The sequence below is a fragment of the Xanthobacter sp. ZOL 2024 genome (assembly GCF_052932325.1).
The window spans coordinates 3517747-3573954 of the sequence record NZ_CM128808.1; the positions used below are offsets into that span (position 1 = coordinate 3517747).

Annotated in this window: 50 protein-coding genes and 1 tRNA gene (1 of these 51 only partly in view); 24 read left to right on the forward strand and 27 right to left on the reverse strand. The window is 67.3% G+C overall.

The features are described from left to right. From ACU4E7_RS16020 to ACU4E7_RS16065, 10 genes are all read left to right on the forward strand, one after another. Positions 1-1522: the end of a molybdopterin-dependent oxidoreductase gene (locus ACU4E7_RS16020; protein ID WP_447019428.1), read on the forward strand. Its footprint begins 2549 nt before the window's first position; the window shows 1522 of its 4071 coding nt (coding positions 2550-4071); its start codon lies beyond the left edge, outside the window; the stop codon is at positions 1520-1522. 60 nt (positions 1523-1582) lie between these two features. Next, positions 1583-2179: an ANTAR domain-containing response regulator gene (locus tag ACU4E7_RS16025; protein ID WP_447019429.1), complete on the forward strand. Its 597-nt coding sequence runs from the start codon at positions 1583-1585 to the stop codon at positions 2177-2179. Next, the gene (locus tag ACU4E7_RS16030) at positions 2176-3417 is read left to right on the forward strand and encodes a CmpA/NrtA family ABC transporter substrate-binding protein (RefSeq protein ID WP_447019430.1); all 1242 of its coding nucleotides are present in this window, start codon (positions 2176-2178) and stop codon (positions 3415-3417) included. Before ACU4E7_RS16025 ends, ACU4E7_RS16030 begins: the two co-directional genes overlap by 4 nt. A gap of 267 nt (positions 3418-3684) precedes the next feature. Then, positions 3685-5088, forward strand: a complete 1404-nt coding sequence (locus tag ACU4E7_RS16035) for a CmpA/NrtA family ABC transporter substrate-binding protein (RefSeq protein ID WP_447019431.1) — start codon at positions 3685-3687, stop codon at positions 5086-5088. 49 nt (positions 5089-5137) lie between these two features. After that, on the forward strand, positions 5138-6220 hold the full coding sequence (locus tag ACU4E7_RS16040) for an ABC transporter permease (RefSeq protein ID WP_238123068.1): 1083 nt from the start codon (positions 5138-5140) through the stop codon (positions 6218-6220). Between the two features lie 8 nt (positions 6221-6228). Beyond that, entirely contained in the window at positions 6229-7992 is a 1764-nt protein-coding gene (locus tag ACU4E7_RS16045; RefSeq protein WP_447019432.1) for an ABC transporter ATP-binding protein, read from the forward strand. Positions 7993-8007: 15 nt separating this feature from the next. After that, positions 8008-10449, forward strand: a complete 2442-nt coding sequence (gene nirB / locus ACU4E7_RS16050; protein WP_447019433.1) for a nitrite reductase large subunit NirB — start codon at positions 8008-8010, stop codon at positions 10447-10449. A gap of 48 nt (positions 10450-10497) precedes the next feature. Next, positions 10498-10833, forward strand: a complete 336-nt coding sequence (nirD, locus tag ACU4E7_RS16055; RefSeq protein ID WP_447021650.1) for a nitrite reductase small subunit NirD — start codon at positions 10498-10500, stop codon at positions 10831-10833. 9 nt (positions 10834-10842) lie between these two features. Next, on the forward strand, positions 10843-12282 hold the full coding sequence (gene cysG / locus ACU4E7_RS16060) for a siroheme synthase CysG (RefSeq protein WP_447019434.1): 1440 nt from the start codon (positions 10843-10845) through the stop codon (positions 12280-12282). 99 nt (positions 12283-12381) lie between these two features. After that, positions 12382-13236, forward strand: a complete 855-nt coding sequence (locus ACU4E7_RS16065) for an NADPH-dependent oxidoreductase (protein WP_238123063.1) — start codon at positions 12382-12384, stop codon at positions 13234-13236. 15 nt (positions 13237-13251) lie between these two features. On the opposite strand, the gene ACU4E7_RS16070 is transcribed toward ACU4E7_RS16065, so the two are convergent. The 11 genes from ACU4E7_RS16070 to ACU4E7_RS16120 form a co-directional block, all read right to left on the reverse strand. Continuing rightward, complete coding sequence (locus ACU4E7_RS16070; protein ID WP_447019435.1) at positions 13252-14280, reverse strand: aminotransferase class III-fold pyridoxal phosphate-dependent enzyme; 1029 nt, start codon at positions 14278-14280, stop codon at positions 13252-13254. Between the two features lie 228 nt (positions 14281-14508). Then, entirely contained in the window at positions 14509-15585 is a 1077-nt protein-coding gene (locus tag ACU4E7_RS16075; RefSeq protein ID WP_447019436.1) for a CobW family GTP-binding protein, read from the reverse strand. A 103-nt stretch (positions 15586-15688) separates the two neighbouring features. Beyond that, a complete protein-coding gene (locus ACU4E7_RS16080; protein ID WP_447019437.1) occupies positions 15689-16672 on the reverse strand; it encodes a metal ABC transporter substrate-binding protein in 984 nt (327 codons plus the stop codon). 12 nt (positions 16673-16684) lie between these two features. Next, a complete protein-coding gene (locus ACU4E7_RS16085) occupies positions 16685-17557 on the reverse strand; it encodes a metal ABC transporter permease (protein WP_447019438.1) in 873 nt (290 codons plus the stop codon). Positions 17558-17663: 106 nt separating this feature from the next. After that, positions 17664-18404, reverse strand: a complete 741-nt coding sequence (gene aztA, locus ACU4E7_RS16090) for a zinc ABC transporter ATP-binding protein AztA (RefSeq protein WP_447019439.1) — start codon at positions 18402-18404, stop codon at positions 17664-17666. 5 nt (positions 18405-18409) lie between these two features. Then, positions 18410-18694 carry a hypothetical protein gene (locus ACU4E7_RS16095; RefSeq protein WP_447019440.1) on the reverse strand — a complete coding sequence of 95 codons (285 nt, stop codon included), beginning with the start codon at positions 18692-18694 and terminating at the stop codon, positions 18410-18412. A 166-nt stretch (positions 18695-18860) separates the two neighbouring features. Beyond that, a complete protein-coding gene (gene purU / locus ACU4E7_RS16100; RefSeq protein ID WP_447019441.1) occupies positions 18861-19730 on the reverse strand; it encodes a formyltetrahydrofolate deformylase in 870 nt (289 codons plus the stop codon). A 112-nt stretch (positions 19731-19842) separates the two neighbouring features. Beyond that, positions 19843-20451, reverse strand: coding sequence for a sarcosine oxidase subunit gamma (locus tag ACU4E7_RS16105; protein WP_447019442.1), 609 nt, complete (start codon positions 20449-20451; stop codon positions 19843-19845). Beyond that, positions 20444-23404 carry a sarcosine oxidase subunit alpha family protein gene (locus ACU4E7_RS16110; protein WP_447019443.1) on the reverse strand — a complete coding sequence of 987 codons (2961 nt, stop codon included), beginning with the start codon at positions 23402-23404 and terminating at the stop codon, positions 20444-20446. Before ACU4E7_RS16110 ends, ACU4E7_RS16105 begins: the two co-directional genes overlap by 8 nt. Next, entirely contained in the window at positions 23401-23673 is a 273-nt protein-coding gene (locus tag ACU4E7_RS16115; protein ID WP_238123053.1) for a sarcosine oxidase subunit delta, read from the reverse strand. The genes ACU4E7_RS16110 and ACU4E7_RS16115 overlap by 4 nt, the downstream gene beginning before the upstream one ends. A gap of 3 nt (positions 23674-23676) precedes the next feature. Next, on the reverse strand, positions 23677-24933 hold the full coding sequence (locus ACU4E7_RS16120) for a sarcosine oxidase subunit beta family protein (RefSeq protein ID WP_447019444.1): 1257 nt from the start codon (positions 24931-24933) through the stop codon (positions 23677-23679). Between the two features lie 133 nt (positions 24934-25066). Between ACU4E7_RS16120 and ACU4E7_RS16125 the strand changes: the two genes are divergently transcribed. Further along, on the forward strand, positions 25067-26053 hold the full coding sequence (locus ACU4E7_RS16125; protein WP_447019445.1) for a LysR family transcriptional regulator: 987 nt from the start codon (positions 25067-25069) through the stop codon (positions 26051-26053). A gap of 112 nt (positions 26054-26165) precedes the next feature. On the opposite strand, the gene ACU4E7_RS16130 is transcribed toward ACU4E7_RS16125, so the two are convergent. The 7 genes from ACU4E7_RS16130 to ACU4E7_RS16160 form a co-directional block, all read right to left on the reverse strand. Beyond that, a complete protein-coding gene (locus ACU4E7_RS16130; protein WP_238123050.1) occupies positions 26166-26366 on the reverse strand; it encodes a hypothetical protein in 201 nt (66 codons plus the stop codon). 82 nt (positions 26367-26448) lie between these two features. Beyond that, a complete protein-coding gene (locus ACU4E7_RS16135; protein ID WP_238123049.1) occupies positions 26449-27858 on the reverse strand; it encodes an ammonium transporter in 1410 nt (469 codons plus the stop codon). A gap of 561 nt (positions 27859-28419) precedes the next feature. Continuing rightward, the gene (glnT, locus tag ACU4E7_RS16140; RefSeq protein WP_238123048.1) at positions 28420-29781 is read right to left on the reverse strand and encodes a type III glutamate--ammonia ligase; all 1362 of its coding nucleotides are present in this window, start codon (positions 29779-29781) and stop codon (positions 28420-28422) included. A 198-nt stretch (positions 29782-29979) separates the two neighbouring features. Continuing rightward, positions 29980-31317 (reverse strand): FMN-binding glutamate synthase family protein, encoded by a 1338-nt coding sequence (locus tag ACU4E7_RS16145; protein WP_238123047.1) that lies wholly within the window; start codon positions 31315-31317, stop codon positions 29980-29982. A 10-nt stretch (positions 31318-31327) separates the two neighbouring features. Then, positions 31328-32038: a protein glxC gene (locus tag ACU4E7_RS16150; protein WP_273546356.1), complete on the reverse strand. Its 711-nt coding sequence runs from the start codon at positions 32036-32038 to the stop codon at positions 31328-31330. A 26-nt stretch (positions 32039-32064) separates the two neighbouring features. After that, positions 32065-32964: a class II glutamine amidotransferase gene (locus ACU4E7_RS16155; protein WP_238123045.1), complete on the reverse strand. Its 900-nt coding sequence runs from the start codon at positions 32962-32964 to the stop codon at positions 32065-32067. A gap of 127 nt (positions 32965-33091) precedes the next feature. After that, the gene (locus tag ACU4E7_RS16160; protein WP_447019446.1) at positions 33092-33772 is read right to left on the reverse strand and encodes a helix-turn-helix domain-containing protein; all 681 of its coding nucleotides are present in this window, start codon (positions 33770-33772) and stop codon (positions 33092-33094) included. Between the two features lie 226 nt (positions 33773-33998). Between ACU4E7_RS16160 and ACU4E7_RS16165 the strand changes: the two genes are divergently transcribed. Beyond that, positions 33999-34074 (forward strand) — tRNA-Phe (locus ACU4E7_RS16165). A gap of 81 nt (positions 34075-34155) precedes the next feature. Further along, positions 34156-35532: a DUF6538 domain-containing protein gene (locus tag ACU4E7_RS16170; RefSeq protein ID WP_447019447.1), complete on the forward strand. Its 1377-nt coding sequence runs from the start codon at positions 34156-34158 to the stop codon at positions 35530-35532. Between the two features lie 13 nt (positions 35533-35545). On the opposite strand, the gene ACU4E7_RS16175 is transcribed toward ACU4E7_RS16170, so the two are convergent. After that, a complete protein-coding gene (locus ACU4E7_RS16175) occupies positions 35546-36322 on the reverse strand; it encodes a reverse transcriptase domain-containing protein (protein WP_447019448.1) in 777 nt (258 codons plus the stop codon). 435 nt (positions 36323-36757) lie between these two features. On the opposite strand from ACU4E7_RS16175, the gene ACU4E7_RS16180 reads away from it, so the two are divergent. Next, entirely contained in the window at positions 36758-37228 is a 471-nt protein-coding gene (locus ACU4E7_RS16180; RefSeq protein WP_447021651.1) for a DUF6538 domain-containing protein, read from the forward strand. Here the strand turns inward: ACU4E7_RS16180 and ACU4E7_RS16185 are convergent. Then, positions 37147-37959 (reverse strand): phospholipase effector Tle1 domain-containing protein, encoded by an 813-nt coding sequence (locus ACU4E7_RS16185; protein ID WP_447019449.1) that lies wholly within the window; start codon positions 37957-37959, stop codon positions 37147-37149. The two genes, ACU4E7_RS16180 and ACU4E7_RS16185, sit on opposite strands and share 82 nt — an antisense overlap. Positions 37960-38178: 219 nt before the next feature. On the opposite strand from ACU4E7_RS16185, the gene ACU4E7_RS16190 reads away from it, so the two are divergent. Further along, a complete protein-coding gene (locus ACU4E7_RS16190) occupies positions 38179-39639 on the forward strand; it encodes a DegQ family serine endoprotease (RefSeq protein WP_447019450.1) in 1461 nt (486 codons plus the stop codon). 9 nt (positions 39640-39648) lie between these two features. Further along, complete coding sequence (locus tag ACU4E7_RS16195; protein ID WP_238121358.1) at positions 39649-40959, forward strand: replication-associated recombination protein A; 1311 nt, start codon at positions 39649-39651, stop codon at positions 40957-40959. 6 nt (positions 40960-40965) lie between these two features. Here the strand turns inward: ACU4E7_RS16195 and ACU4E7_RS16200 are convergent, their stop codons facing one another. After that, entirely contained in the window at positions 40966-41895 is a 930-nt protein-coding gene (locus ACU4E7_RS16200; RefSeq protein ID WP_447019451.1) for a DMT family transporter, read from the reverse strand. A 155-nt stretch (positions 41896-42050) separates the two neighbouring features. On the opposite strand from ACU4E7_RS16200, the gene ACU4E7_RS16205 reads away from it, so the two are divergent. Beyond that, a complete protein-coding gene (locus ACU4E7_RS16205) occupies positions 42051-42581 on the forward strand; it encodes a MarR family winged helix-turn-helix transcriptional regulator (RefSeq protein ID WP_447019452.1) in 531 nt (176 codons plus the stop codon). 29 nt (positions 42582-42610) lie between these two features. On the opposite strand, the gene ACU4E7_RS16210 is transcribed toward ACU4E7_RS16205, so the two are convergent. Continuing rightward, positions 42611-43093, reverse strand: coding sequence for an Lrp/AsnC family transcriptional regulator (locus ACU4E7_RS16210; RefSeq protein WP_238121361.1), 483 nt, complete (start codon positions 43091-43093; stop codon positions 42611-42613). A 264-nt stretch (positions 43094-43357) separates the two neighbouring features. Here ACU4E7_RS16210 and trxB point away from each other — a divergent pair, with 264 nt between their 5' ends. The 6 genes from trxB to ACU4E7_RS16240 all read left to right on the forward strand — a co-directional run bounded on the left by trxB (position 43358) and on the right by ACU4E7_RS16240 (position 52109). Beyond that, the gene (trxB, locus tag ACU4E7_RS16215; protein WP_447019453.1) at positions 43358-44317 is read left to right on the forward strand and encodes a thioredoxin-disulfide reductase; all 960 of its coding nucleotides are present in this window, start codon (positions 43358-43360) and stop codon (positions 44315-44317) included. A gap of 148 nt (positions 44318-44465) precedes the next feature. Beyond that, complete coding sequence (locus ACU4E7_RS16220; RefSeq protein ID WP_447019454.1) at positions 44466-45356, forward strand: LysR family transcriptional regulator; 891 nt, start codon at positions 44466-44468, stop codon at positions 45354-45356. Positions 45357-45717: 361 nt separating this feature from the next. Next, positions 45718-46236 (forward strand): peptidoglycan-binding domain-containing protein, encoded by a 519-nt coding sequence (locus ACU4E7_RS16225; protein ID WP_447019455.1) that lies wholly within the window; start codon positions 45718-45720, stop codon positions 46234-46236. Positions 46237-46338: 102 nt separating this feature from the next. Further along, on the forward strand, positions 46339-47055 hold the full coding sequence (locus ACU4E7_RS16230; protein WP_447019456.1) for a M15 family metallopeptidase: 717 nt from the start codon (positions 46339-46341) through the stop codon (positions 47053-47055). A gap of 116 nt (positions 47056-47171) precedes the next feature. After that, entirely contained in the window at positions 47172-50621 is a 3450-nt protein-coding gene (locus ACU4E7_RS16235; RefSeq protein WP_447019457.1) for an autotransporter domain-containing protein, read from the forward strand. A 195-nt stretch (positions 50622-50816) separates the two neighbouring features. Then, a complete protein-coding gene (locus ACU4E7_RS16240; RefSeq protein ID WP_447019458.1) occupies positions 50817-52109 on the forward strand; it encodes a mechanosensitive ion channel family protein in 1293 nt (430 codons plus the stop codon). Positions 52110-52169: 60 nt separating this feature from the next. Here ACU4E7_RS16240 and ACU4E7_RS16245 read toward each other — a convergent pair whose 3' ends face one another. Genes ACU4E7_RS16245 through ACU4E7_RS16265 form a run of 5 tightly spaced genes read right to left on the reverse strand, consistent with a single transcriptional unit; the run spans position 52170 to position 55544 of the window. Next, positions 52170-52874 (reverse strand): energy-coupling factor ABC transporter ATP-binding protein, encoded by a 705-nt coding sequence (locus ACU4E7_RS16245; protein ID WP_447019459.1) that lies wholly within the window; start codon positions 52872-52874, stop codon positions 52170-52172. Next, complete coding sequence (cbiQ, locus tag ACU4E7_RS16250; protein WP_447019460.1) at positions 52871-53581, reverse strand: cobalt ECF transporter T component CbiQ; 711 nt, start codon at positions 53579-53581, stop codon at positions 52871-52873. The genes ACU4E7_RS16245 and cbiQ overlap by 4 nt, the downstream gene beginning before the upstream one ends. Further along, positions 53581-54156: a cobalamin biosynthesis protein CbiL gene (locus ACU4E7_RS16255; RefSeq protein WP_447019461.1), complete on the reverse strand. Its 576-nt coding sequence runs from the start codon at positions 54154-54156 to the stop codon at positions 53581-53583. Before ACU4E7_RS16255 ends, cbiQ begins: the two co-directional genes overlap by 1 nt. After that, positions 54153-54773: a cobalt transporter CbiM gene (gene cbiM, locus ACU4E7_RS16260; protein ID WP_447019462.1), complete on the reverse strand. Its 621-nt coding sequence runs from the start codon at positions 54771-54773 to the stop codon at positions 54153-54155. The genes ACU4E7_RS16255 and cbiM overlap by 4 nt, the downstream gene beginning before the upstream one ends. 6 nt (positions 54774-54779) lie before the next feature. Beyond that, complete coding sequence (locus ACU4E7_RS16265; protein WP_273546201.1) at positions 54780-55544, reverse strand: DUF4198 domain-containing protein; 765 nt, start codon at positions 55542-55544, stop codon at positions 54780-54782. Between the two features lie 154 nt (positions 55545-55698). Here ACU4E7_RS16265 and nikR point away from each other — a divergent pair, with 154 nt between their 5' ends. Next, entirely contained in the window at positions 55699-56172 is a 474-nt protein-coding gene (nikR, locus tag ACU4E7_RS16270; RefSeq protein ID WP_447019463.1) for a nickel-responsive transcriptional regulator NikR, read from the forward strand. Positions 56173-56208 lie beyond the last annotated feature (36 nt).

Here is a 56208-nt window from a genome sequence, read left to right on the forward strand (position 1 = left end):
CGCCCTGGCCGAGGCCTTGCGCGGCGCCGGCCGCACCGTGCGGCTGACGGAACTGGATGGGCTCGACCCCACCACCTTGGGCGAAGGCCCGGCGCTGTTCGTCGCCTCCACCTTTGGCGATGGCGATCCGCCGGACAATGCGGCCGTCTTCTGGGCGCGGCTCTGCGGGGAGGAGGCGCCGCGCCTGGAGGGCCTGCAATTCGGCGTTCTGGCGTTCGGCGACAGTACTTATGCCCAGTTCTGTGGTTTCGGCCGCAAGCTCGATGCCCGCCTCGCCGCGCTCGGGGCGACGCGGCTTCTGGAGCGGGCGGATTGCGAGCCCGATGGGGATGAGGCGGTTGTAGCCTGGCAGGGCCGAGCGCTCGCCGCCCTCACGGCGGCGCCGGCACCGGTGGTGGCGGCGGAGCCGCCCAAAAGGCCGGGGACGGATCGCCGCCACCCGCTGCTGGCGCGCCGGGTGCGCAATGAGGTTCTGAACGGACCGGGCAGCGGCAAGGAGGTGCGCCGCATCGGTCTTGCCATCGGCGATCTGCCCTATTGCGCCGGCGACGCCTTGGGGGTGATGCCACGTAATGCGCCGGAACTGGTGGCGGAGGTGCTGGGCCTGCTCAGCCTCGATGGGGAGGCGGAAGCGCCGGGCGACTTCGGCGTGTCCCTGCGCGAGGCGCTCACCAGCCATTATGAGATCGCCCGGCCGAACCCGGATGTTCTGCGCTGGTGGAGCACCGTTTCCGGTGACGAGACCCTGGCCGCTCTGCTGGCCGGCCCGCGGCCGGAGCTGGAGCGCTGGCTGTGGGGCCAGCAGCTGGCGGACCTGCTGGCGCGGGCGCCCCGGGCGGTGCCGGCAGCGGAGTTCGTGGCGCAGCTCAAGCGCCTGCAGCCGCGCCTTTATTCCATCGCCTCCAGCCCGCTGATGGTGCCCGGCGAGGTGGAGCTGACCATTTCCACCGTGCGCTACGGCGGCGCGGGGCGCCCGCGCGGCGGTGTCGCCTCCACCTTCCTGGCGGATCGGGCGGAGGGGGACATTCCGGTGTTCGTGCAGGCCTCGCCCCATTTCCGGGTGCCGGCGGATGCCGAGACGCCCATGATCATGATCGGCCCCGGCACCGGCATCGCGCCGTTCCGCGCCTTCCTGCAGGAACGCGCGCTCACCGGCGCCAAGGGGCGCAACTGGCTGTTCTTCGGCGAGCAGCAGGCGGCCTGCGATTTCTATTATCGCGACGAGCTGGAGGTCTGGCGCGCGCAGGGCCATCTGACCCGGCTCGACACCGCCTTCTCCCGCGATCAGGCGGCCAAAATCTATGTGCAGGACCGCATGCGCGAGGCCGGAGCCGCGCTGTGGGCGTGGCTGGAGGAGGGGGCCCATCTCTATGTCTGCGGCGACGCCGCCCGCATGGCCAAGGATGTGGATACCGCCCTCGGCGCGCTCATCGCCACCCATGGGGGGCTGAGCGCGGAAAAGGCGCGGGAAAAGGTGGCGGAGCTGGCGGCGCACAGGCGTTATGTGCGCGATGTCTATTGAACCGGTGCGGCGAAGCGTGCTTCCTCCCCTTCCAATGATCGTTCTGGGTAACGTGGCGTGATGCGGGACGCGGACCTTTCCATTCTGGTCATCGACGAGGACGCCATCCGCGCGCAGATCATCGAGGAGGGCCTGCGCGCCGCCGGCCATACGCGGGTGACGGTGGTGCGCGAGATCCAGGGGGTGGCGCGCATCGTCGAGCGGGTCTCGCCGGATGTGATCGTCATCGACCTCGAAAATCCCAATCGCGACATGCTGGAGAGCATGTTCCTGCTGTCGCGCTCGGTGCAGCGGCCCATCGCCATGTTCGTGGACCGCTCCGACAAGGCGGCCATCGAGGCGGCCATCGAGGCCGGCGTTTCCGCTTATGTGGTGGACGGGCTGAAGCAGGAGCGGGTGAAGCCCATTCTCGACATGGCCGTGAGCCGCTTCAACGCTTATTCGCGCATGGCGCGGGAGCTGGAGGAGGCGCGCAGCGAGCTGGAAAACCGCAAGACGGTCGACCGCGCCAAGGCCATCCTCATGAAGTCGCGCGGGCTCTCGGAGGAGGCGGCCTACAAGCTCCTGCGCACCACCGCCATGAACCAGAACCGCAAGATTGCCGATATCGCCCAGAGCCTCGTCATGGCCGCTGGATTGCTGGAGGGCTCGCCGTGACCGAAGAGGCCGATATCCGCGTGGGCTTCGTGCCGCTGCTTGATGCCGCCGTCCTCATCAGCGCCGTGGCCAAGGGGTTCACGCTGGAAGAGGGGCTCCTGGTGCAGCTCAATCGCGAGCCGTCATGGGCCGGGGTGCGCGACCGGCTGGCGGTGGGGCAGCTCGATGCCGCCCATATGCTGGCGCCCATGCCCATCGCCGCCAACCTGGGCCTGTTTCCGCTCTCCCCCTCGCTCATCGCGCCGTTCGCCATGGGCCTCGGCGGCAATGCCGTCACCGTCTCCACGGCGGTGGCGCGGCAGCTGGAAGACCTCGGAGCCGAGGGCACGCTCGATGCGGGCATCGTCGGCAGCGCGCTGAAGAGCGCGGTGGCGCTGCGCCGGGGGCAGGGGCTGCCGCCGCTGCGCTTCGGCGTGGTCTATTCCTTCTCGGGCCACAATTTCGAGCTGCGCTTCTGGCTCGCCGCCTGCGGCATCGATCCTGATCGCGATGTGGAAATCGTGGTGCTGCCGCCGCCGCAGATGCCGGCGGCCCTGGCGGAAGGGCGCATCGACGGCTTCTGCGCGGGCGAGCCCTGGAACACCGCCGCGGTGCGACTTGGAACCGGGCAGATCGCCACCGTGAAGGCCAAGATCTGGCGCTCCAGCCCGGAGAAGGTGCTGGGGGTGGCGCGGCCCTGGGCCGAGGCGAACCCGGCCGCCCTCGACGCCTTCCTGCGGGCGCTCTACCGCGCCGCTCTGTGGTGCGCCGAGCCCGCCAACCACCAGGAACTGGCCCGCATCCTCGGTGCGCCGCGCTTCCTCGACCTCGATCCCAGCCTGCTGCTGCCGGGCCTCACCGGAGCCATGGAGGTGGCGCCGGGTCGGGTGATCGGGGTGGACGACTTCTTCCTCACCGCCGCCAAGGCCGCCACCTTCCCCTGGCAGAGCCACGCCTTGTGGTTCTACAGCCAGATGGTGCGCTGGGGCTTCTGCGCCCACGCGCCCCGCAACGCCTTGATCGCTCGCGATTCCTACCGGCCGGACCTCTACCGGCGGGCGCTGAAGGGCCTCGGCGCGCCGCTGCCGGGGGCGAATCTGAAAGTGGAGGGGGCGCTGCTGACCCCCACCGTGGTGGGCGCCGCCAACAAGAGCCTGGTTCTGGGCCCGGACGGCTTCTTCGACGGCCATATCTTCGATCCCGACCAGATCGACGCCTATATCCGCGCGCAGATGGATCTTCCTGTGATCAAGAGTTGAGATGGGCGTGTTCAAGTTTTGTGCAGGTGCATCAAATAAACAGCAGATGGCGCATCGCAGCATAAAAGCACTTGCACGCTGAGGGCGGGCATGGTTTCGTAATCCATCCCAATATTCGGTGCCCAACGAAGGGCACCCTGGCAAAGCCGCCAAACCGCGCGCACCCCATTCGGGGCGTTTGCGCTGGTTTCGCGGCTTTTTGCGTTTTTCACCCCCGCCGAGGCGGGACGGACCTCCACCGGGCATCGCCCAACCGAGATCGGCACCATGACCCAGGTTCTGTCGAAGCGCCTCTTCCTCCTGTCCTCGCTGGCCGTGCTGGCGAGCGCCGCGCTCCCGTTCGCTCTCAGCGCCCCGGTTCTCGCCGGGCCGCTGCCGGTGGAGAAGGACGAACTGAAGCTGGGCTTCATCAAGCTCACCGACATGGCGCCCCTCGCCATCGCCAAGGAGAAGGGCTTCTTCGAGGATGAAGGGCTCTATGTGACGCTGGAGCCGCAGGCCAATTGGAAGGTGCTGCTCGATCGCGTCATCACCGGCGAGCTGGATGGCGCCCACATGCTGGCGGGCCAGCCCATCGCCGCCACCATCGGCTTCGGCACCAAGGCGGACATCGTCACGCCCTTCTCCATGGATCTCAACGGCAATGCCATCACCGTCTCCAATGCGGTGTGGGAGATGATGAAGCCGAAGATTCCCATGGGCGCCGATGGCAAGCCGGTGCACCCCATCAAGGCCGATGCGCTGAAGCCGGTGGTGGAGAAGTTCAAGGCCGAGGGCAAGCCGTTCAACCTCGGCATGGTGTTCCCGGTTTCCACCCACAATTACGAGCTGCGCTACTGGCTGGCGGCGGGCGGCATCAACCCCGGCTATTACTCGCCCACCGATGTCTCCGGCCAGATCAAGGCCGATGCGCTGCTCTCGGTGACGCCGCCGCCGCAGATGCCGGCCACCATGGAGGCGGGCACCATCGTCGGCTATTGCGTCGGCGAGCCCTGGAACCAGGCGGCGGTGTTCAAGGGCATCGGCGTGCCGGTGGTGACCGATTACGAGATCTGGAAGAACAATCCGGAAAAAGTCTTCGGCCTCACCAAGGACTTCACCGAGAAATACCCCAACACCACCTTGGCGCTGACCAAGGCGCTGATCCGCGCCGCCATGTGGCTTGATGAGAACAACAACGCCAATCGCCCCGAGGCGGTGAAAATCCTGGCCAAATCGGAATATGTGGGCGCTGACGCCAAGGTCATCGCCAATTCCATGACGGGCACCTTCGAATACGAGAAGGGCGACAAGCGCGAGGTGCCGGACTTCAACGTCTTCTTCCGGCACAACGCCACCTTCCCCTATTACTCTGATGCCATCTGGTATCTCACCCAGATGCGCCGCTGGGGCCAGATCCCCGAGCAGAAGCCCGACGCCTGGTATGCGCAGACCGCGAAGTCCGTCTACAAGCCCGACCTCTATCTGAAGGCGGCGCAGGCGCTGGTGGACGAGGGCAAGGCCAAGGCGAGCGACTTCCCGTTCGGCTCCGACGGCTACAAGCCCGCCACCGCCGATTTCATCGATGGCGTCAGCTACGACGGCCGCACCCCCAACGCCTATATCGACTCCCTGCCCATCGGCCTCAAGGGTGGCCAGAAGGTTCAGGGCAGCGAGATCACCGGCGGCTGAGCCCCGCTCCCGGCACCACGGCAGACATCAGCCAGACAGGATTCAAGCCATGTCCAACGTGTCCGACACCTTCGATGGCGCCGCCGCCAAGGCGGCGCGCCGGGAGAAGGTCTTCCAGGCCATCAACCGCGCCTCCGGCTGGCTCAATGTGCTGGGCCTCGGCTTCGTGGTGCCCCTCGCCAAGATCGCCGCCGGCGACAATGTGGGCGAGCAACTGGGCGAATTGAAGCGGGTGCTGCTGGTGCCGCTGGCCGGCATCCTGGTGTTCCTCGCCGCCTGGGCGTTCCTGGCGCCGAAGGTGCAGACCTCGCTCGGCGCCATTCCCGGCCCGCTGGAGGTGGTGCAGCAGGCCGGCGCCTTGTTCGCCGACCACGCCGCCGAGCGGCAGAAGGCGGCGGATTTCTATGCCCGCCAGGAGACCCGCAACCAGGCCCTCATCGCCGAGGGCCATGCGGACCGGGTGAAGGTGCGCGCCTATACCGGCAAGCCCACCTATGTGGACCAGATCTTCACCTCGCTGCTCACGGTGGGCCTGGGCTTTTTCATCGGCACGCTCATCGCCATTCCGGTGGGCATCGCCTCGGGCCTGTCGAAGACCTTCAACGGCGCCATCAATCCCTTGATCCAGATCTTCAAGCCGGTGTCGCCGCTGGCCTGGCTGCCCATCGTCACCATGGTGGTGTCGGCGGTCTATCTCGATCCCGCGGACTGGCTGCCCAAGTCCATGGTGATCTCGGCGGTGACGGTGACCCTGTGCTCGCTGTGGCCCACCATGATCAACACCGCGCTGGGCGTCGCCTCCATCGACAAGGATCTGGTGAATGTCGGCAAGGTGCTGCAGCTTTCCACCTTCACCACCATCCGCAAGCTGGTGCTGCCCTCCGCTTTGCCGCTGATCTTCACCGGCCTCCGGCTGTCGCTGGGCGTGGGCTGGATGGTGCTGATCGCCGCCGAGATGCTGGCGCAGAACCCGGGCCTTGGAAAGTTCGTGTGGGACGAGTTTCAGAACGGCTCCTCCACCTCCCTGGCGCGCATCATGGTGGCGGTGTTCACCATCGGCATCATCGGCTTCATCCTCGATCGGCTGATGTTCGCGCTCCAGTCCGCCTTCACCTTCTCCTCGAACCGCTGAGGGGCGCCATGAGCGAGAGCGTCACCATTCTGGAAGCGCGCGGGGTCGCGAAGGGGTTCGGCGTCGGGCCGGCCCGCAACCCGGTGCTGGCCGACATCAATCTCAAGGTGGAAGACGGCGAGTTCATCGCGGTGGTGGGCTTTTCCGGCTCCGGCAAGTCCACCCTCATCTCCCTGCTCTCGGGGCTCGCCCAGCCCGATTCCGGAACGGTGCTGTTCAAGGGCGCGCCGGTCACCGGCCCAGCCCCGGAGCGCGGCGTGGTGTTCCAGAATTACGCGCTGATGCCGTGGCTCTCCGTGGAGGCCAATGTGGCGCTGGCGGTGGAGGCGGTGCACAAGGCTCTGCCGAAGGCCGAGCGGCGCGACCTCGTGGCCACCTATATCGACATGGTGGGTCTCTCCCACGCCAAGGATCGCAAGCCGGCGGAACTGTCCGGCGGCATGCGCCAAAGGGTATCGGTGGCCCGGGCGCTGGCCATGCGGCCCGACGTGCTGCTGCTGGACGAGCCCCTCTCCGCCCTCGACGCTTTGACCCGCGCCAAGCTGCAGGACGAGTTCGCCACCATCTGCGAGCGGGAGAAGAAGACCATCGTTCTCATCACCAATGATGTGGACGAGGCCATTCTTCTGGCCGACCGCATCCTGCCCCTCACCCCGGGGCCGGAGGCGACGCTGGGCCGCTCCTTCGCCGTGAACCTGCCGCGCCCCCGCGAGCGGGCGGCGATGAATTCCGATCCGGACTTCATCCGCATCCGCGGTGAGGTCACCGAATATCTGCTCGATCTCGGCGCCAAGCGCGGGGTGGATGCCGCCAGCGCGATCGTGCTGCCCAATGTGGTGCCCATCACCCAGAAGCCGCCCAAGCTGCCTGCTGCCTACGAGAAGCGCGCCCAGTCGCCCATCGCCCGGCGCTATGTGGAGTTTTCCGACGTCCGCAAGGTCTATCCCACCCCCAAGGGACCGCTGACGGTGGTGGATGGCTTCGACCTGAAGATCAACAAGGGCGAGTTCATCTCCATCATCGGCCATTCGGGCTGCGGCAAGTCCACGGTGCTCTCCATGGCGGCGGGGCTGAATGCCATCTCCTCCGGCGGCATCATCCTCGATGGCCGCGAGGTCTCCGGCGCCGGGCCCGACCGGGCGGTGGTGTTCCAGGCGCCTTCGCTGATGCCCTGGCTGACGGCGCGGGAGAATGTGGCGCTCGGCGTGGACAAGGTCTATCCGGATGCTTCCAGCGCCGAGCGGCGCGACATCGTCGAATATTATCTCCAGCGCGTCGGCCTGGGCGATGCCATGCACCGGCTCGCCGCCGATCTCTCCAACGGCATGAAGCAGCGGGTGGGCATCGCCCGCGCCTTCGCCCTCTCGCCCAAGCTGCTGCTGCTGGACGAGCCGTTCGGCATGCTCGACAGCCTCACCCGCTGGGAGCTGCAGGACGTGCTGATGGAGGTGTGGGCCCGCACCAAGGTCACCGCCATCTGCGTCACCCACGATGTGGACGAGGCCATTCTGCTGGCCGACCGGGTGGTGATGATGTCCAACGGGCCCAACGCCCGCATCGGCAACATCATGGAGGTGGACCTGCCACGCCCGCGCACCCGCAAGGCGCTGCTCGCCCACCCGGACTACTACGCCTATCGCGAGGAGCTGCTCGACTTCCTCGAAGCCTATGAGGGCGGCGCCAATCCCGCCCCCGCGCAGCTCGAAGCCATCCAGAACAAGCGTGCCGCCCGCATGGCCCGCCAGCGCGACACCGTGCGCGCGGCGCAGTGAGCCGGAGTGTGATCCATGACCCAGAAGCTCGTCATCATCGGCAATGGCATGGCCCCGGGGCGCATGCTGGAAGACTTGTTCGAGAAGGCCCCGGGCCTTTACGACATCACCATTTTCAACGCCGAGCCGCGCGTCAATTACGACCGCATCATGCTCTCGCCGGTGCTCTCCGGAGAGAAGGCCTACGAGGACATCATCATTCATGATGAGGCCTGGTACGCCTATCACGGCGTGACCCTGCACAAGGGCGCCAAGGTCGCCACCATCGACCGCGCCGCCCGCACAGTGACCGCCGAGAACGGCATCACCGCCAGCTACGACAAGCTGGTGATCGCCACCGGCTCCAGCCCCATCATCATTCCGGTGCCGGGCTCGGACCTGCCCGGCGTCGTCGCCTATCGCGATCTCGACGACGTGGCGCGGATGCTGGAAGCCGCTAAGAACGGTGGCCGTGCGGTCGTGATCGGTGGCGGCCTTCTGGGCCTGGAGGCGGCCTATGGGCTGAAGCGCCAGGGCATGGACGTCACCGTGCTGCACCTCATGCCCACCCTCATGGAGCGGCAGCTGGACCCGGCCGCCGCCTATCTCCTGGAAAAGGCGCTCGCCGCCCGCGACATCACCATTCTCACCAAGGCCGACACCCAGGCCATCGTCGGCGACGGCAAGGTGGAGGGCGTGGCGCTGAAGGATGGCCGGGTGCTGCCGGCGGATCTGGTGGTGATGGCGGTGGGGATCCGCCCGGCCGCCCAGCTCGCCAAGGCGGCGGGGCTCGAGGTCCATCGCGGCATCGTGGTGGATGACGGCATGCGCACGTCCGATCCCGCCATCTATGCCCTGGGCGAATGCGCCGAGCATCGCGGCCAGTGCTATGGCCTCGTCGCGCCGCTCTATGAAAGCGCCAAGGTGCTGGCCGACCGGCTCTCCGGCGGGCAGGGGGAATATCAGGGCTCGGTGACCGCCACCAAGCTCAAGGTCACCGGCGTCAACCTGTTCTCCGCCGGCGATTTCGCCGATGCGCCGGACCGCCAGGAGATCGTGCTGCGCGATGCCGCCGCCGGCGTCTACAAGCGCCTGGTGCTGAAGGACGACAGGATCGTCGGCGCCGTGCTCTATGGCGATGTGGCGGACGGCCCCTGGTATTTCGACATGCTGCGGCGGGGCACCGACATCGGCGCGCTGCGCGAGACCCTCATCTATGGCCAGTCGTACCAGGGCGGGGGCACGCACGACCCGCGGGCGGCGGTGGCGGCGCTGGGGGATGACGCGGAGATCTGTGGCTGCAACGGCATCTCGAAGGGCAAGATCGTTGCCGCCATCACCGCGAAGGGCCTCACCACCCTGGCCGATGTGCGCGCCCACACCAAGGCGTCCGCCTCCTGCGGCTCCTGCACCGGCCTCGTCGAGCAGGTGATGGCGCTGACCCTGGGCGACGCTTACCAGCCCAACGCGGTGGAGCCGGTGTGCGGCTGCACCGATCTCGGCCATGACGAGGTGCGCCGGCTGATCCGCGCCAAGGGGCTGAAGACCATTCCGGCGGTGATGCAGGAACTGGAGTGGAAGACCTCCTGCGGCTGCGCCAAGTGCCGGCCGGCGCTCAATTACTACCTCGTCTGCGACTATCCCGACGCCTATGCCGACGACTACCAGTCCCGTTTCATCAACGAGCGGGTGCACGCCAATATCCAGAAGGACGGCACCTATTCGGTGGTGCCGCGCATGTGGGGCGGGGTGACCTCCTCCACCGAGCTGCGCGCCATCGCCGACGTGGTGGACAAGTTCGCCATCCCCATGGTGAAGGTCACCGGCGGCCAGCGCATCGACCTGCTCGGCGTCCACAAGGAGGACCTGCCGGCGGTGTGGGCGGATCTCGGCCAGGCCGGCTTCGTCTCCGGCCAGGCTTATGCCAAGGGGCTGCGCACGGTGAAGACCTGCGTGGGCTCGGAATGGTGCCGCTTCGGCACCCAGGATTCCACCGGCCTCGGCATCCGCATCGAGAAGTTCATGTGGGGCTCGTGGACCCCGGCCAAGGTGAAGCTCGCCGTCTCCGGCTGCCCGCGCAACTGCGCCGAGGCCACCTGCAAGGACATCGGCATCATCTGCGTGGACAGCGGCTATGAGATCCACTTCGCCGGCGCGGCGGGTCTCGACATCAAGGGCACCGAGATCCTCGGCACGGTGAAGACCGAGGACGAGGCGCTGGAGCATGTGGTGGCCCTCGCCCAGATGTATCGCGAGGGGGCCCGCTATCTGGAGCGCATCTACAAATGGGCGAAGCGCATCGGCTATGACGCGGTGCGCGCCCAGATCATGGACGATGCCGACAGGCGCCGGGGCTATTTCGAGCGCTTCGTCTTCTCCCAGAAATTCGCCCAGGTGGACCCGTGGTCGGAGCGCGTCTCCGGTAAGGACAAGCACGAGTTCAAGCCCATGGCGATCATCGCCGAAGCGGCCGAGTGAGGAGCGCGCGCCATGCAGATCGTTGATCTTGAGCCCATCGCCGTCACCATCGATATTACCTGGACCCCCATCGGCCATCTGGACGATATCCCGCGCCGCGGCGCCCGCTGCGTGGAGACGCCCAAGGGCCGGATCGCCGTGTTCCGCACCGCCGATGACGCGGTGTTCGCCCTGGAGGACCGTTGCCCCCACAAGGGCGGCCCCCTGGCCCAGGGCATCGTGCACGGCCATGCGGTGACGTGCCCGCTGCACAATTGGGTGATCTCCCTGGAGACCGGCGGCGCGCTGGGCGCCGACGAGGGGCAGGTGAAGACCCTGCTGGTGCGCAATGAGGGCGGGGCGCTGTTCCTCTCCCTCGACACCCTGACCGCCCGCGCGGAATAGGAGGGGGCCATGGCGCTCGCCGAGATCGATCCCCGAGCCGGGGGCGCCCGTGTCGCGCCGCTGGCGGTGCTGCCGGTGTTCCTGCCGCTGAGGGGCCGGACGGCGCTGGTGGCGGGCGGCTCCGATGCCGCCGCCTGGAAAGCCGAACTGCTCGCCGCCGCCGGCGCAAGCGTGACGGTCTATGCCGAGGCGCTGGGCGAGGCCATGATGGCCCTGGTGAGCGCCGGCCGCGTCGCTTATGTGGCAGCAGGCTGGCCCGCCGCCGATCTGGCCGGCCTTGCCGTGGCGGTGGCCGACCTCGATGGGGCGGAAGCCGAGGCGTTCGCGGCGGCGGTGCGGCGGGCCGGGGTGCCGGTGAATGTCATCGACCAGCCGGCGTTGTGCAGCTTCCAGTTCGGCGCCATCGTCAATCGCTCGCCGGTGGTGGTGGGCATCTCCACCGATGGTGCCGCCCCGGTGCTGGGGCAGGCGGTGCGCCGGCGCATCGAGACCCTGCTGCCGCGCCATCTTGCGGCCTGGGGCGCGCTGGCCGCCCGCATCCGCGGTGCGGTGGCGGCCCGCTGGCCGGCAGCCGCCGAGCGACGCCGCTTCTGGGCCGACTTCGCCGAACGCGCCTTCACCGCCACCGATGCGCCGGCGGGCGAGGATCTGGCGCCCCTGGCGCCGTCGCCGCGCGCGGCCGTGGGGTCCGTGACCCTGGTGGGGGCGGGACCGGGGGATGCGGACTATCTCACCTTGAAGGGCATGCGCGCCCTGCAGGCGGCGGATGTGATCCTGTTCGACGATCTGGTGTCGCCGGAGGTGCTGGAGCTGGCGCGGCGCGAGGCCAAGCGCATGCTGGTGGGCAAGCGCGGCGGGCGCGAGAGCTGCCGGCAGGAGGAGATCAACGCGCTGATGCTGCGCTTTGCCCGCCAGGGCAAGAGGGTGGTGCGGCTGAAGGCGGGCGATCCTTCGGTGTTCGGCCGCTCGGGCGAGGAGATCGCGGCGCTGGAGGCGGCGGGCATCCCTGTCACCGTGGTGCCGGGCATCACCGCCGCCAGCGCCTTGGCGGCGGGCCTCAACACCTCGCTCACCCATCGCGATGCGGCGCAATCGGTGCGCTTCGTCACCGGCCATTCCCGCAAGGGCGCCCTGCCGGAAAACCTCGATTGGCGGGCGGTGGCCGATCCGACCACGACGACCATGTTCTACATGGGCGGGCGCACCGCCCCGGAGATCGCCGAGCGGCTGCTGGCCGAGGGCCTGGCGCCGACCACACCGGTGGTGATCGCCGCCAATGTCAGCCGGCGGAACGAACGCCGCTGGAGCGGCCCGCTCTGCGCCCTCGCCGAGGGCATGGCGGGCATCGGCCATAATGACCCGGTGCTGATCGGCATCGGCAAGGTGTTCGCCGCCGCCCGCACCGCCGCCGACGTGCAGCCGGCGCCTTTGGCCGCCTGTGGGTCGTAACCTGCCCTAACGGCAGTGCCTGGGGTCGGGAAGGTCAGTCTTGCATCCTCAGGGGGAGGTGCCCAAATGCGGGGCCTGATCCCTCGCGAGGTTCGCCTGATGTCGTCGTTGCCCAACCCGAACGCCACGCCTGTCCCCGCCGATGTTGCCGCCGCTTTGCTCCAGGAGCGCTATGGTGACGAGGTGCCCGCCGCCGGGCTGGTGAATGCCGCCATCGCCCAGCTCCTCACCCACAAATCCATCCGCGCCTTCGCCGATCGGCCGGTGCCGGAGGGGCTGGTGGAGACCCTGGTGGCGGCCGCCCAGTCGGCGGCCTCCTCCTCCAACCTCCAGGTGTGGAGCGTGGTGGCGGTGGAGAAGCCGGAGACCAAGGCGCGCCTTGCCGCCATCGCCGGCGGCCAGAAGCATGTGGCCGAGGCGCCGCTGATGCTGGTGTGGCTGGCGGACCTGTCGCGCCTGCGGGCGCTGGGGCGTGCCGCCGGCGTGCCCACCGACGGGCTCGATTATTTCGAGACCTTCCTGGTGGGCGTCATCGACGCGGCGCTGGCGGCGCAGAACGCCCTGGCGGCGGCGGAATCCCTCGGCCTTGGCGGCGTCTATATCGGCGCGCTGCGCAACAAGCCGGAAGAGGTGGCCGAGCTCCTGGGCCTGCCGCCGGAAGCCATGGCGGTGTTCGGCATGTGCATCGGCTATCCCGATCCCGCCCGCCCGGCGGATGTGAAGCCGCGCCTGCCGCAGAGCGTGGTGCTCCACCGCGAGCGCTACGACCCGAGCCTGCCTGAAGCGCCGCTGGCCGCCTATGAGGAGGCCATGAAGGCGTTCCAGGCCAAGCAGAGCATGGGCGTGGTCGGCTGGCAGGGCACTGCTTTGCAGCGGGTGAAGGGCCCCGAATCCCTCAGCGGCCGCGATCGCATGATGGCGGCGGTGCGGGCCCTGGGCTTCGCGTTGCGCTGATTGGAGCGGGTGGCTTCAGGCCAACAGTCGGCCGAGGATCTCGGCCGCCGCCTCCAGCTCCGCCTCGGAGACATCCAGGGGCGGAAACAGGCCCAGCACCGGGCCGAGGGGGCGCAAGGCGAGCCCCTCGGCGGCGGCGCGGGTGATGAGCTCCGCCGCATCCCCGGCGCACACGAGGCCTTGCATCAGCCCCAGGCCGCAGGTGGCGGGGAACAGGTCGCGATGGCGCCAGGAGAGGGTGGCCAGCCGATCCTCCAGGGCCCAGCCCCGCGCCTGGATCTCGCCTTCGGCGCCCGGCACCAGCAGCCGGCCAACGGTGTCGGCCGCCTCCGCCACAGCGTCCGGCGCGATGGCGGGGGTCGGTGGCGCGCCGCGGGCGAATTTGGCGGTGGCGAGCACGGCGGCGAGGGGCGATGCGGCAAGGCCCTCGTTTACCAGCAGCACGTCGGGCGTGACGCCGGTCCATTCATGGGCCCACATCATGCCGGTACGGCCGAGCCCGCTTTCGCTTTCATCGAACATGAGGGCGACGCCATAGTCGTCGCAGGCCTGCCGCAGCTCCGCCAGGAGGCTGCCGGGCAGCACCTCCAGCGTGCCGTTGAGCCGCACCGGGCTGATGAGCACGGCGGCCGTCTTGGGCGTGAGCGCCGCCACCAGCGCGCCGGGCTCGTCGGTGCGCTGAATATCGAGCCCCACCGTGTCGCGAAGCCCCGGCGGCAGCGCCGCAGTGCCGGGGCCGGCGCAGAACACCAGCTCCGTGCGCTTCGGCCGACCCGCCAGCCGATGGGCGTTGCGCACCATGTCGAGGGCGAACCGGCCGGCGGCCGCCGCATCGGGCAGCAGCGCGCCGCGATCGGCGAAGGAGGCGGTGGTCAGCCGCGCCAGAACGTCTGCGGCCGAGGCCGGCGCCGGATCCTCACCCTCGCCGGCGGCCGGCGGGGCAAAGCGCAGGCGGCCCGAGAAGTCGAGGCAGAGCGGCGCGGCGTCTTGCGGTTCAGCGGCTGGGGCCAGCGCGGCGCTGTCGGACGCGACGGTTTCGGACATGAGCGCGGCTCCCGGGCCGTGGCAGAGCGGTCACGAACCGGCAAGCAAGAGCGGTGCCTCGGCCTGCCGCCGACGCCTAACCCGCGGCAAGAACGGGCGAAGGGCTGTTTACGGGCATCCTGGGCTGCGGGCCGCCTGTCGGCAATGCGACCAGCTTGGTGCCGCTGCCAAAAGAAAGGCCGCGCGGAGCAGGGCTCGGCGCGGCCGGGTGGGGCGGAGGCGTGCCGGTCAGGCGACGCAGGAGAGGAAGCCGGCCTTCAGCGCTGGCTCATCCAGCTTGCGGCCGATGAAGACGATGCGGCTCACCCGCGCCTCGTCGGGCTTCCAGGGCCGCTGGTGGTCGCCGTCCAGGATCATGTGCACGCCCTGGAACACGAACCGGTCGGGATCATCCTTGAACGAGAGGATGCCCTTGGAGCGCAGGATGTTGGGGCCTTCGGTGGCCACCAGATTCTGCACCCAGGGGAAGAATTTTTCCGGGTCCAGCGGGGCCTCGGTGGAAAACGCCACCGACTGCATCTCGCTGTCATGCACCGCGTGCAGGCCGTGATGGTGGTCATGATCATGCGCGTGATCATGACCACAGCCGCAATCGGGCCCGTGCTCGTGATCATGCCCATGGTCGTGATGATGGTGGTCGTGCTCGTCCTCCTCCAGGAAGGCGGGCTCGATCTCCAGGATGCGGTCGAGGTCGAACGCGCCCTGGTTCAGCACCTTGGCGATGTCGATCTCGGATTTCTGGGTGCGGTAGAGCTTGGCATAGGGGTTGATGCCGCGGATGCGGGCTTCCACCTCGCCGAGCTCGTCGGCGCTGACGAGATCGGTCTTGTTGAGCAGGATGACGTCGGCGAAGGCCACCTGGTTCTTGGCCTCGGGGGCATCCTTCAGCCGGTCGGAGAGCCATTTGGCGTCGGCCACCGTCACCACCGCGTCGAGCTTGGTCTTGGCCTGCACTTCCTCGTCCACGAAGAAGGTCTGGGCCACGGGCGCGGGGTCGGCGAGGCCGGTGGTCTCTATGATGATGCCGTCGAAGGCGCCCTTGCGGCGCAGCAGGCCGTCGATGACGCGGATGAGGTCGCCGCGCACGGTGCAGCAGATGCACCCGTTGTTCATCTCGAACACTTCCTCGTCGGCGCCCACCACCAGGTCGTTGTCGATGCCGATTTCGCCGAACTCGTTGACGATCACAGCGAATTTCTTGCCGTGGGGCTGCGACAGGATGCGGTTGAGCAGGGTGGTCTTGCCGGCGCCGAGATAGCCGGTGAGCACGGTGACGGGGATTTTCTGGGACTGCGCTTCAGCCATGGGTCACACCTGAATGAGCGGAACGCCCGGGCCGGGTGGCCGGGCGTCCCCGAGGGGTGCGCGGAGCGGGCTCCGCGAGGAATTCCGTTGTCCCGTGCCGTCCTCAGCTGCCCAGGGCCGAGTTGAGGGCGCGCACGTTCGACTGCATCATGAGGATGTAGGTGGTCGCGGGGCCTTTGTCATCGGACAGGGCATCGGAATAAAGCTCGCCGCCGATACGAGCCCGGCTTTCCTTGGCGATCTGCTCCATCAGCCGCGGGTCGGAGATGTTCTCCAGGAACACCGCCGGGATCTTCTCCGCCTTGATCTGGCGGATGATGCGGGCCACGTCCTTGGCCGAGGCCTCGCTTTCGGTGGAGACGCCTTCCGGCGCCACCAGCTTCACCCCATAGGCCTCGCCGAAATAGCCGAAGGCGTCGTGGGAGGTGATGATGCGGCGCTGCTTGGCGGGAATGGCCGCCATGGCGCTCTTCACCTCCTGCTCCAGGGCATTGAGCTTGGCGATATAGGCCGCCGCATTGGCGGTGTAGGCGTCCTTGCCGGCCGGGTCGGCGGCGATCAGGCCGTCGCGGATGTTGGCCACATAGACCTTGGCATTGGCGATGGACTGCCAGGCGTGGGGATCGGTGGCGCCGTGATGGTGGCCGTGGGCCTCACCCTTGTGGTCATCATGGTCCTTATGGTCATCATGGCCCGCGTGCTCGTCCTCGTCTTCCTGAGGCTCGGCGGCGGTGCGGGTGCGTGGGGTGATGCCCTTGGTGGCCACCACCACCTCGGCCTTGGTGCCGGAGGCCTTCACCAGCCGGTCCATCCAGCCCTCGAAGCCGAGGCCGTTCACCACCACCACCTTGGCATCGGCCAGGGCTTTGGCATCGGCCGGGGTGGGCTGGTAGACGTGGCTGTCGCCATTGGGGCCGACGATGGTGGTGAGCGCGATGCGGTCGCCGCCCACGTTCTTCACGAAATCACCGAGGATGGAGAAGGAGGCCACCACCGGCAGCTTGGCCTCGCTCTGGGCGAAGGCGGGCAGGGGGCCGGCGAGGGTTGCCGCCAGTCCGGCGGCGAGCACGAGGCGTCGGGAAAGCATCAAGGCGTCCTTTCAGGCTTCAAGATGGCGGCCGGGCGCGAGGCGCGAGAGCACCCCGCCCGCCGGGCCGAAGATGACGGCAAAGCCGTAGGCGATGCCCGCCACCAGGATGATGGAGGGGCCGGATGGCGTGCCGAGGTGGTAGGAGACCAGCAGACCCACCACGCCGCTGAGGAAGGCGACCAGGGTGGACAGGCCCACCAGCGCGCTGAGATCGCGCACGAAGAAGCGGCTGGTGGCGGCGGGCAGCATCATCAGCCCTACCGCCAGAAGGGTGCCGAGGGCATGGAAGCCGCCCACCAGGTTCAGCACCACCAGCGCCAGGAAGGCGATGTGGCTGATGCCGCCGGACCGGCTGACTGAGGCGAGGAAGGTGGGGTCCACGCAATCCATCACCAGGGGTCGCCAGATCACCGCCAGGGTGAAGAGGGTGACGGTGGTGATGCCGGAGATGAGCAGCAGGGTGGGATCATCAATGCCCAGCACGGTGCCGAACAGCACATGCAGCAGGTCCACATTGGAGCCGCGCAGGGAGACGATGAGCACGCCCAGCGCCAGAGAGATCAGATAGAAGGCGGCGAGCGAGGCGTCTTCCTTCAGTTCGGTGGCGCGGGCCACCACGCCGGCGCCCACCGCCACCAGCAGCCCCGCCGCCAGCCCGCCGATGCTCATGGCATAGAGGTTGAGGCCGGCCAGCAGGAAGCCGATGGCGGCGCCGGGCAGGATGGCGTGGGCCATGGCGTCGCCGGTGAGCGACATGCGGCGCAGCATGAGGAAGGTGCCGAGCGGCCCGGCGCCCAGCGCCAGGGCGAACACGCCCACCACCGCGCGGCGCATGAACTCGAACTCGGTGAACGGTGCGATGATCAGCTCGTAAGGGCTCATGCCGCACCTTGAGGCTGGAACAGGGGGAACATCACAGGCAGCATCCTTCGGCCAGCGCGCGCGGCGCCGGGATCAAGCGACAATCGGGATCAGGTGCGGGGAGCGCCTAGGCGGCGGCCTCGCAGGAGGGGGCGTCCTCGCGCCAGGCTTCGCCCATGCGCCGCGCCTCCAGGAGCCGCTCCGGCGCCAGGGCGTCGCAGGTGGGCCCCCAGGCGATGGCGCGCCGGGCAAGCAGAAGGGTTTGCGGAAAGGCGTCGCGCACCATGTCGAAATCGTGCAGCACCGCTAGCACCGTGCGTTCCTCCCCATGCCAGCGGCGCACCAGATCGAGCAGATCGGCGGTGGTGGCGGCATCGAGGGCGGTGAAGGGCTCGTCGAGCAGGATCAGCCGGGCATCCTGCAGCAGCAGGCGGGCGAACAGGGTGCGCTGCATCTGGCCGCCGGAGAGGGTGCCGATGGGCCGGTCCTCGAACCCCTGCAGGCCGACGGTGGCGATCGCTTCCTCGATGCGGTCGCGATCGCGCCGGCCGATGCCGCCGAACAGGCCCGCCTTGCGCCACAGGCCCATGGCCACGAGGTCGAACACGTGGATGGGGAAGGAGCGGTCGAGCTCGGCGCCCTGGGGCAGATAGGCGATGTCCCGCGGGGCGATGCCGTTGAGGTCGATGCTGCCGCCGAGCGGGCGCAGCGCGCCGCAGATGCCCTTCAGCAGGGTGGACTTGCCGGCGCCATTGGGACCGCACACGGCGAGCAGGGCGCCGGTCTCCACCTCTCCCGAGAGATGGTGGATGGCCGGATGGCGCTCATAGCCGAGGGTGAGATTGCGGAAGGAGATTTGCGCGCTCATGCCCTTCACTCCGTCACCAGCATCACGGCCACCCAGAGGGGCAGCAGCAGCAGCGCGGCCACCGCGAGCCGCGCCGGCAGCGACAGGCGCAGCATGGAGGGCGCCACCCGCGCCGCGCGCGCGGCGTGCCCGTGCAACTGCGGGCGGTGGTGGCCCGTGCCGCCATGGGTATGCCCGGACGCCGGGCCGTTCTCCGCCACATCATCATGGCCATGCGCACCCGTCGCGCCCGGCCGCGCCTCGGCTGTGGGCGGCGTGGCCACCAGGGGGGAGAACGTCTCGACAGACATGGGCACCTCGATCTGACGAGAGTGATATAGTGTATCAGAAGCGCTGTCCAGCCTCTTCTGGTGCCCTAAAGTCAACGGGGCCAGCGCTTTGCGGCGCCGGCCCCGGGGTGGTGACTGGAGTGTGCGCGGTGCCGATGGCCTGCCGCTCAGGCCGGGGCCGATGCCCTCAGTCGCGGAACACCACCGTGCGGCTGCCATTCAGCAGAACCCGGTCCTGGAGGTGCCAGGCGAGGGCGCGGGCCAGCACCCGGCGTTCGATGTCGCGGCCCTTGCGCACCATGTCTTCCGCCGAATCCTGGTGGGAGATGCGCTCCACGTCCTGCTCGATGATCGGCCCTTCATCGAGGTCCGAGGTCACGTAATGGGCGGTGGCGCCCATCAGTTTCACGCCACGGGCATAGGCCTGGTGGTAGGGCTTGGCGCCCTTGAAGCCGGGCAGGAAGGAGTGGTGGATGTTGATGCACTTGCCCGAGAGCTTGGCGGAAAGATCGTCGGACAACACCTGCATGTAGCGGGCGAGCACCGCCAGTTCCGAATGACTTTCCTGGAAGATCTCCCAGATCTTCGCTTCCTGTTGCGCCTTCGTGTCCTTGGTCACCGGCAGGTGATGGAAGGGCACGCCGTCGAAATCGAGATGGGCATAGGTCTCGCGCGGGTGGTTGGAGATGATGCCGGTGATCTCCATGGGGATCTCGCCGATGCGCCAGCGATAGAGCAGGTCGGCGAGGCAGTGGTCGAACTTGGAGACCAGCAGCAGCACCCGGCGCTTCTCGGCCTTGGAGCGCAGGGTCCAGTTCAGCCCGAAGCCCTCGGCCACGGCGCCGAAGGCGGTGCGGATCTCGCTGGCGCTGGCCGTGCCCGCCACCACGTTGAACACCACGCGCATGAAGAAGCGGCCGCTCTCCTGATCGTCGAACTGCTGCGCCTCCAGGATGTTGCAGCCCTTCTCATAGAGAAAGGTGGAGACGCCGGCGACGATGCCGGGGCGGTTGGGGCAGGAGAGGGTGAGAATGAGATGCTCGGTGGGGTCAGCCATGACGAACCTTGTGCGAGGGAAGGCGCATCGGCCGCGCCGCAGGGCGGGTCACGGTGAGGCGCGATGGAACGGATGGGGTGAAAACAGGGCCGGTGCGCGCGCCGCGCCGCGGTCAACCTCGGCTGGTGCCCGACAGGGCGAAGCCGAAGGGGGCCGCCCCCGGCGTGAGCCAGCGCAGCAGCGCCGGCGCGAACGAGCGGGCAACCGCGAGGCGATAGGTGGGCGCGCCCTCGCACGGCCAGAGGGTGACGCCCACATGGGACACCACGGTGGTGGCGACATCTCCCGGCGCGAAGGCGCGCGGATCGAGATCCAGCGCCACGCCCTTGGCCAGGGCCTCCCGCACCGCCGGGCCGGTGAGCTCGAACACCAGATTGGCATCGCTCTGGTTGGTCAGGGCCACGTCGTCGCCGGCCAGCGCCCGCAGCTGGGCCAGCAGAGCGGGGCCGGTGGTGTTCTCGGCGAACACCAGCCAGCGGCCGGGGCCGGTGCCCAGCACCGTCAGTCCCTCGTGGAACAGCGCCTTGGGCCCATCCACCAGCGGCAGGCCGGCAGCGGCGAGGCGGGCGACCAGGGCGCCCGTGCCCCCCTTGCGGGCGGCGAGGGTGGCGGCGGCAAGGCCCTCGAGGGCGCGGGCGCGCACCCCTTCCGTGCCCGCCGGGCCATAATGGCCCTCGGGCGGCAGGCGGGTCACGGGCACCTGTGCGAGAAGGTCAGACACGCTGCTTCTCCCCTTCTGGATCGACGAATGCGGGAGAGCACACCTCGACGAGGATGTCACCGCCCCGCACCGGGTCAAAGGCGCGCACCTGCTCGCCCATGCGCGCGGCGCCCCGCTTCAGGAAGCCGAGGCCGATGGAATGGCCCAGGGTCGGCGAATAGGCGACGGACGTCATATAGCCCTCGTCATGTGCGGTGGTGGCCTCGGCCCCCGGCGGCAGCAGGTGGGCGCCGGCCTTGAGCCGCGCGCTGCGGTCCACCGGCTTGAAGCCCACGAAAATGGGCCGGTCGGGATCGAGGAAGGCGGGCCGCTGCGACAGCACGCGGCCGATATAGTCCTTCTTGGTGGAGGCCATGCGCCCGAGGCCGAGATCGCGGGCGGAGGTCTGACCGTTGAGCTCGCTGCCGGAGACGTGCCCCTTCTCGATGCGCAGCACCCCCAGCGCCTCGGTGCCATAGGGGGTGATGCCGAATGGCGCGCCCGCCGCCATCAGCGCCTCCATCAGCGCCGCGCCATGGCGGGCGGGAACCGCGATTTCGTAGCCCAGTTCGCCGGAGAAGGAGAGGCGGAAGACGCGCGCCTCCACCCCGCCCATCACCGTGGTTTGAAGCACGCCCATGAACGGCAGGGCGGCGTTGGAGACATCGGCGCCGTCCACCACCTGGGCCAGCACGGCGCGGGAGCGGGGGCCCGACACGGCGATCTGCGCCCATTGCTCGGAGACGGAGGCGATCTGCACGTCGAGATCCGGCCACAGCACCTGCAGGCAGAACTCCAGGTGCTGGAACACCTTGCCGGCATTGGCGGTGGTCGTGGTCATCACATAATGCTGTTCGCCGAGGCGGGCGGTGGTGCCGTCATCCATGACGAGCCCGTCCTCGCGCAGCATCACCCCATAGCGTGCCTTGCCCACCGCCAGGGTGGAGAACATGTTGATGTAGACCCGGTCGAGGAAGCTGCCCACATCCGGCCCCTGCAGGTCGATCTTGCCGAAGGTCGACACGTCGATGACGCCGCAGGCGGAACGGGTGGCGTTGACCTCGCGGTTGACGCTCTCCAGCCAGTCTTTTTCCCCGGGCTTGGGGAAATAGGCGGCGCGCAGCCAGAAGCCGGTTTCCACGAACACCGCCCCCTGCCGCTGCGCCCAGTCATGGGTCGGCGTCGGTCGGGTCGGCCGGAAATCCTTGTCGCGGTGGTGGCCGGCGAGCACGCCCAGCGCCACCGGCGTATAGGGCGGGCGGAACAAAGTGGTGCCGGTGGCGGCGATGCCCTGGCCGGTCAATTCGGCCATCAGCGCCAGCCCGGCCATGTTGGAGGTCTTGCCCTGGTCGGTGGCCATGCCCAAGGTGGTGTAGCGCTTCAACAGCTCCACCGCCCGGAACCCTTCCTTGTGGGCAATGCCCACATCCTTGGCGCTGACGTCGTTCTGCAGGTCCACGAAGGCGAGGTCGCCTTTCGCTTTCACCTGCCAGAACGGCTGGATGCCGGTGGCGGTCTCCTCCGCCTGCGGCGCCGGCAGGGCGGGCGCCGTAAAGCCCGCATCGGCGGCGGCGCGGGCGCCTTCCGCCGTGCCATAAGCGAGGCAATCGGCCAAAGAGAACTGGCCGGCCACCGCGCCGGCCACCGCCAGGCCCGGCGGCAGGGTGGCGGGCACGAAGGCGGCCAGATCCTCCCGATACACCGGCTTGCCGCCCAGATGGCAGGTGAGGTTGAGGTTCGGCGTGGCGCCGCCGGAAATGCCGAGCGCCTCCACCGCCAGGGTCTCGGTGCCCGCCGGGCTGCGCACGGTGAGGCCGGTGAGCAGCTTGCCGCTTGTGGCGGTCACCTCGCCGCCGGTGATGACGCGCACCCCCAGGGCCTTGGCCTTGGCCGCCAGCGGCGCCGGCAAGGCCGGGCGCACGTCGATGAGGGCTTCGAGCTTCACTCCGGCGCCGGCGGTGGCGAGGGCGGCGGCGACGCCGGCATCATTGTTGGTGAACACGGCGGCGGTGGCGCCGGCGCCCACCCCATAGCGGCAGGCATAGGTGGCGAGCGCCTGGGCGGTCATCACCCCGGGGCGATCATTGCCGGGGAAGACGATGGGCCGGTCGAACGCCCCGGCGGCCAGCACCGCCCGCTTGGCGATGATGCGCCACAGCCGCTGGCGCGGCTGGAACGGGGCCGGCACGGCCACATGGTCACTCACCCGCTCCACGGCGGCATATTCGCCGCCGTCATAGACCCCGAACACGGTGGTGCGGGGCATGATGCGCACATGGGCGAGGCTCGCCAGCTCGGCCTCGGCGCGGGAAACGAAATCCCGGGCCGGAGCGCCGTCGATGGCCGCCTGCTCGGTGAGGAGGCGGCCGCCGAGGCGGAAATCCTCCTCCGCCAGGATCACCCGGGCGCCGGTCCGGCCCGCCGCCAGCGCCGCGGCAAGGCCCGCCGGACCGGAGCCGATGACCAGCACATCACAGAAGGCGAAGGCCTTCTCATAGGTGTCGGGATCGGGCAGAGCGGCAGCGGCGCCGAGCCCGGCGGCGCGGCGGATGGCCGGCTCGTAGAGCTTCTCCCAGAACGCGGCCGGCCACATGAAGGTCTTGTAGTAGAAGCCGGCGCCAAGAAAGGGCGAGAGGTAGCAGTTGACGCTCAACAGGTCGTGGTCGAGGGAGGGCCAGCGGTTCTGGCTCTGCGCCTCCAGCCCATCGAACAGCTCGATGGTGGTAGCCCGGGTGTTGGGTTCCTGGCGGGCGCCGGCGCGCAGTTCCACCAGCGCATTGGGCTCTTCCGAGCCGGCGGTGAAGACGCCGCGCGGGCGGTGATATTTGAACGAGCGCCCCATGAGCCGCACGCCATTGGCGAGCAGGGCCGAGGCCAGGGTGTCGCCGGGATGGCCGGTGTAGCTCTTGCCGTCGAAGCGGAACGACAGGGTGCGGGCGCGGTCGATGAGACCGCCATGGGCGAGCCGGGTCATGCCGTCACCTCGCTGGCGCGGGCGAGGCTCGCCCCGAGAATCTCGTGGGTGCGGGTGTTGCGGGTCACCACCAGCCACTGCCGGCAGCCGTTGGCGTGGTACCAGTATTCCCGGTGCTCGCCGTCGGGATTGTCGCGCAGATAGGCGTAGGTGAAGAAGGCGTCTTCGGCATCCGGCGCGGCGGGGTCGGGCCGGCTGACGGTGGCATCGCCCAGATAGGCGAATTCGTGGGCGTCACGGGCGCCGCAATAGGGGCAGGGAATGCGCATGGCTCAGTGCAGGTTCGGCTGCGCGCCGACCCCCTTCTCATCGATGACATGGCCGGAACGGAAACGGTCGAGGCGGAACGCCGCATTGAGGGCGTGGGCGCGGTCCTGGGCGATGGTGTGGGCGAAGCACCAGCCCGAGGCCGGCGTCGCCTTGAAGCCCCCATAGTTCCAGGCGGCGTTGAGATAGAGGCCGGGCAGCGGGCCCACATCGATGATGGGCGAGCCATCCATGGACATGTCCACGAGCCCGCCCCACGCGCGCAGCAGGCGCAGGCGGCCGATCATGGGCATCAGCGCCATGCCGCCTTCCAGCACGTCTTCCACCACCGGCATGTTGCCGCGCTGGGCATAGGAATTATAGCCGTCGATGTCGCCGCCGAAGACGAGGCCGCCCTTGTCCGACTGGCTGACGTAGAAATGCCCCATGCCGAAGGTGATGACCCCGGGAATGAGCGGCTTCAGCCCCTCGGAGACGAATGCCTGCAGGGCATGGCTCTCGATGGGGAGCCTGAGGCCCAGGGAGCGGGTGACGCGGGAGGAGGAGCCGGCCACGGCCAGCCCCACCTTGCCGGCGCGGATGGCGCCGCGGGTGGTCTCCACCCCCACCACCGCATCGCCCTGGCGCAGGAAGCCGGTGACCTCGCAATTCTGGATGATGTCCACCCCCAGCCGGTCGGCGCCGCGGGCATAGCCCCACACCACCGCATCGTGGCGGGCGGTGCCGGCGCGCTTCTGCATCAGCCCGCCCTTGATGGGAAAGCGGGCGTTGTCGAAATTGAGGAACGGGCAGAGTTGGCGCACCTGCTGCGCATCCAGCAGCTCGGCATCGGCGCCGGCCAGCCGCATGGCGTTGCCGCGCCGGGCATAGGCATCGCGCTGGGCGTCCGAATGGATCAGGTTGATGATGCCGCGCTGGGAGACCATGGCATTGTAGTTCAGGTCCTGTTCCAGGCCCTCCCACAGCTTCATGGACCATTCATAGAAGGGTTCGTTGCCCGGCAGCAGGTAATTGGAGCGGATGATGGTGGTGTTGCGCCCGGAATTGCCGGAGCCGATATGCCCCTTTTCCAGCACCGCCACATTGTGGATGCCGTGTTCCTTGGCAAGATAATACGCGGTGGCGAGGCCATGGCCGCCACCGCCGACGATGATCACGTCATAGGCGGGCTTGGGCGCCGCATCGCGCCAGGCGGGCGTCCAGCCGGACTGGCCGTTCAGCGCGTTGGAGATGAGGGAGAGAAACGAATAGCGCGCGGACATGAATGCGAACCTTCGCGGGACATGGCTGCCTCGGCCAGGGCGGCCGGACGGGCCGGAGCACCCGTTCGTGAATTGTATAGCGTGTCAGAAATGAAGGGATCATATAAAAGATCCTTATAGTAGGGAGGAGCCGATGGCGACGCGCGAAGCGCTCCCGTTCGATCTGCGGGCGCTGGAGATTTTCCTGGCGGTTTGCGAGCAGGGGGCCATGGCCGGGGCGGCCCGGCGCCTGGGACTGACGCAGCCGGCGGTGTCGCAGGCGGTGGCCGATCTGGAGGGGCGCACCGGCGTCGCGCTGTTCGATCGCTCGGTGCGGCCGCTGGGCCTCACCGCGGCGGGGGGCGTGCTGCGGCAGAAGGCCAGCGCGTTGCTTTCCGAGGCGCGCCAGATCGCCCCGGCGCTGCGCGAGACCGAGCATGGCCGCTTCCCGCTGCTGCGGGCGGGGCTGGTGGATTCCCTCTCGCGGGCGCTGGCGGCGCCGCTGGGCGGCCATCTGGTGGCACTGGCGGAAGAAGTCTCGGTGCTCTCCGGCCTCACCGCCGCTCATGTGAGCGCGCTGGTGTCACGGCAGATGGACCTGCTGGTGGGGCTCGACGCCATGGAGGATGTGGAAGGCCTGGTGCGCTTTCCGCTGATCAGCGAGCCCTACATCCTGCTGCTGCCGGTGGGCGTGCCGGTGCCGGCGCGGCTGGAGGATCTGCGGCGGCTGGCGGCGGAGCTGCCTTTGGTGCGCTTTTCCGCCCGCTCGAAAACCGGCATCGAGGTGGACCGGCATCTGCGCCGCCTGAAGCTGGAACTGCCGCGCCGCCTGGAGTTCGATACGCCCCACGGGGTGACGGCCACGGTGGCGGCCGGGGAGGGCTTCGCGGTGACGACCCCCCTGTGCGTGTTCGAGGCGGGGGTGGAGATGGGCGCGCTCACCTGCGGGGCACTGCCGGGGCCGGCCTTCGGCCGCAGCCTCACCCTCATCGCCCGGCGGGCGGAGCTGGGCCGCCTGCCGCGGGAGGTGGCCGCCTTCTGCCGCGCCCGGCTGGAGCATCACGTGTGCGCGGTGCTGCATGCCGCCATGCCCTGGCTCGGCACGGCGCTGCGGGTGGAGGGCGACGAGAGCGCCGCATGACGGGCGCAATGCGAAAACGGGGCCCGCCTGCCGGCGCGCCCCGTCACGACCATGGTGCACTGTCACGACCATGGTGCACTGTCACGACCATGGTGCACTTCGCGCGCGCGGCTCACTCGGCCGGGGTCGCCACCGCCTCGGCGCTGTGGTCGAGCATCACTTCATGGGATGCCTTGTCCATGGAGATCTGCTTGGCGATGAAGGCGACGAAGAACACCAGCCCGATCACCGCGAACAGCGGCTCGAAACCGGCGAAGGGGTAGAGCTCCGCCATGTTGGGGAGCTGGGTGAGCGACGTGATACCGGTATGCATGGACACGCTCCTCTGCGGGAGAGAGGGCCCGCGGGGCCCGATGACGGGGAGGGGCCGGCGCCGCGCGGGCGCCGGCAGGGGCTCACAGCTTGGCTTCCTTGCGCTGGATGCTCTCGAACGCCTGTTCCATGCCCGAGTGGTGCGGGTAGGTGGCGGGCACGTGCTTGCCGTCGAGGCCGAGCACCTCCACCGCCGCCGGCACCCGCAGCATGCCGAACAGCGCCAGCAGCTTGGAGATGACGTAGCCGGGGATGAAGCCGAAGCCGATGGCGAACACCAGCGAGCCGATGATGTTGCCCATGGGGGTGATCACCGGCAGGCCCTCGGCATTGACGCCGAACCAGCCCACGCCCTCGCCGAGGGCGATGGCCGCGCCGGAGGAGGGCAGCACCGCGGGATACCCCCACAGGGCGAAGCCGGCGATGATGCCGCCGAACAGGCCACAATAGCCGTGCACGGCCACCGCGCCCACCGCATCGTCGATCTTGAACCGGCGCTCCACCCAATAGTGCAGCTTGTAGGCCATGATGGTGCCGGCCACCGCGATCACCAGGGCGATGATGGGGTGGTACAGATCGTTGCCGGCGCTGGCCGAGATGAGGCCGGTGAGGCCGCCCGAATAGGTCCAGTAGGCATTGCCGTTGGAGATCATGTAGGCCGCCACCATGCCGCCGAACAGGGCGAGCATGAAGTTCATGGTGACACCCGACAGGGTGATCGGAACGCCATAGATGTTGGTGGCGGTGAAGTAGGGCGCGGCCTCGGTACCGACGTTGACGATCGGGATGTGGCAGGCGGCGTAGAAGCCCCAGAAGCCCACATAGATCATGAACAGGCCGATGGTGACGAGCCAGGGATTGTGCGCCGGGATCTCACGCGGGGTGCCATCGGCCGCGAACTTGCCGATGCGCGGGCCCACGTTCATTAGCACGCCCAGGGTGGCAAAGCCCGCCACCGAATGCAGGATGGCTGAGCAATACTGGTCGTGGAAGCCCAGATACTGTGCCATCCAGCCGTTGCCGGCCCAGGCCCAGGCCGCCGGGATGACCCAGGCGATGGCCCCCACATAGATGGCGATGAGGAAGAAGCCCGAGGTCTTGGTCCGCTCGATGAGTGCGCCGGAGACGATGGAGGCGGCGGTCATGCCGAACAGGGCGAAGGCGGCCCAGAACACGCCGGAGATGCGATCCGACAGGTTGGGGGCGATCTTCGTGGACCACGGCTCGAAACCGGTGGTGAAGCTGAGTGAGGTGGCCGAAACCGGCCAGCCCTGGAAGGCGATGTAAAGCCACATGCCGAACAGGAAGAAGGCGAGACCCACCAGCGGAATCGCCATGGTGTTCTTAAGCAGGGTGTGCTGCACGTTCTTCACCCGTGCGGCCCCCACCTCGTACATGCAAAACCCTACATGGATGAAGAACATCAGGACGACCGTCAGGAAGTAATAAAATTCCGTGAAGATGGTCGTCAGGGCGGCCAATTGCTCAGTCATGCTGGTCCCCGAACGCAGTTGTCGGATCGCCATGACGCCGATTGAAAGCGCTCCCCCCGGAGCCCCCTTCCGCTGTGTCATGGGCTTTTACTCTGGAGCAACAATTATGCCACAGAGTCATAAATCGACGGTCGCCGGGGCCGGGCGCGGGCCGGGATTGCCGGCTGCTGCCGCGACTGCGAAATAAATCATTTGTTTTCAATGGCAAAAGAACCAAGACGCCAAGCATGGGCGCGCGCGGAGAGGCCAATGTTGCGGTCTTGCGCCCTGGAGACGTGCTCTGGAGCCACTCCAAAGCAGCTTTCGCCGGCGGGATGTGGGCTTGATCTGCATCAAGAACAGGCGAATAGGGGGTGAGATCCCCATTCCAGAGGTATGATTTGCGCCGATCTGCCTAAGCCTGCGCCAAAACCAATCTTCCTCGGAGTAAACCGACGGCAGCGGCCCCTCATGCTCCCTCCGGCACCGTGGCCGGGGCAAAGAAAAAGGGGGCTGGCACATGGCCAAGCCCCCTGGAGGTCGCCTAGAGACGGCGGAAGAACAATCTATGCGCGTATCCGCTCAAATGTCGAGAGTGCGGTCCTTCTCCCATTGGGTAAGATGACGGGAGAAATCGTTCCACTCATGGGTCTTCAGCTTGAGATAGGCGGAGATGAACTGCGGGCCGAGGCGCTCGCCCAGGACCTTGGATTTCTCCAGCGCCCGCAGGGCATCGAGCAGGTTCAGGGGCAGCTTCTTGGCGCCCTTCACCTTATGGCCGTCGGTATACATGTTGATGTCGAGGCGCTTGCCCGGATCGCGCTCGTTGATGATGCCGTCGAGCCCGGCCGCCAGCATGCCCGCCTGCATCAGATAGGGGTTGGCCGCCCCGTCGGCGAGGCGGAATTCCAGCCGCCCGGCATCGGGAATGCGGATCATGTGGGTGCGGTTGTTGCCGGTGTAGGTCACCGTATTGGGGGCCCAGGTGGCCCCCGACAGGGTGCGCGGGGCGTTGATGCGCTTATAGGAATTCACCGTGGGATTGGTGATGGCGCACAGCGCGTCGGCATTGTGGATGAGGCCGCCGATGAACTGGTAGGCGAGCTTCGACATGCCCAGCTCGCCCTTGGCATCGGCAAAGGCGTTCTTGCCCTTGTTCCACAGCGACACGTGCGCATGGCAGCCCGAGCCGGTGAGGTCGATGAACGGCTTGGGCATGAAGGTGGCGCGCAGGCCGTGCTTCTCGGCAATGGACTTCACCATGTATTTGAAGAACACATGGCGGTCGGCGGTGAGCAGGGCGTGGTCGTAGTTCCAGTTCATCTCGAACTGGCCGTTGGCGTCCTCGTGGTCGTTCTGATAGGCGCCCCAGCCGAGCTTCAGCATACAATCGCAGATTTCCTTGATCACGTCATAGCGGCGCATCAAGGCAGACTGGTCATAGCAGGGCTTATGGGCGGTATCGGCGGCGTCGGAGATGGTGGTGCCATCGGGGGAGATGAGGAAATACTCGCATTCCACGCCGGTCTTCATGGCGTAGCCGAGGTCGGCGGCGTCGGCGAGCTGCTTCTTCAGCAGGGTGCGCGGCGCCTGCGCCACCTCCTGGCCCCCCATCACGAGGTCGGAGGCGAGCCAGCCGATTTCCTCTTTCCACGGCAGCTGGATCAGGCTCGCCGGATCGGGCACCGCGAACAGGTCGGGGTCGGCGGGCGACATGTCGAGCCAGGTGGCGAAACCGGCGAAGCCGGCGCCATTGCGCTGCATCTCGGCGATGGCGGCGGCCGGCACCAGCTTCGCCCGCAGGCCGCCGAACAGATCCACATAGGAGATCAGGAAGTATTTGATGCCGCGATCCTTGGCGGCCCGGGTGAGATCGGCGGCCGCTTCAACGGCAACCGAGCTGTGGCCTTCCGCCTCGCGGGCGATGTCGGCGATGCGTCTCATGTTCAGTCCTCGGAAGGTCGTCGTATTCACGAACGTGTTGTTCAGAAGGCTTCTTGAAGAAGGGCCCGGCGGTGGCCGCGGGGCAGAGGGTCTTGCGCCCTGTTGTCTTCGGCGGCGGCGCCAGTGGCGCGGCGCCGCGGCTCCCGGTGGAGAGCCAAACGACGCGCCCCGGACACGAGGGCCCGGGGCGAGAGGCGATCAGTAGCCGCCGTTGCGGCCGGGGATCCAGCTGGTGCCGGCCAGCGGAACACCCGCCATGGCCGCCGCCTCCACCGTGAGGGCGACGAGGTCCTCCGGCTCCAGATTGTGCACGTGGCTCTTGCCGCAGGCGCGGGCGATGGTCTGCGCCTCCAGGGTGAGCACCGAGAGATAATTGGCGAGCCGCCGGCCGGCCTTCACCGGATCGAGCCGGGCGGCAAGATCGGGATCCTGGGTGGTGATGCCGGCGGGATCCTTGCCCTCGTGCCAGTCGTCATAGGCGCCGGCGGTGGTGCCGAGGGCCTCGTATTCGGCTTCATAATGGGGGTCGTTGTCGCCCAGCGCCACCAGGGCGGCGGTGCCGATGGAGACCGCATCGGCGCCCAGCGCCAGGGCTTTGGCCACATCGGCGCCGGTGCGGATGCCGCCGGAAACGATGAGCTGCACCTTGCGATGCATGCCCAGATCCTGCAGCGCCTGCACCGCCGGGCGGATGGCCGCGAGGATCGGAATGCCCACGTGCTCGATGAACACATCCTGGGTGGCGGCGGTGCCGCCCTGCATGCCGTCCAGCACCACCACGTCGGCACCCGACTTCACCGCCAGCGCGGTGTCGTAATAGGGGCGGGAGGCGCCGACCTTCACATAGATGGGCTTTTCCCAATCGGTGATCTCGCGCAGCTCCTCGATCTTGATCTCGAGATCGTCGGGGCCGGTCCAGTCGGGATGGCGGCAGGCCGAGCGCTGGTCGATGCCCTTGGGCAGGGTGCGCATGGCGGCGACGCGATCGGAGATCTTCTGGCCCAGCAGCATGCCGCCGCCGCCGGGCTTGGCGCCCTGGCCGATCACCACCTCGATGGCGTCCGCCTTGCGCAGATCCACCGGGTTCATGCCATAGCGGGAGGGCAGATACTGATAGACCAGGATCTCCGACTGGCCGCGCTCCTCCGGCGTCATGCCGCCGTCGCCGGTGGTGGTGGAGGTGCCGACGATGGAGGCGCCGCGCCCCAGCGCTTCCTTGGCCTGGGCCGAGAGGGCCCCGAAGCTCATGCCGGCGATGGTGACCGGGATCTTGAGGTGAATGGGCTTCTTGGCGAAGCGGGTGCCGAGCACCACCTCGGTGCCGCACTTCTCCCGGTAGCCTTCCAGCGGATAGCGCGACATGGAGGCGCCGAGGAACAGGAGATCGTCGAAATGGGGCACCTTGCGCTTGGTGCCGCCGCCGCGGATGTCATAGATGCCGGTGGCGGCCGCCCGCCGGATCTCCGACAGGGTGTGCGGATCGAAGGTGGCGGAAAAGCGGGGCAGGGTGCGTGGCGTGGTGTTGTGGGCGGTCATCGTGGCACCCTCAGTACGCATCAGCGTTGTCGACGTGGAAATTGTAGAGCTTGCGGGCGGAGCCGTAGCGCTTGAACTCGGAGAGATCGACGCTGCCGGGGGCAATGCCGGCCGCCTCCAGCTTGGCGGCGATGAGCGCCTTGTGCTCGTCCCGCAGTTCCTTCTCGATGCAGTCGGCACCCAGCGATTTCACGCCGCCGCGCACGAACAGCTTGGCCTCATAAAGGCTGTCGCCGAGCGCCTCGCCGGCCTCGCCGAACACGATGAGCGCGCCGGATTGGCCCATGAAGGCGCTCATGTGGCCCACCGAGCCCTTCACCACGATATCCACCCCCTTCATGGAGATGCCGCAGCGGGCGGAGGCGTTGCCGTCGATCACCAGCAGGCCGCCATGGGCGGTGGCGCCGGCGGACTGGCTGGCATCGCCGCACACATGGACGAAGCCGCTCATCATGTTCTCGGCGACGCCCTGGCCGGCATTGCCGCGGATGATCACCGAGGCGGCCTGGTTCATGCCGGCGCAGTAATAGCCCACGTTGCCCTCGATCTCGATGCTGATCGGCGCATCGACACCGGCGGCGATGGCATGCCGCCCTTCCGGGTTCAGCACCCGCCACAGGCGGGCATTGCTGCCGTCGGAGGCCTGATGCAGGGCCGCATTCAGCTCCCGCACCGAAGACGTGGCGAGATCGAAGGTGACCTCGGGGGCGATGGCGTTCAAGGCGGTGGCGTTCAAGGCTGCGGGGCTCACTGGGCGCGCTCCCAGAAATAGACGGTGGCGGGTTCGGGCTCGAACACCCGGGCGGTCTCGATGCCGGGCAGGTCCACGAGGGCGCGGTATTCGGAGCCGAACGCCACATAGCGATCGGTCTCGGCCATCACCGCCGGCTTGCAGGCGACCGGGTCGCGCAGCACGCCGAAGCCGTTCTCGGTGCCCACCACGAAGGTGTAGAAGCCATCGAGATCCTTCAGACCGGCTTCCAGCGCCTCGCCCAGGCTCGCGCCCTGCTTGAGCCGCCAGGTGAGATAGCCGGCCGCCACCTCGCTGTCGTTCTCGGTCTCGAAGCTGATGCCCTCGCGGGTCAGCGCGCGGCGCAAAGCGTTGTGGTTGGAGAGCGAGCCGTTGTGCACCAGGCACTGGTCGGCGCCGGTGGAGAAGGGATGGGCGCCGGCGGTGGTCACCGCGCTCTCGGTGGCCATGCGGGTGTGGCCGATGCCGTGGGTGCCGGACATCCTGGCGAGGCCAAAGGTGTCCGCCACCGTTGCCGGCAGGCCCACCTCCTTGAAGATTTCCATGCGCGCGCCGGTGCCCACCACGGTCACTTCCGGATGCTGGGCGGCGAGGAAGGCGCGCACTGCGGCCTCGCGCGCCGCCGGCACCTCGACAATGGCGTGGGTGGCGCGCTGGGTGAGCGCCGGCATGCCATCGGCGGGGATCGACAGGCCGGCGGCCAGGGCATTGAAATCATAGCCCTTGGCGGCGCGCAGCGAGAGCTTCACCTTGTCCTGCGCGCCGCTGCCGTAGACGGCGAACCCGGCGCTGTCCGGCCCGCGACCGGTCATCACGCAGAGCATGGACGCGAGCATGGTTCCGAGCTCTCCCTCGAGAGCGGGATCCTTCAAGAATATACCGACGATGCCGCACATGGCGCTGTCACTGGCTCCATTCCCGGGCCGCCGATGCGGCCTTGAGCTCAGTGGTACGCCGGATGCGCCATGTCGTCAATGTCGACGAATAAAAGTTTCCTAAAAAGAAAATGCGGCGACCGCAGGCTCAGTGACGGTCGCGGCCATAGACGATGATGGACAGGTAGCTCATGGGGGTGACGATGAGGTCCTCGGGGCCGTGGGAGGCGCCGGAATCGAACATCAGCGCATCGCCGGGGCGCAGGTGATAGGTGCGGTCGGCGTGGCGGTAGAGCACCTCGCCTGAGAGCATGTAGAGGAACTCCACCCCGGCGTGGCGAAAGCCGGTGTAGGGCGCGGCTTCCTCCGACAGGCTGATGAGATAGGGCTCGACCACGATGTCGCCGCCCAGGCCATGGCCGAGTAGCTGATACTGATGGCCCACCTTGGTGCCGCGTCGCTCGATGACCACCCCTTGATTCGCGCGCACGAACGAGCAGTCGCGCCGTTCCTCGAAGGCCGAGAACAGCGTGGTGATGGGCACGTTCAGCGCCTTGGAGATGGCCTGCAGGGTGGCGAGGGAGGGGGAAATCTGCCCGTTTTCGATCTTCGAGAGCATGCCGACGGAGATGCCGGCCGCCCCCGCGAGGTCGGAAACGGTGAGGTCCAGCTCACGGCGGATCGCCCGCACCTGGACCCCGAGCGCCTGTTCCAGGGTGGCGGCGGCAGCGGCGGGAGCGCCCGAACCGGTGGTGTAATCCGCGCTTTCGGCTGCGTCTTGGCCCCCACGGGGCTTGCGTTCCACCACGTCTGTCCCTTTCACGCTCATCTCGGCCGCATCTTCATGCGGCGGACACCTTGCCAGTTTCCGCAGAAGAAAACACCTCGAATCCCCGCCTTTCGCGCCCGGCTGGCCGCCGCCGCGCTGGCATGCGGCGAAGCTTGTCCACAGGCGCAGCGCCCATGAGCCCGTCACGGCGCCCATGGCACTGGACAGGGCCGCGAGGGGCCAGTATAGACACCCACCTCGCACCGGCGCTGCGGCGCCTCGCGAAGCCCAGGTAGCTCAGTTGGTAGAGCATGCGACTGAAAATCGCAGTGTCGGTGGTTCGATTCCGCCCCTGGGCACCATTGTGTCTAACGTGCTGATTTAAAAGACTTTATCGGATTTTGGACCCTGGTTGGCCCCTGGTGGTACAGACAGGTGGTCCAATGGTGCTCGCTGCTTGCCGTCCGATGAAGCACCCCAAGACAGGGGTTTATCAGTTCCGCAAGGCCGTTCCGCTCGCCCTTCGCTCCCTCATTGGCAAGACCGAGGTGAAGCGCTCTCTGCACACAAAAGACCCAACGTTAGCTCGCCAGCTTCATGCCGAGGTGGCTGCGGAGGTTGATCGGGAATGGGCCGAAGCGCAGGCCGCTGGCTCAGGCCATGGGGTGAGCGCTGGCCAGACAATGTGCGACTCACAGGGTGTGCAGCGGAGCGAACTCCTTCTTGAGGCCTTTGCTGTCCCTCCGGTGAGCCACGGGCCTGAGAAGGAGCTTGCTGCGCAACGCAGAAGGCCTGGCAGTCTGCCCACCCTGACAAAGCCGATTGAGCCGAAGGCCTCCTTGCCATCATGCAGGAAAGCCGAATCGCTGAAGGGGCTGGTTGAGGGCTGGTGGACAGAGGCCAAGGCGCTTGGTCGCAAGCCGAGCACCTATGAGAGCTACAGCGCCACCACGGCTGCGTTCGTCGCCTTCCTTGGGCATGACGATGCAAACCGGGTGACGCCTGAGGATGTGATCCGCTTCAAGGATCATCGCTTAGCCTCGGTGAACCCCAGGACAGGCAAGCCCATCTCTCCCAAGGCGGTGAAGGACAGTGACCTTGCAGGGCTGAGAGCCGTGTTTGATTGGGCTGTCATCAACAGGAAGATGGGGATTAATCCAGCCAAGGGCATCACCTTGAAGCTGGGCAAGGTGGCACGCAAACGGGCATCCAAGGGCCTGACAGATGCTGAGGCTCAGACTCTCCTTCATCATGCCTGGGCTTATCAAAGGGGAGCCGCTGAACATCCGAAGACAGCCGCTGCCAAACGGTGGGCACCATGGCTATGCGCTTACACAGGGGCACGGGTAGGGGAGATCGTCCAACTTCCACGGCAGGACATCCGGCTTGAGGAGGGGGTATGGATCATCACCATCACCCCTGAGGCTGGCACGGTAAAGACCAATGAAGCCCGTGAGGTGCCCTTGCGTGACCATCTGATTGAGATGGGCTTTCCCGAGTTTGTCCGGTCTTCATCGGAAGGACACCTGTTCCTCAATGTCCCTGTTGTCACCACGGAAGAGCGGGTGACTGGCCAGCGAAGGACGGTGAAGAACCGGGTGACAGAGTTTGCTCGGGAGGTGGTCAAGGACCCCAACGTTCAGCCAAACCATGGGTGGCGACACAGGTTCAAGACCATCGCTCGCAACGTTGGGATGGACCCTGGCGTGAGAGATGCCATCCAAGGGCATGACAGCGGCTCAGTGGCTGAGAGCTACGGTGACGTGACCGTTGACGCCAAGGTTGCAGCCATTGCTAAGCTACCGCGATTCGATGTGTAAGAGCGAGTATCAATTATCCGCCATTAACGGATTTAATGTAGTTCCATATACCATTTTTCACTTTATCACTTTTCGCTTGATTGAGCTTGACCATCAGATCACTCATCCGTTCTGGAGAAATTTGTGTAGAATTAAATGATATATCTATATTGAAAACGCATACTCCATCCGATATTGTGGTTGTCTTTCTAGCGTTGACAGCAAAGCCAGATATCTCAATTGCTGCCAATAGCTGTGAGGCTGCGCGATCTAATATCTCCGGCGAGTCGGTGTGTGATAGAACGATATCGTCAACATAGACAGTTGTGACTACGCCAAGTCTATGAATTGCTCTCAATGCGTTGCCTATTGCAGACTTGTCCATAACGAGGGCTGCTATAATGGGTGATTGGACAAAGCCAAATGGAAGGCTCAGCGTAGTCTGATCTGGCTTTTTTACCACGCAATCTCGTGCAATATCGAACGAGTCTCGGGCTGAAAAGCCAATTCCCCTTAGGGCGCGGGAGATTTTTGTGCGAGTGATGCTGTCAAAAAATCTTTCAATATCTATCTTTATAAAGTGCTTGCTGTTCGCGTGGGTCTTTGCTGCGCGGACATGCCCGCCTTTTTTGTAGTTATAAAAGTACGTCGGTGGCCGCCAGTGCTTAAGCACCCACTTTGTGATGTCTCTTCCTAGATCTCGGGTTTCCGAAGTTGGCACAAATACCCATGTGCCCGGCTTAAGTAAGAACTTGTGCGTGTAGTTTGCGGGCATTGTAGTTGATGGCCTCGCCCAGCAACTTCCATACATAATAAACCAACTTCGCAAGCGAAGCGATTATCGGTATGTAGCGCCGAACGAGGCGAAGAAATGCGTTTTTATGCATGACTTCGCTCCTCACACTAGCTTCCGGCTGCCTTGCGCATTTGCGCGACCATCAACCAAGGTACAATTAATACTCAATGCATATAGTGTCCCATATGGCAAAGCGTACATTGTTCCATCATGCCACTCCGTAGAGTCGCTCAGTGTTCGGAGCCTAACGCCGAAAGCGAGGTCAGTCTAATCGATCAACCTAGGCGATCAAGCCTCCAGGCTAAGCCGGCTCAAAATTTCCTGCAAAAATCTGTCAGCCCATACGCATATATGACCTCACACGGTTCCCCTCGTGGGGGTGCCCAGGCCTGACAATCGCTAGGCAGGGGTGGGGCCGTGGTCTGACGTGGCTCCTCAGGTTTGGCCCTGGTGCTCCAACATGAAGCCGTCCAGCTCGATCAACCTGCCTGCACCGTCACGGCGACGCTCGGGGCGGCTGAAGTCTCCTTCTCCCTCCGCACTCGCGACCCTCACGTCGCCAAGGCCCGCACGGGCATCGCCGAAACGCACTTTCAAAGGCTCTTCAACAGCCTGCGGGATGGCCCGTCCCGACTCACGCGCAAGCAGGTCGTGACGGTGTCTGGGGATTGGTATCGGGGCTTTGTCGCGACCCTTGAGGATGATCCAGGGGAAGCCCTGGTGCTGAAACAGCTTCAGGAGGCGTGCGCTACCCCTGACCTGGGAGAGCCTGACGGCTGCTTGTCGGTGTTCTGGAAGATTGAACCGCCCCGGGTTTGCCGGAGGCTGTTTCGTGTGAGTCACGCCGCTCGTTTCTGCTCGTCGAGCAGGGCGGCGAGCAGTGTGAGGAGGATGCTCGCACCGGGGGAGATCCCGAAATAGACGGAGAGCACGGCCACCAAGCCAACACAGGCGAGGACGACGGCGAGGAGCAGCACGGCGAATTTCGGTGGATCCAGGAGAGTGGCGACCGTGTCGAACACGCCGATGAAATAGGGCATGACATTGGGGCGGTCCGGCTGGTCCGGATCGGCTGAGCCATGTTCGGCGCGGAAGCGGGCGGCGAGCTGCTCACGGGTATTCAGGAGGAAGAGCTGGCGGGGAGTGGCTTTCGGCTTCGGGCGGGAGGTGGTGAATTGATAGACCTGCTTCACGGCCTGGGTGGCGAGCTTTCGGGATCCGTAGCCATCGAGCGGCAGCGGGCTTCCGTCGGGCATGCGGGTGGGGATGCCGCACCAGCGGATGACGCCGGACAGGCAGCGCACGGTGTAGGCCCCGCGGCTGAAGCCGAAGAGGAAGATGCGGTCGCCGGGCTGCCACATGCGGATGAGAGCGGCGTAGCAATCGATGATGTTGGCGGTGATGCCGAAGCCTGTCGCCTTGCTGATGAGGGTATAGGGCCCTCGCAGGATGCCGCGGTAGGGGCCATCACCATCCAGCGCCGAGCCGAGGCCGGGATCGTAGAAGGCGGTCTGATCTTTCGGGTCGATGATGGAATCCGGGCCGCAGCGCGTGGCGCGGTAGAGCTTGTAGATATTCGAGCGGCGCTCGTCGAAGGTGATGCCGCCGGCTTGCGCGGTGCCATCCGAAAAAATGACGATATTGCGTCCCATGGCTCCCCTCCTGGACGCCGCAAGTGTAGCTGTGATTTCGGCAAGTACAACTAAATGGTGTGATAGTGTATGCCTGCCTCACGCCACTGTGCTGCCCTTATCGAGAGCGTGGGGGTATAGGTCTTCGCGGGCGCAAGCGCCGCTCTCAGGTGCGGCATCGCAAGCGCTGCATCGGAGCTGCCGGCCCGCGCGGCATGGGTTCACCAACGGTAGAGGCGGATGACTGTCTTCTTTCCCATCTCACGGATCGCCCGGCCCGTCCTGTGGTCGGTTCTTTGCGCCACGCTTTTCGTCGCTGCCGTTGCGCCAGGCGGCAGCCAGGCCCTGGCCCAGACGCGGGTGCCCAGCTCTGCCGCGGAGGTGAAGCTCTCGTTCGCGCCCATCGTCGCGCGCTCGGCGCCAGCCGTGGTGAACGTCTATGCGATGAAGACCGCGCGGGCGGTGAATCCGTTCTTTGAGGACCCCTTCTTCCGCCGCTTCTTCGGTGGGCCGGGGCGCGGCGGTCCGGGCCTCGGGGCGCCCGAGCGAGTGCAGCGGTCCCTCGGCTCCGGCGTGATTGTCGATCCCTCCGGAATCGTGGTGACCAATTATCACGTGATCGAGGGGGCCGATGAAATCCGCATCGCCCTCAACGACAAGCGCGAGTTCGAGGCGCAGGTGCTGCTGCGCGATCAGCGCACGGATCTCGCTATTCTGAAGCTGAAGACGGAAGCTCAGGAGACCTTCGCGTCGCTGCCCATGGGCAATTCCGACGAATTGGCGGTGGGCGATCTGGTGCTCGCCATCGGCGATCCGTTCGGCGTCGGCCAGACCGTCACCCAGGGCATCGTTTCCGCACTGGCGCGCACCCAGGTCGGGGTGTCGGACTATCAGTTCTTCATTCAGACCGATGCGGCCATCAATCCGGGTAATTCCGGCGGCGCGCTGGTGGACATGGCCGGCCATCTGGTGGGCATCAACAGCGCCATCTATTCGCGCACCGGTGGGTCGCTGGGCATCGGCTTCGCCATTCCCGTGAACATGGTGCGGGTGGTGGTGGAACAGGCCAGGTCCGGTGGAACCGCTGTGCGGCGGCCCTGGCTCGGCGCGCGGCTGCAGCGCGTCACGCCCGACATCGCCGATGGCCTCGGCCTGGCACGCCCCACCGGAGCGCTGGTGCGGGAGGTCACGCCCGGCAGCCCGGCCGCCAAGGCCGGGCTGAAATCCGGCGATCTTATCGTCGCGGTCGAAGGGCAGGGGGTGGAAGACCCAGAATCGCTGAATTACCGGCTGGCGACCCGCCCCATCGGCAGCCGGGCGGCCCTGGGCCTGAACCGCTCGGGCAAGACGGAAAGTGTCGTGGTGGTGCTGGAAAGCGCGCCGGAGGTGCCGGCCCGCGAGGCTCTGGAGCTGCGCTCGCGCTCGCCGTTCAGCGGGGCCACCATCGTCAATCTTTCGCCGGCCGTGGCCGAGGAACTGAGGGTGGACGATGGTGCCAAGGGCGTGGTGATCTTTGATGTGGCCGAAGGCAGCCCGGCCGCTATGGCCGGTTTCAAGGCCGGTGACGTGGTGGCTGAGGTGAATGGTCAGAAGATCGTGCGCACGGCGGATCTCGCTGAGGTCTCCCGTGCGCCCATGCGGGCGTGGCAGGTGACGGTGGTGCGGAACGGCCGACTCATCACCGCCCTGCTACCCGGTTGAGGCCGGCCCATGTCGGATCTGTTCGAGGCCGCTGGCCTCAGTGAGAGCGCTCCCCGCCCCTTGGCGGATCGGCTGCGCCCCACCACCCTCGCGGAGGTGGTCGGGCAGGACCATCTGGTGGGCCCCGACGGCGTGCTGACACGCATGCTGGAAGCCCGCTCGCTCGGCTCCCTCATCCTGTGGGGGCCGCCGGGCACCGGCAAGACTACGGTGGCGCGGCTGCTGGCCAATGCCACCGATCTGCATTTCGAGCAGATCTCCGCCATCTTCTCCGGCGTCGCCGATCTGAAGAAGGTGTTCGAGCACGCGCGGGCGCGCCGGCGCATCGGCCAGGCGACTCTGCTGTTCGTGGATGAGATCCATCGCTTCAACCGCGCCCAGCAGGACAGCTTCCTGCCGGTGATGGAGGATGGCACCGTCACGCTGGTGGGGGCCACCACCGAGAATCCGTCGTTCGAGCTCAACGCCGCGCTGCTGTCGCGGGCGCGGGTGCTGGTGTTTCGCGCCCTGGATGCGGACGCCATTGGCCGGCTTTTGGCGCGGGCGGAAGAGGTGCAGGGCAAGCCCCTGCCGCTCACGGAGGAGGCCCGGCTGGCGCTGGTGAACATGGCGGACGGCGACGGCCGCGCCTCCCTGACCCTGGCGGAAGAGGTCTGGCGGGCGGCGCGGCCCGGGGAAGAGTTCGACGTGGCCGCGCTGGCCGATGTGGTGCAGCGCCGGGCGCCCATCTATGACAAGAGCGAGGACGGGCATTACAACCTCATCTCCGCCTTGCACAAATCGGTGCGGGGCTCGGATCCGGACGCGGCGCTCTACTATCTCGCCCGCATGCTGGATGCCGGGGAGAGCCCGCTGTTTCTCGCCCGCCGTATCGTCCGCATGGCGGTGGAGGACATCGGCAATGCCGATCCGCAGGCGCTGGTGGTGGCCAGCGCCGCCAAGGACGCCTTCGATTTTCTCGGCTCTCCCGAAGGCGAGCTGGCCCTGGCGCAGGCGGTTGTCTATGTGGCGACCGCGCCCAAGTCCAACGCCGTCTACACCGCCTTCAAGGCCGCGCGGCGGCTGGCCGAGGCGGGGGGATCGCTGATGCCGCCCAAGCACATTCTCAATGCCCCCACCAAGCTCATGAAGACCGTGGGCTATGGTGACGGCTACCGCTACGATCACGACGAGCCGGATGCCTTTTCGGGCCAGAACTACTTCCCCGAAGCGCTGGGGCGGCAGAGCCTTTATCACCCGGTGGAGCGGGGCTTCGAGCGCGAGATCAAAAAACGCATGGAGTATTGGGCGCGGCTGCGGGCCGAGCGCGGCGAAAGCTGAGGCGGTTCAGTCGCGGCGGTCCGCGCCAGCACCTTTGCCGCGGCGGGCGAGAACGATGATGCCGGCCAGGATCAGCACGAACGCCGGCGGCAGCAGCAGCGGCACCGTTTCGCCCAGGAAGGCCACCGCGAGGGTCTTGCCGGTGCCGGCGGCGATCCAGCCGATCTGGCTGAGGCCCACCGGGCCGCTCAGCTTCTGCAGAATGAAATAAAGCGCGTAGGTGGCCGCGACCACCAGGGTCTGTGCCGCCAGCAGTGCAATCTCGACCGGTGCTTCCGGCAGCTGGAGCGGCACACCGGTGGCCACCGCGACCGTTCCGGAAATCAGCGCCGCCGCCAGAAGCATCAGGGGCGCCAGCAGGCGCGGGCTGGCGAGGCCCGGCCAGTCCACCGTGCGATAGATGTTGCCGGCCGACACCACCAGCGGCGCCGCCAGCGCGAGCCCGATCCAGAGCCACCCCCCATCGTCGCTGCGCGTGCCGGACAGCGCGAGGAATACCGCGCCCACGAGGCCGAGCGCCATTCCCAGCACGCCCCTTGTGGTCAGTCGGTCCATGCGCAGCGGCACGGCCATGGCATAGGTGACGAGGGGCGGGAAGGCGAGGCAGAGCGCCACGAAGCCTGCGCCCACATGGGGAATCGCGGCGAACGACAGCAGGTTCGGCAGCGCGAAGCTCAGCAGGCCCGAGAGCAGGGCGTAGCGCAGGAGGTGCGGCGACAGGCGCGGCCGCTCGCCGGCGGCCAGGGCGAGAACAGACAACAGCACGCCGCTGGTCAGCGCAGACCAGAAGAGGAAGGCGAACGGGGCCCAGCCCTGCCGGATGGCGCTGCCGGCCACGAAGGTGGTGAGACCGAGCAGGGCGCCTGTGGCCAGCAGACACAGCAGCGGCAAGAGCGTCTCGCGCCGGGCCATGGAAGCTGTTGCGTCGGTCGTCATGGGGCCTCCGAGCCGCGTCTTAGCGGATAGATCCAATAAGGGAAGGGAGCGTTCGGGGGGCGGACGCGGGCGAGCCTCCGATGCCGCGTTCGTTGCCAAGGCGGCGAGAGACAGCTAATATCTCAATATCAAGTATCTTTATGTCAAGATAAATCATGAGAGATGACGCTCATCCGGATCGCGCGGCGCTCGCGGCAGCTCAATGGCGGCGGGAGCGGCCGGACCTCGATCCCTTTCCCATGGAGGTGCTGGGGCGACTGGCCGAGCTGGCGCACGTGGTGGCGCGCGACCAGCTGCTGCCGGTCTTCGCGCGCTTCGGCCTGCAGCATGGGGATTTCGATGTGCTGGCGACCTTGCGCCGCGCGGGGGCGCCCTTTGCGCTCACCCCCACCGCGCTCTATGCGGCGACCATGGTCTCATCCGGCGGCATGACGGCGCGGCTGGACCGGCTGGAGCGTGCCGGCCTGATCATCCGCCGCAAGCACCCCACCGACCGGCGCGGGACGCTGGTGGAGCTGGCGGCGCCCGGTCGGACCATCATCGACGCGGTGCTGCCGGTCCATGTGGAGAACGAGCGGGCCATTCTCGAAGGGCTCAGTGCGGATGAACAGGCGCAGCTCAATGGGTTGCTGGCCAAGCTCCTGGCGCATCTTGAACGGCTAGGGCCTGCAGCGCCCCCGGCCTGAGGCTGCGGGAGACGCTCAGGGGAGGCGGCTCAGAGCTTGGGCAGGCCGGCCTCAAGGGGCACGGCAGGCGCATTCTTCACCTGTTTCAGCGTCAAGGCCGTCTTGACGTTGCGCACATTGGGGGTGGCGGTGATCTCCAGCACGAAATTCTGGAAGGTGCGCAGGTCCGGCGCCACGCAGAGCATCATGAAATCCACGTCGCCGGAGAGCATCCAGGCGCTGCGGACCAGGGGCCAATGGTCGATGCGTTCCTGAAAGGCGGCAAGATCGGTCTCCGCCTGGCTCACCAGATGCACCATGGCGAAGGCCATCAGGTCGTAGCCCAGGCGCTTCTCGTCGAGCAGCGCGCGATAGCCGTGGATGATCCCGTCATCCTCCAGCGCGCGGACGCGGCGCAGGCACGGAGGCGCGGAAATGCCGACCCGCCGGGACAGCTCCACATTGGTCATGCGCCCGTTGCGCTGCAGCTCGTCGAGGATTTTCCAGTCGACAGCATCGAGGCGGACGGTCAAGGCGGGCTCCCGGGGAACAGAGGCGACGCGGCGCGGCGCCCGCGCACCTTAGTTCGGGATTGCGGCAACGCAACGAAATAATCTTTCGTTGCCGGATCCCTGCACCGCCTATGACGAAAGGCGAATGTGCAGGCGCGCGGGCGCCTTGTCGCGGTGCGTGGGAGCCCCTACATTTGTGCATAGCTTACGCTGCGATGCGGGAGAGCTGCCCGGTGTGGGCGCTGCGCGCGATCCGCGGCGCGCATTTGCGGTTTCGAGGTCATAATGAGCGCCCAACATGTCAAGGTCGTCATCATCGGTTCGGGGCCGGCCGGCTATACGGCGGCGGTCTATGCCGCACGGGCCATGCTGCAGCCGGTTCTGTTCGAGGGCATCCAGCCCGGTGGCCAGCTGACCATCACCACAGAGGTCGAGAACTACCCCGGCTTTGCCGAGCCCATTCAGGGGCCCTGGCTGATGGAGCAGATGCGCGCCCAGGCCGAGCACGTGGGCACCACGATCATTGCCGATCATGTGGCGCAGCTCGATCTGTCGCAGCGCCCGTTCCGACTCAAGACCGAGTCGGGCACCGACTACACCGCCGACGTGGTGATTCTGGCCACCGGCGCCCAGGCCCGCTGGCTGGGGTTGCCGAGCGAGGAGACCTATCGGGGCTTCGGCGTTTCCGCCTGCGCGACCTGCGATGGCTTCTTCTATCGCGGCAAGGAGGTCGTGGTGGTCGGTGGCGGCAATACCGCCGTTGAGGAAGCGCTGTTCCTGACCAATTTCGCCGCCAAGGTGACCGTGGTGCACCGCCGCGACAGCTTCCGTGCTGAGCGCATCCTGCAGGATCGGCTGTTCGCCAATCCCAAGGTGGCGGTGGTGTGGAACGCGGAAGTGGCCGAAGTGAAAGGTGCGGACGAGCCGGCGCCGCACGTGACCGGCGTGGCGCTGCGCGACATCCGCACCGGTGAGATCCGCGAGCTGAAGGCCGACGGCTTCTTCGTGGCCATCGGCCATGCTCCGGCCACCGACCTGGTGGCCGGCCAGTTGCGCCTGAAGCCGTCCGGCTATGTCTGGACGGCGCCGGATTCCACCGCCACCTCGGTGCCGGGCGTGTTCGCCGCCGGCGACGTGGCCGACGACGTCTATCGCCAGGCGGTGACGGCGGCGGGCCGCGGCTGCATGGCGGCGCTGGAGGCGGAACGCTTCCTCGCACATACGGTGGCGGAAGCCGCGGAATGACGCGGCGCCGGCGGGTGGTCCATCCGCCGGGCCGAACTGTCCCCCTTTGAAGCCGGGACCGCCGAGCGCGCGCCCCGGCTTCTTCAACCGATGAAAGCCGCCCGCATCCCGCGCTCGAGGGGTGTCGCGCAGAACCCCCGGGGCCCCAATGGATTGGGACAAGCTGAAGGTTTTTCACGTCGCCGCCGAAGCCGGTTCCTTCACCCATGCGGGCGAAACGCTCGGATTGTCGCAGTCGGCCGTGAGTCGGCAGGTGTCGGCGCTGGAGGCGGAGCTGAAGGTTCCCCTGTTCCATCGCCACGCGCGCGGCCTCATCCTGACCGAGCAGGGCGAACTGCTCTATCGCACCGCCCATGACGTGTTCCTGAAGCTCGAATCGGCGCGGGCGCAGCTCAGCGACAGCCGCGAAAAGCCCAACGGGGAACTGCGCGTCACCACCACCATGGGCCTCGGCACCCATTGGCTCACCGCGCGGGTGGGTGAGTTCGTCGAGCTGTTTCCCGATATTCGCATCCAGCTCATCCTCACCGATGAGGAGCTGGATCTGGCCATGCGCGAGGCCGACGTCGCCATCCGCATGCGCCAGCCGGTGCAGCCGGATCTGGTGCAACGCAAGCTGTTCACGGTGCATTTTCATGCCTATGCGTCGGTGGACTATTTGAAGCGCCACGGCCAGCCCCGTTCCCTCGATGAGCTGGACAAGCACCGCATCCTGCTGCTGGGCGGGCCCATCCCATCCTATTTTCAGGGGCTCAACTGGCTGGAGCATGCCGGGCGCGAAGGCGCCTCGCCGCGGGTGCCCACGTTCGAGGTGAATAGCGTGCTGGGACTCAAGCGGGCGGTGGAGCGCGGCGTCGGGATCGGCACCTTGCCGGACTATCTGACGGACGACGCCACCTCGCTGGTGCAGCTGTTCACCGATCGCGAGACGCCCAAGCTCGAGGCGTATTTCACCTATGCCCAGGAAATGCGCTCCGTGGCGCGCATTCAGGTGTTCCGCGACTTCCTGATCTCCAAGGCACAGCGCTGGAACTATTGATCTTTGACGGGCGTGTGTCGCCCCATGTAGAGGTCTGGGGATGAGCCCTTGGGCAAATGCATGCCTGATATGCCTGCTCTGCCGCCATTCGGCGTTGCAATCTGCCTAAGGAGCGTGCATGTTGCACAAGCGCTGATCGCATCGTGATTGATGCTTCAGCTGTTCCCCTCTGGAAGGTTCGCCGCTCTGCGGCGATACTTGCCGGGTCCTTCGTGGACCCGGCATTTTTCTTTTATGGGGCTGCCGATGCGCTTCTCGTGCCCTGTGTCGAATGGGGCGGTGCGCAGATCGCCGGTAGGCGATATAAGCGGAAGCTCCACCTTTCGTTGTCTCTAGATGACTCGTCCTGATGGGGGATGCCATGGCAATTCTGAAGCGCGGACTGGCCGGTGAGCCGGTGAAGATCCTGCAGGCCAAGCTCGGCGTGGTGGCCGATGGCCAGTTCGGCCCGGCCACCGAAGAGGCCCTGAAGGCCTATCAGAAGGCGCACGGGCTGTCGGTGGACGGCATCGCCGGGCCCGATACCTTCCTGGCACTGGAGCTGCCGGAGCTCATTCTGCTGACGGTGGGGTCCAAGGGCGACGCGGTCAAGAAGCTGCAGGAGGCGCTCAACATCGCCGCCGACGGCAAGTTCGGCGAGGGCACGGCCAAGGCGGTGCGCGCCTTCCAGGAGCAGAATGGCCTGGATGCGGACGGCATGGCCGGTCCGGTGACCCTGGCCAAGATTCCCGCTTTCGCCGGCGTGGTGACGGTCGAGGCGGTCACCAAGTCCCAGTCCGGCCCGGAGACGGTGGCGCCCGGTGCGACGCCGGCCGCAGCGGAGATTTCCGCCGCGCCGAAGAAGAGCATCTGGCAGACCATCACCAGCTTCTTCTCCTGAGTGCCCGGGGCGGATGGCGACATCCGCCCCTCTCATTTCTGCCCGCTCGCGGGATTGCCGCCGCCGGGATGGCGGGTAAAGTCGAGCTGTTCGGGGACACCGATGCCGACTCGCCTCATGGATTGGATTGTGAAGCCTGCCCTCATCTGCGCCGGTCTGTCGGGCGCCGCGTCGCCGGCGATCGGCCTTGCCGCCGAAGTGCAGCGCGCGCGACCGGACAGCTTCGTGGATGTGAGCACCCTGGTGCCCGACGCGGTGCTCGATGTCCGCTATGCGGGCACGCACAATTTCGTTGGCACTCCAGTGGATGGATATGGCGCGGCGCGGTGCCTGTTGACCCGCCCCGCCGCCGAGGCGCTGGCCCAGGTGGCCGAGAGCGCGCGGGCGCAGGGCTATCGGGTGAAGCTGTTTGACTGCTACCGCCCGGCTCGCGCGGTGGCCCACTTCGCCCGCTGGGCGGCCGATCTCGCCGACACGCACACGAAGGGGGAGTATTACCCCGATCTGGACAAGGGCGACCTGTTCACCCTGGGCTATATCGCCGCCCGCTCCGGCCATTCGCGCGGCTCCACCCTGGATCTCACTTTAGTGGAGGCGGCCAGCGGCGCGGAGTTGGACATGGGCACGCCGTTCGATCTGTTCAGCGACCTGTCGTGGCCGGGATCGGATGCGGTGACCGAGGTGCAGAAGGCCAATCGGCAGCGGCTTGCGCAATTGATGAGCGGCCACGGTTTCCAGCCCTTCGACAAGGAGTGGTGGCACTTCACCCTGGCGAACGAGCTGTTTCCCGACACCTATTTTGATTTTCCGATCGACTAGCGAGCGCCGGGGGGCGGCCGGGTCATGGGCCGAGTGCGCCGCCCGTTACCGCATTGTCATGTGTGTGTAGCATCCAGACCGTAGGGGAGGGACCTTCTTCCATACGGATCCCCCCGATGCCCGCGCTCTGCTCCACCGCCAGCCGTCTGGTTCTCATTCTCCTGTGCGCCGGCACCAGCGCGCCGGCGTTTGCGGGCTCCTTCGTGGTGCCGCCGGCGAGTGGGCCGCAGAGCGTGGCAGGGTCGGATACGGGCGTGGTTGAGGCCGGGGCGACGCTGGATGGCGGCGCTGATGCGGCGATCACCTGGAACGGCGCCGCGACGGGTTCCGGTGTCACCATCATCAATGCCGGTTCAATCGTCTCCGAGGGGCGCGCCATTGACACCGCGTCCAGCGTCAGCGGGGCCTTCAGCCTGTCTAATGCGGGCACCATCGCGTCGGACGACGACGCCCTCCGCCTTAAGGGGGCCTTCGCGGATGGTCAGCTCACCGTCGACAACAGCGGCATCCTCTCATCCGCGAGCGGCCAGGCGCTCGACCTCGACAAGGCCACGGCCGCCAGTGCCGTGGTGGCGGTGACCAATTCGGGAACGATTTCGTCGGCGGGCAGCGATGCGGTGCGGATCGGGGGCGGCACCCTCTCCATCGTGAATTCCGGAATCATCACCACCACGGCCGATGGCAAGCGCGCCATCAAGATGGATACCGCGGCGAATTTCGAGACCCTGCAGAGCCTTGCCATCACCAACCTGGCCGGTGGCCTGATCTCGGGCACCGATGATGGCATCAAGATCTCGTCGCCGGACGGCAGCAGCGCGGCGCCGGTCATCGCGATCCGCAATGCCGGCACCATCCAATCGACGGTGGATGGTCAGGCCATTGATCTAGGCGGAATCGCCTCGAAGAACGCGCAGATCACCATCGTCAACGAGGCCGGCGGGCTCATCACCGCCGCAGCCGATGACGGCATCCAGGGCGCCAACGGCATGGTGGTGACAAACGCGGGCACCATCAGTTCCTCTTATGCGGACGGCACCGCCGATACCCAGAACAATTCGGCCATCAAGATCGATGGCGAGGATCTCGCCGGCGGCATGAGCGCCACCATCATCAACGAGGCCACGGGGGTAATCTCCGGCGCCTATCACGGCATCAAGGCCTCGGGTGCAGAAGATTTCCTCGATGTCACCAATGCCGGCACCATCGAAGGGCGCAACGGGTCGGGTGTGAATTCCAACGGCTCGGGTATCGTGGTGAATTACGGCACCATCACCGGCACTTACGATCCCGCAGCCAGCTTCGGTGACGGGGATGGCGTCGATTTCGACAATGCCGGCACCATCTACAATTACGGCACCATTTCCGGCCTCGGCTCCAAGGGCACCAAGGAGGGCGAGACCAACCCGAGCACCAGCGAAGGCATCGCCATTGGTGGCGGCACCATCGTCAACGGCAGCGCCTCCGTCACCACGGCGCTCATCTCCGGCGCCAATAACGGCATTCTCGCCGACGACAGCAACAGCGGTGACATCTATGCGGCCCTGTCGGTGACCAATTACGGCACCATCCGCGGTGACGATGGCTTCGGCATCAAGGTGGTGAATACGGCCGGCCTCTTCTCCACCACCATCGTCAATTACGGCATCATCTCGGGCACCACTTATGCCGTCGCCATGGGCGATGGCGACGACCTGTTCGTCTATGAGGCCGGCTCCTCCGTGGTCGGGGCCGTGCGCGGGGAAGGGGGCACCGATACGCTGCGGCTTGGCGAGGTGGACGGCAGTTTCGACCTCGCCCTGCTGGGAGAGAGCGCCACCTATCAGGGATTCGAGCGCCTCACGCTGGCCGCCGGATCGAGCTGGATCGTCTCCGGCGGCAGCGCGTTCACCGGCACCACCACGGTGGATCAGGCGACGCTGCTGCTGGCCGATGCGCAGCTCGCGGGCTCCAGCGTGGTGGTTTCCGGTGATCTGGCGGGCGGGGCTTTGGGCTATCTGCGCGGCACCGGCACCATCGGTGGCCTGAGTGTCGAGAGCGGCGGCGTGGTGGCGCCCGGCGCCGTCGGCGCGGCTGGGACCCTCGTCGTCGGCGGCGACGTGCGCTTCGCTGCCGGTTCCAGCTACCAGGTGAGCGCCTCCACCCTGGGCACGGTGGACCTCATCGCCGCCACCGGCACCGCGAGTGTGGATGCGGGCTCGAGCCTGGTGCTCTCCGCGGCACCGGGCAGTCTCACCTGGGGCACCCGCTATACGGTGCTCAGCGCCGATGGGGGTGTGAGCGGGAGCTTCGGCAGCCTGGAGAGCACCACCAGCTATCTGTTCCTCACCCCCACGATGGGGGCGGACGCCAACGACATTTATGTGGCGCTCGCTCGCAACGACGTCTCGCTCGCCAGCTATGCCACAACGGCGAACCAGCGGGCGGTGGCGCGGTCGCTGGACCGGTTCGGCGCGGGGGCGACTCCGGGGGCCTCGAGCCTCTATGACGCGGTGGTGGGGCAGGCCTCCGCGCCGGTGGTGCGCACCGCTTTCACCCAGCTGGCCGGCGACGTCCACGCCACGGTGCCCGGCGTCCTGTTCAACGAGAATACCCTGGTCAACGACACCCTGCTCGGGCGCCTGCGGCAGGCGGATTCTGCCGGGACCGGCGGTGCCGCAGCGGCCCTCGGCTTCGGTGGGCCGGTGAGCGCCTATGCCGATGCGGCGCCGCAGGCTGGTCCGTTCAACGCGCTGTCCACCCCGGCGCGGCCGTCGGGCCCGGTGCTGAATGCCTGGGCGCAGGGCTATGGCCAGTGGCTGAACGCCAGCTCGGGGCCCATGTCCGCGGACACCCATCTCGGCGGCGCGCTGGTGGGCCTTGATGCCACTTTCGGCGCCAGCGTGGTCGGCGCCGCGGTCGGCTATTCCTCCAGCTCCACCTCCACCGGCGGGGCATCCGCCGATGCGGACACGGTGCGGCTCGCGGTCTATGGCGGCACCGCGTTCGATGCCGTCAAGCTGCGCGCTGGCGCCGATATCGGGTGGAGCTCCATCTCCACCGCCCGCTATGTGGCACTCACCGGAGAACGGCCGCAGGCGGATTATGACGGCACCTCGGCCAATCTGTTCGGCGAGGTGGCCTATGCGGTCACCGCCGGACCGGTGGCGTTCGAGCCCTTCGCCGGTTTCGGCTGGAGCTATGTGGACCTGGACGGCTTCACTGAAACCGGCGCACCCGTGGCGGGGCTGACCGCGACGGGCACCAGCGCCAGCACCCCCTATTCCACCCTCGGCGTGCGTGCGGCCGGCCTGGTGTCGCTCGGAGGCTCCAGCCTCACGCCCCATGCGAGTGTCGGCTGGCGCCATGCGTTCGGTGATGTGGCGCCGGAGGCGACGCTCGTGTTCCTGTCCACGGGCACGGGCTTTTCCGCCGCCGGCGTGCCGGTGGCGACGGATAGCCTGGTGGTTGGCGCGGGTCTCGACATGACCCTCGCCAAGGGCGTCACCCTCGGCCTTGCTTATGACGGGGCGTTCGGGGATGGCGTGACCTCCAATGCCGGCCGCGGCGTGCTGCAGGTTCGGTTCTGAGCAGAGCCCGCCAGGCGAGGTCCGTGGGCGGCGCGGTCGCCCACGGACATGACGCCTGTTTCATTTTACCGGCGGATCAGGCCATGCTAGAGCCGGCTCGGCGCATCCGCAGCGCCGGACGCCATGCTGGCCGACCCCTGCGCTGCCGTTCTACGGTGTGACCTCGGGAGCCATTGCGCGACGAGGACACGAGTCATGCCGATTGAGCGGAGCCCTGTCGATCTCCTGGCCCCGGCCCAGCGGGCCGTCGAGCCGGTGACGAGCTTTTTCGGCCATGTGGTGGCGGCCGTCGAGGCGCTGCCAATGGAGCGCATCGCCACCGCGCTCGGGGTCTTTCTGCTGTGTCTGGCGCTACGCTGGCCCATCCGCCACGTGATCTTGTTCCTCATTGTGCGCACGGTGGGCATCACCAGCAAGGATCTGCGGACGCAGATCGCCGACGCGCTGCGGCAGCCCGTGGGGCTTCTGCCGGTGGTGCTCGGCATCTTCTTCGCCTTCGAGATCCTCAAGGTGGACGAGAGCGGCATCATCGCCCGCATCTCCAAGGAGGCGGTCGCCACCTTGCTGATTCTGGCCGCCTATTGGGCCTTGTTCGCTCTGGTGGAGCCGCTGATCGCCTATCTGCGCCCACGGCAGAGCCATCTCACCGCCCCGGTGGCGGACTGGATCCGCAACGCCTTGAAATGCCTGGTGGCCTTCTTCGCGCTGGCGGCCATTCTGCAGCAGTGGGGGGTGCGGATCGGACCGATGCTCACCGGCCTCGGCATCGTCGGCGCCGCCGCCGCGCTGGGATCGCAGGCGCTGTTCAAGAACCTGATCTCCGGGGTGCTGATTCTGATGGAGCAGCGCTTCCAGTATGGGGACTGGGTGAAGGTTCCGAACGTGGTGGAAGGCACGGTGGAGAGCATCGGCTTCGGATCCACCAAGATCCGCCAGTTCGACGACGCGGCGGTGCAGGTCCCCAATTCGGATCTGGCCGACAATGCCGTCATCAACTACACGCGCATGCGTCGGCGGCGGATCTATTGGCTCATTGGCGTGCCTTATTCCACAACCGTCGATCAGCTGCGGGTCATTCGCGACGGCATCGAAACCTACATCCACGAATGCGCGGACTTCGTGCCCTATAAGCAGGCCTCCACCTTCGTGAGGATCGATTCATTCGGCCAGTCGTCCATCAACATCATGGTCTATTGCTTCACGCGCACCACCAATTGGGGAGAGTGGCTGCTGGTGAAGGAGCGCCTCGCCTATAAGATCATGGACATCGTGCTCGGCGCCGGCTCCAGCTTCGCCTTCCCCTCCACGTCGCTCTATGTGGAATCGATGCCGCACGATCAGCCCGACCTGTTCCTGCCGCCGGAGGGTGATCAGCCCCGCATCGAGGCCGCCGTGGAGCCGCCGCCGGCCGCGGGTGGCGCGGTGGGGCGCGTCGGCCCCACGGATAAGGGCGAACTGGACGGACCACCGGGCGAGGGGCATGGCTGACCCCGATGCCGTGACCGCATCGCTGGCCCTCGCGTCCGGACTGCGAACGACCGATCTCGCTCAGGAGGCGGGGTGCACGTGCGGATGGCTGTGGCTGTGCGGGTGGGTGTGGATCTGCGCGGGTGCGAGGCCTTGATCCTGGATGACCAGGGCGTGGGTGGCCAGCTCCGAGATGAAGGCGTCGTCGTGGGACACCAGCAGCAGCGCGCCGCTGAAGGTGCGCAGCGCATCACGCAGGCGCCGGCCGTTGCTCACGTCCACGCCGTTGGTGGGTTCGTCCAGCATCAGCACATCGGGCCGCATGGCCAGCAGGCCCGCTAGGCACACGAGCCGCTTCTCCCCGCCCGACAGGCGATGGCTGATGCGATCCGCCAGATGGCCGATGCCGAGCGCGTCCAGCACATCCGCCGCCTGCGCCTGGGCCTGGGCCTCGGACAGGCCCATGTTCAGCGGGCCAAAACACACATCCTCAAGCACCGTGGGGCAGAACAGCTGGTCCTCGCTGTCTTGAAACAGATAGCCGATGCGGGGCCGGAAGGGACGAAAGTCCCGCTCCTCCACACAGCTCGCGCCGAACAGGCGGATCGTGCCCTGAACGGGCCGTTCCAGGCCGACGATGGCGCGCAGCAGCGTGGTCTTGCCCGCGCCGTTGGGGCCGACGATGGCCAGCCGTTCACCGGCGGTGAGGGTGAGGTCCACCCCCTGCAGCACCGCAACGCCATCGCGGGCCAGGGTCACGTTCTGAAGTTCGATGAGCGGGGTCATAGGCGGTCGATCACCAGGGCGATGAGGCCGATGCCGGCGATGCCGGCGAAGCCGACCCAGTCGGTGACGGCGGGCGCCGGCTGGGTGCGATAGGGAAAGCGGCCATCGTAGCCCCGGCAGGCCATGGCGTCTTCAATCCGCTGCGCGCGATCGAGCGCCCGCACCAGCATCATGCCGATGAGGTTGCCATAGCTGCGCCAGGTGTGGCGGTTGGAGCCGGGGCGAAAGCCGCGCATGCGCATGGCATCGTGCAGGCGCCGGGCTTCGTCGCGGATCAGGCCCGCGTAGCGCACCGTCATCACGAACAGGCGGGTGAGGCGTTCGGGCACGTGGAGGCCGCGCAGGGCGGGGCCGAGCCGCGAGGGGTCCACATCGCCCAGAAGGGCCATCGCCAGCAGCACCGAGGCCGATACCTTGCAGGCGATGAGCGCGGCGCGCGCGACCCCCTCGACGCTGGCGGTCAGCGGGCCCAGCACCAGCAGGGGCGTGCCGGAAACGGTGAAGGGCAGGGTGGCGAACAGCAGCAGCAGGAAGCCCTCCATATGCAGGAGGCGCAGCCAGAGGCGTCCGGGCGGCCGCACCAGCGCCATCATGACGACGATCAGCGCCAGCACGCCGGCCGCCAGGGTGAGGGTCGCCAGCTGAGAGATGCAGGCGATCGCCACGAAGGTCGCGAGCAGGCGCAGCCGCAGATCTTGGGGCGGCATCAGCCGCGGCGCGCGCGCAGCCACAGTGCTCCCCCTGCCAGCCCGATGATGAGGAAGACCCCCGACAATGCATCGACGAAGCGCAGGCGCGAATCCAAGGCCTCGATCCGTTCCAGCAGCGGCTCGATCTGGCGGGCCACCGCGGCGTCCACCACTGCCGCAAGCTGCTGCGGGTCGGTGGAGGGACCCATCGTCGCCGGCGCGGCGGTGGGGGGGCGAGCAGCGCTGGCGGGTGGGCTTTGCGCGGGGGCCGCGCCATCGAAGCGGGAGGCGGCCAAGGTGGTGCTGGCGACGTGCGCGTCGTGGGTGTCCACGGTCACCGTGAGGTCCGAGGCGAAGCCCTGGGGCAGGGTGAAGCGGAACGCGCCCTCGGTGTCGGTGTCGCCGCCAGCGAGCTGGGTGCCTGTGGCATCGCGGGCGGTCCAGGCCGCGCCTTGCGGCCGGCCCCCGCCGATGAAGAAAGCGTAGCCGCTCACCGTCTCGCCGGCCACGGCGGCAAATACCTTGAGCTTGTGGGCCTGGGCCGGCCCGGCAAAGGCCAGGGCGAGAAGCAGCGGCAGGAAAACGCGCATCATGAGGGCGTGGCCACCGGTGAGAGGGCCGAGGGTTGAACCCGGGCCAGGAACGTGACGATGGCCGCCGTCACCAGTGCCTCGCCGAACGCGAGGGGCAGATAGGTGGCGATGAGGACGCTGGCAACCACCGTGTATTCGCTGGACGACAGGGCAAGGGAGAGGGCCACCAGCGCCCCCGTGCCGAGCACCGACAGGGCCCCGACCGCCCCCGCCAGCAGCGCCCGCACCAGCGGTCGCGCGCTGCGGCGGATCATGGGCCCCAGCAGGGCTGCGAACACCACCCCGGGCAGGGCGATGTTCACCGTGTTGACGCCGAGTGTGGTGAAGCCGCCGAAGCCGAACAGCAGCACCTGCAACAGCAGCACCACCAGCACGGCGGCGAAGGTGCTGACCCCCAGCATGATGCCGAGCAGGCCGGAGAGCAGCACATGGACGCTGGAGGGCCCCACCGGAACGGCGATCAGCGAGCCGGCGAACACCACCGCCGAGAGAATGGCGGCACGGGGGATCAGACGATCGTCGAGCCGCCGCAGCGCCAGCACCACGCCGGCGGCGGCGATGACGCCGCCCCCGACCAGCACCGGGGCTGAAAGGATGCCGTCCGGAATATGGGCCATTCGCGCCTACTTTCCTGCTGCGCCAGCCATGTCGGTGGCCTTGACCCAGATGAGGGCGCCTTCCTCGACTGCGGCGGGCTTGCCATCGGGCGCCGGCTTCTTCGCGTCGCCGTCGAGTAGCGCGGCAAAGCCCCACCAGCCCGCGCGGGGCATGGCGTAAGTGAAGGTGCCGTTGGCGTCTGCCTTGATGACCTGGGTCACGAATGCATCATTGGGCGGGCGCACCGAGCCGTCGTTCACGAACTCCACCTCGACTTCGGCGAACGGCACCGGCTTGCCGGCCTTCAGCACCACGCCGGAAAAGACGTTGCCCGTCCAAAGGCCGGTGGGGCGGGTGAGGGGCTGGATCTCCACCGGAAGCCCCACCAATTCGTCCCATCCCTCGCCGGAGGCGAAGCCGTCCACGATCACCTTGGCATAATGAACGATGTATTTGTTCTCGGCCGGCTCCCAATAAGGCTGGGGCTCGACGAAGAAGATCTCGGCACCGGGTTCCGCGATGGCGCGGGTGAGGCTCCAGGCGCTCTTGCCGTCCACTGGCTTGGCCTTCACCTGGTCTGTGAGGTCGGTGGTCTTGCCTCCGGCGTGCACACCTACGCGGACCGGCTTTTTCATCTCCATCGTCGGGCCGCGCTCCACCGGGTGGGTGAAGATCAGGTCGAGCGTCACGTCTCCGCCTTCCGGCAGCACGTCGGCGGAGGGAATGATTTCCTGGAAATGGGCGAAGGCAGGCGTGGCACCGAGCAGAAGGCCGACCAGGCCAAAGCGCAGTGCGGAACGAAGGTGCGACACGAAAACCTCCAGTATGAAAGACTCGATAAAAAATCATACCTCCGCCGGTCTGATCTTCGCAACCACGCCGGCGTTATTCTCGCCGCGCCCGCGGCGCGTATGATGCGTCGCCCCCCCTTTGGCAGAGAGGCCCATGCAGCGCACAACCATCACTCTCGACGACGATCTGGCCGCCGACCTCGATGCCTATATGCAGGCCACCGGAGCCATGAGCCGCTCCGAGGCTATTCGCGATCTGGTGCGCCGCGGCCTGTCCACCCGGTCTGGCCGACCGGCGGAGGCCCATTGCTTCGGCATTGTCAGCTGCACCGTGGATCAGGCCGTGCGCAATCTGGCGGCGCGCGTGCCCCAGGGGCGGCTTGAGCGGCATGATCAGACCGTGGCGGCCCTGTCGGTGCCGCTTGATCACACCACCTCCATCGACATCGCGGTGATGCGTGGCCACGTGGCCGATGTCTCCGCTTATGCGGAGGCCCTGTTCCTGGAACGTGGGGTGATGCACGGAGCGCTGAACCTCATTCCCGTGGTGGAAGACAAGGTGCCCCATTCCCACGCCGAAGGGACCGGAACCGCGCACACCCATCTGCGCGTGCGCAGCGGCTTTTGAGGGAGCGCCCTCCCGCTCGAAGGGAGCGGGAGGGCA

Excerpts from the sequence above, each read along its gene's own strand:
- ACU4E7_RS16235 (WP_447019457.1), top strand. The coding sequence starts at position 47,172 with ATGCCCGCGCTCTGCTCCACCGCCAGCCGTCTGGTTCTCATTCTCCTG.
- ACU4E7_RS16160 (WP_447019446.1), bottom strand. The coding sequence starts at position 33,772 with ATGAGCGTGAAAGGGACAGACGTGGTGGAACGCAAGCCCCGTGGGGGC.
- ACU4E7_RS16125 (WP_447019445.1), top strand. The coding sequence starts at position 25,067 with ATGGCGACGCGCGAAGCGCTCCCGTTCGATCTGCGGGCGCTGGAGATT.
- ACU4E7_RS16040 (WP_238123068.1), top strand. The coding sequence starts at position 5,138 with ATGTCCAACGTGTCCGACACCTTCGATGGCGCCGCCGCCAAGGCGGCG.
- ACU4E7_RS16035 (WP_447019431.1), top strand. The coding sequence starts at position 3,685 with ATGACCCAGGTTCTGTCGAAGCGCCTCTTCCTCCTGTCCTCGCTGGCC.
- glnT (WP_238123048.1), bottom strand. The coding sequence starts at position 29,781 with ATGAGACGCATCGCCGACATCGCCCGCGAGGCGGAAGGCCACAGCTCG.
- cysG (WP_447019434.1), top strand. The coding sequence starts at position 10,843 with ATGGCGCTCGCCGAGATCGATCCCCGAGCCGGGGGCGCCCGTGTCGCG.
- ACU4E7_RS16085 (WP_447019438.1), bottom strand. The coding sequence starts at position 17,557 with ATGAGCCCTTACGAGCTGATCATCGCACCGTTCACCGAGTTCGAGTTC.
- nirB (WP_447019433.1), top strand. The coding sequence starts at position 8,008 with ATGACCCAGAAGCTCGTCATCATCGGCAATGGCATGGCCCCGGGGCGC.
- ACU4E7_RS16175 (WP_447019448.1), bottom strand. The coding sequence starts at position 36,322 with ATGTATGGAAGTTGCTGGGCGAGGCCATCAACTACAATGCCCGCAAAC.
- purU (WP_447019441.1), bottom strand. The coding sequence starts at position 19,730 with ATGGCTGACCCCACCGAGCATCTCATTCTCACCCTCTCCTGCCCCAAC.
- ACU4E7_RS16220 (WP_447019454.1), top strand. The coding sequence starts at position 44,466 with ATGGATTGGGACAAGCTGAAGGTTTTTCACGTCGCCGCCGAAGCCGGT.
- cbiM (WP_447019462.1), bottom strand. The coding sequence starts at position 54,773 with ATGGCCCATATTCCGGACGGCATCCTTTCAGCCCCGGTGCTGGTCGGG.
- cbiQ (WP_447019460.1), bottom strand. The coding sequence starts at position 53,581 with ATGCCGCCCCAAGATCTGCGGCTGCGCCTGCTCGCGACCTTCGTGGCG.
- ACU4E7_RS16070 (WP_447019435.1), bottom strand. The coding sequence starts at position 14,280 with ATGTCCGAAACCGTCGCGTCCGACAGCGCCGCGCTGGCCCCAGCCGCT.
- ACU4E7_RS16245 (WP_447019459.1), bottom strand. The coding sequence starts at position 52,874 with ATGACCCCGCTCATCGAACTTCAGAACGTGACCCTGGCCCGCGATGGC.
- ACU4E7_RS16135 (WP_238123049.1), bottom strand. The coding sequence starts at position 27,858 with ATGACTGAGCAATTGGCCGCCCTGACGACCATCTTCACGGAATTTTAT.
- ACU4E7_RS16120 (WP_447019444.1), bottom strand. The coding sequence starts at position 24,933 with ATGTCCGCGCGCTATTCGTTTCTCTCCCTCATCTCCAACGCGCTGAAC.
- ACU4E7_RS16095 (WP_447019440.1), bottom strand. The coding sequence starts at position 18,694 with ATGTCTGTCGAGACGTTCTCCCCCCTGGTGGCCACGCCGCCCACAGCC.
- ACU4E7_RS16110 (WP_447019443.1), bottom strand. The coding sequence starts at position 23,404 with ATGACCCGGCTCGCCCATGGCGGTCTCATCGACCGCGCCCGCACCCTG.
- ACU4E7_RS16155 (WP_238123045.1), bottom strand. The coding sequence starts at position 32,964 with ATGTGCGGCATCGTCGGTATATTCTTGAAGGATCCCGCTCTCGAGGGA.
- ACU4E7_RS16185 (WP_447019449.1), bottom strand. The coding sequence starts at position 37,959 with ATGGGACGCAATATCGTCATTTTTTCGGATGGCACCGCGCAAGCCGGC.
- ACU4E7_RS16195 (WP_238121358.1), top strand. The coding sequence starts at position 39,649 with ATGTCGGATCTGTTCGAGGCCGCTGGCCTCAGTGAGAGCGCTCCCCGC.
- nikR (WP_447019463.1), top strand. The coding sequence starts at position 55,699 with ATGCAGCGCACAACCATCACTCTCGACGACGATCTGGCCGCCGACCTC.
- ACU4E7_RS16255 (WP_447019461.1), bottom strand. The coding sequence starts at position 54,156 with ATGATGCGCGTTTTCCTGCCGCTGCTTCTCGCCCTGGCCTTTGCCGGG.
- ACU4E7_RS16065 (WP_238123063.1), top strand. The coding sequence starts at position 12,382 with ATGTCGTCGTTGCCCAACCCGAACGCCACGCCTGTCCCCGCCGATGTT.
- ACU4E7_RS16240 (WP_447019458.1), top strand. The coding sequence starts at position 50,817 with ATGCCGATTGAGCGGAGCCCTGTCGATCTCCTGGCCCCGGCCCAGCGG.
- ACU4E7_RS16190 (WP_447019450.1), top strand. The coding sequence starts at position 38,179 with ATGACTGTCTTCTTTCCCATCTCACGGATCGCCCGGCCCGTCCTGTGG.
- ACU4E7_RS16130 (WP_238123050.1), bottom strand. The coding sequence starts at position 26,366 with ATGCATACCGGTATCACGTCGCTCACCCAGCTCCCCAACATGGCGGAG.
- ACU4E7_RS16045 (WP_447019432.1), top strand. The coding sequence starts at position 6,229 with ATGAGCGAGAGCGTCACCATTCTGGAAGCGCGCGGGGTCGCGAAGGGG.
- ACU4E7_RS16230 (WP_447019456.1), top strand. The coding sequence starts at position 46,339 with ATGCCGACTCGCCTCATGGATTGGATTGTGAAGCCTGCCCTCATCTGC.
- ACU4E7_RS16115 (WP_238123053.1), bottom strand. The coding sequence starts at position 23,673 with ATGCGCATTCCCTGCCCCTATTGCGGCGCCCGTGACGCCCACGAATTC.
- ACU4E7_RS16205 (WP_447019452.1), top strand. The coding sequence starts at position 42,051 with ATGAGAGATGACGCTCATCCGGATCGCGCGGCGCTCGCGGCAGCTCAA.
- aztA (WP_447019439.1), bottom strand. The coding sequence starts at position 18,404 with ATGAGCGCGCAAATCTCCTTCCGCAATCTCACCCTCGGCTATGAGCGC.
- ACU4E7_RS16225 (WP_447019455.1), top strand. The coding sequence starts at position 45,718 with ATGGCAATTCTGAAGCGCGGACTGGCCGGTGAGCCGGTGAAGATCCTG.
- ACU4E7_RS16075 (WP_447019436.1), bottom strand. The coding sequence starts at position 15,585 with ATGGCTGAAGCGCAGTCCCAGAAAATCCCCGTCACCGTGCTCACCGGC.
- ACU4E7_RS16145 (WP_238123047.1), bottom strand. The coding sequence starts at position 31,317 with ATGACCGCCCACAACACCACGCCACGCACCCTGCCCCGCTTTTCCGCC.
- trxB (WP_447019453.1), top strand. The coding sequence starts at position 43,358 with ATGAGCGCCCAACATGTCAAGGTCGTCATCATCGGTTCGGGGCCGGCC.
- ACU4E7_RS16080 (WP_447019437.1), bottom strand. The coding sequence starts at position 16,672 with ATGCTTTCCCGACGCCTCGTGCTCGCCGCCGGACTGGCGGCAACCCTC.
- ACU4E7_RS16170 (WP_447019447.1), top strand. The coding sequence starts at position 34,156 with ATGGTGCTCGCTGCTTGCCGTCCGATGAAGCACCCCAAGACAGGGGTT.
- ACU4E7_RS16025 (WP_447019429.1), top strand. The coding sequence starts at position 1,583 with ATGCGGGACGCGGACCTTTCCATTCTGGTCATCGACGAGGACGCCATC.
- ACU4E7_RS16200 (WP_447019451.1), bottom strand. The coding sequence starts at position 41,895 with ATGACGACCGACGCAACAGCTTCCATGGCCCGGCGCGAGACGCTCTTG.